This is a genomic window from Rhodococcus sp. X156, assembly GCF_004006015.1.
Taxonomy (GTDB): domain Bacteria; phylum Actinomycetota; class Actinomycetes; order Mycobacteriales; family Mycobacteriaceae; genus X156.
On record NZ_CP034766.1, the window covers coordinates 1678123 to 1735455 of the forward strand.

The window sequence follows — 57333 nt, forward strand, 5'->3', positions numbered from 1 at the left end:
GTGGGTGGACGTACGTGGTGATGCCCGACTCGGCGGGCTTCTTCGGCACCCGCGGGCTGGTGAAGGTGCGCGGCACCATGGACGAGCGGCCGTTCGAGAGCGCGTTCATGGCGCTCGGCGACGGCACGCACAAGCTGCCGGTGCGGGCGGAGCTGCGGCGGGCCATCGGCAAGAGCGCCGGGCAGGACGTGGCGGTGCACCTGTGCGAGCGCCTGTCCTGACTTGGTGGTACTTGCAGTACCCCACCGCGCCCGGCCCGCGTCTGCAACCGCTACCAAGCGGGCTGGCACCGCGAGTCGTCCGCCGTCCGAGCCGCGCGACGACCTCACGCTGACGATTGCACCGTTGCCGTACGGTCAGGCCAACGGGACCGCTCAGGTTCCCAATCTAGGGGTCATCCCATGTCTGACAAGTCGCCCCGCACCACCATGTCGAAGAAGTCCGGCAAGTCGCTGAAAGAGAAGCGCGCCGACAAGAAGACGAAGGCCGACAACGCAAACGCAGCCGTCGAGGTGACGGCCAATGTCAAGAAACGCTGACCGGCCCCCCACCACTGAGCTGCTCTCCCTGGGCGTCCTGGCGCACTCCCGCAAGCCCGACGAGCGGCGCCTGCCCATCCATCCCGCGCACCTCGCCCGGATCGACCCTGACCTGCGCGCACGGATCTACCTCGAGCACGGGTACGGCGAGCCCTTCGGCATCACCGACGACGAGCTGGCGCGCGACATCGCGGGAATGCGCTCGCGCGCCGAGCTGATCGCCAGCTCCGACGTGATCCTGCTGCCCAAGGTGCAGGCCGCCGACCTCGCGGAGATGCGCACCGGGCAGGTGATCTGGGGATGGCCGCACTGCGTGCAGGACACCGCGCTCACCGAGCAGGCCGTCGCGCAGCGGCTGACCCTCATCGCGTTCGAGGCGATGAATCACTGGACCAAGGACGGTGGGTTCAGCCTGCACGTGTTCCACAAGAACAACGAGCTGGCCGGGTACAGCTCCGTGCTGCACGCGATGCAGCTGGCGGGGCTGACCGGTGACTACGGTCGCCGGCTGCGGGCCACGGTGATCGGCTTCGGCGCCACGGCCCGCGGGGCAATCACCGCGCTCAGCGCGCACGGGGTGGACGACGTGCGGGTGATGACCAACCGGGAGGTGGCCGCGGTCGGCTCGCCGATCCACTCGGTGGACATCGTGCAGTTCGAGCACGACTCCACGGACCCGCACCGCAGCTACGCCAACACCGTGGACGGCCGGGTGCCGCTGGCGCCCTTCCTGGCCGAGAACGACATCGTGGTCAACTGCGTCCTGCAGGACACCGCGGCGCCGTTGACCTTCCTGCTCGAGGAGGACCTCGCGGCGTTCGCGCCCGGCAGCCTGGTGGTGGACGTCTCCTGCGACGAGGGGATGGGCTTCAGCTGGGCTCGACCGACGTCGTTCGCCGAGCCGACGTTCCTGGTGGGCGACCACGTGCAGTACTACGCGGTGGACCACAGCCCGTCGTACCTGTGGCACTCCGCGACGTGGGAGATCAGCCTGGCGCTGCTGCCGCACCTGCGCACGGTGCTCAGCGGGCAGGAGTCCTGGGACGCCGAGCAGACCATCAGCCGGGCGATCGAGATCCGCGACGGGGTGATCCAGAACCCGGCGATCCTGGCGTTCCAGCACCGCGACGCGGATTTCCCGCACGCCGTGGTGCAGCCGGTCTGCGTCTAGCCGGACCGCTTGGGGGTACTTGCAGTACCCCCACCGCGGCGCACGGTGGTACTTGCAGACGCCCCAACAGAGAACGGCCGGCACCCCGCGAAGGGTGCCGGCCGCTTTCGCATCAGCGTGCGGAGGCGCTCAGCCCGCCAGCGCCAGCGCGTGGCTGGACACCGCAGCCGTCGCCACGGGCTCGACGGTGAGCTCGCCGTCCACCACGTCCACCCGCACCGCGCCACCGGCGGTCACCGCGTCGTCCACCAGCAGGTCGGCGATGCGGTCGTCGACCTCGCGCTGGATGGTCCGCCGCAGCGGGCGGGCGCCGAACTCCGGCTCGTGGCCGTGCTCGGCGATCCAGTCCACCGCCGCCGGCGTGAGCTCCAGGCTGATGTCCAGCCCGGCCAGCCGGCTGCGGGTGGCGCCCAGCAGCAGGTCGGTGATCTGGCGCAGCTGCTCCAGCTCCAGCTTGGCGAACACCACGATCTCGTCGATGCGGTTGAGGAACTCCGGGCGGAAGCTCTCCCGCAGCCGGCCCATCAGCCGCTCGCGCACCTTGGTGCCCTCCCGCTGCTGAGCCTCGGTGGCGAAGCCGATGCCACCGGAGCGGCTGGAGATGATGTCCGAGCCGAGGTTGCTGGTCATGATCAGCACGGTGTTCTTGAAGTCCACCGTCCGGCCCTGCCCGTCGGTCAGGCGCCCGTCGTCGAGCACCTGCAGCAGGATGTTGAACACGTCCGGGTGCGCCTTCTCCACCTCGTCCAGCAGCACCACCGAGTACGGGCGACGCCGCACGGCCTCGGTCAGCTGCCCGGCCTCGTCGTAGCCGACGTAACCGGGAGGCGACCCGACCAGGCGGCTGACGTTGTGCCGCTCACCGAACTCGCTCATGTCCAGCCGGATCATGCTGTCCTCGTCGCCGAACAGCGAGGTGGCCAGTGCCTTGGCCAGCTCGGTCTTGCCCACGCCGGTGGGGCCCAGGAACAGGAAGCTGCCCACCGGGCGGTTGCCGTCGCCCATGCCGGTCCGGCTGCGCCGCACCGCCCTGGCGATGGCGTGCACCGCGTCGTCCTGGCCGATCACCCGCTGGTGCAGCTCGTCCTCCAGCCGGCGCAGCCGCTCCTTGTCGTGCGCGCTCACCTGGTTCACCGGGATGCCGGTGGCACGGGCGAGCACGTCGGCGATCTGGTCGGCGCCCACCTCGTGGGAGGGCTCCTCGGCCGAGGCGCCGGCGATCGTCACCTCCAGCGCGGCGATCTCGTCGCGCAGGGCGGAGGCGCGCTCGTAGTCCTCGGTGGCCACCGAGCGGTCCTTCTCCTGGGTCAGCCGCGCCAGCTTCTGCTCCAGCTCGGCCACCGGGCTGTTGCTGCGCCGCAGCCGCAGCCGAGCACCGGCCTGGTCGATCAGGTCGATCGCCTTGTCCGGCAGGTGGCGGTCGGGCAGGTACCGGTCGGAGAGCTCCACCGCGGCCACGACGGCCTCGTCGGTGTAGCGCACCTCGTGGTGCTCCTCGTAGCGGCCCTGCAGCCCCCGCAGGATGGTGATGGCGTCGGCCACGCTGGGCTCGTCCACCTTGACCGGCTGGAAGCGGCGCTCCAGCGCGGGGTCCTTCTCGATGCGCCGGTACTCGCTCAGGGTGGTGGCACCCACCAGGTGCAGCTCACCCCGGGCCAGCCGCGGCTTGAGGATGTTGCCGGCGTCCACCGCGCCGTCCGCGCCACCGGCGCCGACCACGGTGTGCACCTCGTCGATGAACACGATGACCTCGTCGCGGTGGGCGACGATCTCGTCGATCACCTTCTTCATCCGCTCCTCGAAGTCGCCCCGGTAGCGGGTGCCGGCGAGCATGCCGGAGATCTCCAGCGCCACCACGCGCTTGCCGTGCAGCAGCGGCGGGACGTCGCCGTCGACGATGCGCTGCGCGAGGCCCTCCACGATGGCGGTCTTGCCCACGCCCGCCTCACCGATGAGCACCGGGTTGTTCTTGGTGCGCCGGGACAGCACCTCGATGGTCTGCTCGATCTCCTCGGCGCGGCCGATCACCGGGTCCAGCTCGCCGGCGCGGGCCTGGGCGGTGAGGTCCAGCCCGTACTCGTCCAGCGTGGGCGTCTCGCTCTGCTCCTCGCCGGAGGCGTCGTGGTCGGTCTCCCCAGCCGCCACCTGCAGGGTCTGCGGGTTGGCGCCGCGGGCGGCCAGCAGCCGGCCGGCGGTGTTGGCCGGGTTGGCGGACAGGGCCAGCAGCACGTGCACCGGGTCGACGTAGGTGGAGCCCAGCGCGCGGGCGATCTGGTGGGCGGCCAGCAGCACGCGCTGGCTGGCCGGCCCCAGCGACGGAAGCGCGGCTGCGGGGCCGGTCATGCCCTGACGGGCCGGCAGCTGTGCCTCGACGTCGTTGCGCAGCTCCTCGACGTCCACGCCCACCCGGCGCAGCAGGGAGCTGGTGGGCTCCTGGCCGCTCAGCGCCCACAGCAGGTGCAGCGAGTCGACCTCGGGGTGGCCCTGCTCGACGGCGTGCTTGGCCGCGGCCTCGACCACCTGGTGCGACTGCTGGTTGAGCACCCGCGTGAGGTCGACCCGGCGGTTCGCGCCGAGCTCGCCCCCGAAACCTGAGCCGAAGAAGTCGTCAAAACCTGGCATGAAGTTCCTCTCTCACCACGGAGTGTCGGACACCCGGCTCCGCTTACTTGAGTCTTGCACTGTCAACTAACGTAGCAATCCCCAGCGCAATTCCCGTGCGACCCCGGCAGGCGTCAGCCGGCTCCCCGTCAGCAGGGGGATAGTGGCCTGACCAGCCCGAACCGGGGGGAGCGGACCCTGACGCAGCAGCACGGTGTGGACGAGCCGGGCCTGGCGATGGGCACGGCGGGCGGACGCTGGCTGCTGCTGGCCGCGATCGGCGGCTCCGGCATGGCCCTGCTGGACTCCACCGTGGTGAACGTCGCGCTGCCCCGGATCGGTACCGCGCTCGGCGCCGGCTTCGGCGGCCTGCAGTGGACCCTGAACGGCTACACGCTGATGCTCGCCTCGCTCATCCTGCTGGGCGGTGCGCTCGGGGACCGCTACGGCCGGCGCCGGGTGTTCCTGGTGGGGGTGGCCTGGTTCGCGGTGGCCTCGCTGTTGTGCGGCCTCGCGCTGAACGTGGAGATGCTGGTGGCCGCCCGGGCCCTGCAGGGCATCGGCGGCGCCCTGCTCACCCCCGGCAGCCTGTCGCTGATCTCGGCCAGCTTCCGGGCGTCCGACCGCGGCGCGGCGGTGGGGGCGTGGTCGGGCCTGGGCGGGGTGGCCGCGGCCGTCGGGCCGCTGGTCGGCGGCTGGCTGGTGGAGCAGGTGAGCTGGCGAGCGGTGTTCCTGGTCAACCTCCCGCTGGCCGCGCTGGTGCTGTGGGTGGGGGTGCGCCACGTGCCGGAGAGCCGCGACCCGCAGGCGCCCGGCCGGCTCGACCTCACCGGGGCGTTGCTCACCGTGGTCGGCCTCGCCGCGCTCACCTACGGGCTGATCGCCGTGCAGTGGGTCCCGGTGGTGGTGGGCCTGGTGGCGCTCGGGGCCTTCGTGGTGGTGGAGCGGCGCAGCCGGCACCCGCTGGTGCCGCTGGAGCTGTTCGCCTCGCGGCTGTTCACCGCGGCCAACCTGGTGACGCTGGCCGTCTACGCGGCGCTGGGCGGGGTGTTCTTCCTGCTGGTGCTGCAGCTGCAGGTGGTGGCGGGCTTCTCCCCGGTGGCGGCGGGGCTGGCGTTGCTGCCGGTGACCGCGCTGATGCTGGTGCTCTCCGCGCGCTCCGGGGCGCTGGCCCAGCGGATCGGCCCGCGGCTGCAGATGACGGTGGGCCCGCTGGTGGCCGCGGCCGGGCTGCTGCTCACCCTGCGCATCGGGCCGGGCTCGTCCTACCTGCGCGACGTGCTGCCCGCGGTGACGGTGTTCGGGCTGGGCCTGGCGTGCCTGGTGGCCCCGCTCACCGCCGCCGTGCTGGCCGCGGCACCGGCACACCTGGCCGGCACCGCGTCCGGGGTGAACAACGCGGTGGCCCGCACCGCCGGACTGCTGGCCGTGGCGGCGCTGCCCGCACTGGTGGGCCTCGGGGGAGCGGACTACCTGCAGCCGGCGGTGTTCGACCCCGGCTTCGACGCCGCGATGCTCATCTGCGCGGGCCTGCTCGGGGCCGGTGCCGTGGTGGCGCTGGTGCTGGTGCACGGCCGTCCCGAGGTGCGCCAGCCCAGCCCCGCCGTGCTGGCGGTGGACCGGAACCTGCAGTGCGGCGTGGACGGCCCGCCGGTGTGTCCCCGCGCGCCGCGGCAGAGCGAGTAGCCACGGTCGCTCGTCTGCTAGCCTCCCAACCAAGCACTTGCTAGGTAGATCGAGCAGAGGTAGGGACGCACGTGGCTGACAAACGGATGACCGAGCAGGAGGTCGTCGCCGAGCTGTCCTCGGGGATGACCATCGGGATCGGCGGATGGGGGTCGCGGCGCAAGCCGATGTCCCTGGTCCGGGCGATTCTCAACTCCGACCTGACCGACCTGACCATCGTGACCTACGGCGGTCCGGACGCCGGCCTGCTGTGCGCGGCCGGCAAGGTCCGCCGCCTGGTCTACGGCTTCGTCTCGCTGGACTCCATCGCGCTCGACCCGCACTTCCGGGCGGCGCGCCAGGCCGGCAGCATCGAGGTCACCGAGTACGACGAGGGCATGCTCCAGTGGGGCCTGTACGCCGCGGCCATCCGCGTGCCGTTCCTGCCCACCCGGGCCGGCCTGGGCTCCGACGTCATGCGCGTCAACCCCCAGCTCAAGACGGTCTCCGACCCCTACGGCAGCGGCGAGGACCTGGTGGCCGTCCCGGCGCTGCACCTCGACGCCGCGCTGGTGCACATGAACCGCGCCGACGCGCAGGGCAACGCCCAGTTCCTCGGCCCGGACCCGTACTTCGACGACCTGTACTGCATGGCCGCCGAGCGGGCCTACGTCTCCTGCGAGAAGGTCGTGCCCACCGAGGAGCTCTCCGCCACGGCGCACCCGGCCACCCAGCGCATCTCCCGGATGATGGTCCGCGGCGTGGTGGAGGCCCCCAACGGCGCCCACTTCACCTCCTGCGTGCCCGACTACGGCCGCGACGAGAAGTTCCAGAAGGCCTACGCCACCGCCGCTGCCGACCCGGCCGCCTGGGCCGAGTTCAGCGAGCGCTACCTCTCCGGCTCCGAGGCCGACTACCAGGCCGCAGTGACCAACAGCAGCACGGAGGTTTCGGCATGAGCGAGGCGACCCAGACCGGCGCGACCCAGACCGACGTGAGCAGGGCCGAGGTGTGCGTCATCGCCTGCGCCGAGGCCTTCCGCGACAACGGTGAGATCCTGGCCAGCGCGTTCGGCACCATCCCCGCCATCGGCGTGCGCCTGGCGCGGCACACCTTCTCCCCGGACCTGCTGCTCACCGACGGCGAGGCCGCCGTGGTCAAGGGAACCTGGGCCATCGGTGCCGCCGCGCCCGAGGACGTCGAGTCCTGGATCCCCTTCCGCACCATCTTCGACGTGGTGTGGAGCGGCAAGCGGCACGTGATGATGATCCCGAGCCAGATCGACTCCTACGGCAACACCAACATCTCGGCCATCGGCGACCACGCCAAGCCCAAGGTGCAGCTGCTCGGCGCCCGTGGCGCCCCGGGCAACAGCGTCTACCACCCCACCAGCTACTGGGTGCCCAAGCACAGCACCCGCATCTTCACCCCCACGGTGGACATGGTGTGCGGCGTCGGCAACGACAACGCGCAGAAGGCGGGCCCCGCGGCCGCGAAGTTCCACGACCTGCGCACCGTGGTCACCAACCTCGCCGTCCTGGACTACGACAAGCCCACCGGCCAGCTGCGGCTGAAGTCGCTGCACCCGGGAGTCACCGTGGAGGAGGTCCAGGAGGCCACCGGCTTCGACCTGGTGGTCCCCGCGGACGTGCCCTTCACCCGGCTGCCCACCGACGCCGAGCTGCAGCTGATCCGCGAGGTCATCGACCCCCGCAGCCTGCGCGACCGCGAGGTCAAGCCGGAGGTCAAGCAGTGAGCCTGCACCCCGCGCTGAGCACCCGGGTCACCGAGCTCTTCGGCGTCAAGTACCCGGTCGTGCAGACCGGCATGGGCTGGGTCTCCAACGCCGGGCTCACCGCCGCCACCGCCAACGCCGGCGGCCTGGGCATCATCGCCGGCGGCGCGATGAGCTACGAGGAGCTGTCGGACAACATCACCAAGGTCCAGGCCCTCACCGAGAACCCCTTCGGCGTGAACCTGCGGGCCGACTCCGCCGACATCGCCAAGCGGATCGACCTGGTCATCCGCGCCGGCGTCAAGGTGGCCTCCTTCGCCCTGGCCCCCAAGCAGGACCTCATCGGCCGGCTCAAGGACGCCGGCGTGGTGGTCATGCCCTCCATCGGCGCCCGCCGGCACGCGGAGAAGGTCGCCGCCTGGGGTGCCGACGCGGTGCTCGTGCAGGGCGGGGAGGGCGGCGGCCACACCGGCAACGTCCCCACCAGCCTGCTGCTGCCCCAGGTCGTCGACGCCGTGGACATCCCGGTGATCGCCGCCGGTGGCTACTTCGACGGCCGCGGCCTGGTCTCGGCGCTGGCCTACGGTGCCGAGGGCATCGCCATGGGCACCCGGTTCCTGCTCACCAGCGACTCCCCGGTGGCGGCCAACGTCAAGGACGTCTACCTGTCCAAGACGGTCAACGACACCGTGCTCACGCTGCAGATCGACGGGGTGCCCCAGCGCGTGCTGCGCGCCGGCACCATCGACCAGATCGAGTCCAGCTCCGGCGCCCGCCGGATGGCCCGCTCGGTGCGCAACGCGGTGGCCTTCCAGAAGCTCTCCGGCACCCCGTGGACGCACATGATGCGGGAGGGCCTGGCGATGAAGAAGTCGCACGACCTCTCCTGGAGCCAGGTCGTGATGGCGGCCAACGCCCCCATGCTCTACCGCTCCGCGCTGGTCGACGGCCGCACCGACCTCGGCGTGATGGCCACCGGTCAGGTGGTGGGCCTCATCGAGGACACCCCCAGCTGCGAGGAGCTCATCCAGCGCATCATCACCGAGGCCGACCAGGTCCTCAACCGACTTGGGAAGGCCTGAGATGTCTGAGAGCACCACCGCGTCCGCACCGGCCCTGCAGCCGGGCCCGGGCCACAACCTGCTGGCCGGCAAGACCGTGCTGGTCACCGCCGCGGCCGGCACCGGCATCGGCTTCTCCACCGCCGAGCGCTGCGCCATCGAGGGCGCCACCGTGGCCATCAGCGACCGCCACGAGCGTCGCCTGGCCGAGGCGGCCGACAAGATCGAGGAGACCACCGGCACCCGCCCGCTGGCCATCCCGTGCGACGTCACCAACCAGGAGCAGATCGACCACCTGATGGACGCCACGGTGGCCGAGCTCGGGCGCATCGACGTGCTGGTGAACAACGCCGGCCTGGGTGGCACTGCCTCGGTGATCGACATGACCGACGACCAGTGGAGCAGCGTGCTCGACGTGACGCTGACGTCCACCTTCCGCGCCACCCGCGCGGTGCTGCGGCACATGGTGCCCCAGGGCAGCGGCGTGATCATCAACAACTCCTCGGTGATCGGCTGGCGCGCCCAGCAGGGCCAGGCCCACTACGCCGCCGCCAAGGCCGGCGTGATGGCGCTGACCCGCTGCTCCGCGCTGGACGTGGCCGAGCACGGCATTCGGGTGAACGCCGTGGCGCCGAGCATCGTGATGCACCCGTTCCTGGCCAAGGTGACCACCGACGAGCTGCTCGCCGAGCTGAGTGCCAAGGAGGCCTTCGGGCGCCCGGCCGAGGCGTGGGAGCTGGCCAACGTCATCGTCTTCCTGGCCAGCGACTACTCCAGCTACATGACGGGCGAGGTCGTCTCCGTCAGCAGCCAGCACCCGTGATCGCCACCTCACCCCAGCCGCTAGGAGCACGCGCATGACCCAGACCGAGGCCTCCGTGGTCACCACCACCGTGCACCCCAACGGGGTCGCGGAGATCGTCGTGGACAACCCGCCGGTCAACGCCCTGCCCGTGGCCGGCTGGTTCGCCATCGCCGACCAGGTCCGCGCCGCCGGTGCTGACCCGCAGGTGCGCGTGGTGGTGCTGCGCGCCGAGGGGCGTGGCTTCAACGCGGGCGTGGACATCAAGGAGATGCAGCGCACCGACGGCTTCACCGCGCTGCTCGGGGCCAACAAGGGCTGCTACGAGTCCTTCAAGGCCGTCTACGAGTGCGCCGTGCCGGTCATCGCCGCGGTGAACGGCTTCTGCCTCGGCGGCGGCATCGGTCTCATCGGCAACGCCGACGTGATCGTGGCCAGCGAGGACGCGACCTTCGGCCTGCCCGAGGTGGACCGTGGCGCCCTGGGTGCCGCCACCCACCTGTCCCGGCTGGTCCCGCAGCACAAGATGCGGGCCATGGTCTACACCTCGGCCACGGTGACCGCTGCGGAGCTGCTGCACTTCGGCTCGGTGCACTCGGTGGTGCCCAAGGACGAGCTGCGCACGGCCGCGCTGGAGCTGGCGGAGCAGATCGCCGCCAAGGACCCGACGGTGATCCGGGCGGCCAAGGCCTGCCTCAACGGCATCGACCTGTGGGACGTCAACCGCAGCTACCGCTACGAGCAGGGCTACACCTTCGAGCTCAACCTCACCGGCGTCTCCGACCGCATCCGGGACGAGTTCGCCTGAGCCCGCCGGGGTCGGTCTCCCACCGCTGCTGGCGGTGGGAGACCGGCCCAACGGCTCATCGGTTCAGCCGTCAGCGGTTCAGCCGGCCGCGAACGGTGCTGCCCAGCGCCCGCACGGCGCCCTTGGCGCTGGCGGCCAGCACGGTGGTCCAGTCGAAGTAGTCGCGCCAGAGCACGATCTTGCCGTCGCGCACCTCGAAGGTGCCGCACACCCAGAACGCCGCCTCCCACGAGCGCACCTTCAGCACGTCGGTGCGCTCGGTGAGCACCACCGGGCCGTTGGCCGCGATGTTGTGGATGCGGCCCTCGAAGCCGGTGCCCACCTTGCCCATCCAGCGCACCTGCTTGGCGAAGGCCTCCTTGCCGCGGGCCGGGGGCAGCGGCACGTTCTGGTAGACGACCTCCTCGGCCGCGTACGTCAGCGCCTTCTCGATGTCGAGGGCGTCCATCGCCGCCAGGAAGGCGGTGACCACCTCGGTGGGATCGGTACCCACCTGCGCGTGGCTGGGCTGCGGAGCAGGGCCGGGTGACTGTGACGTGTCTGACATCCAGCAATCGTAGTGCCGCCAGCGGGTATCCGCGTGGCCTGATTCACTCCGCGCTCGTAGCGTTGTACCGGTGACCGACCTTGCGACCAACAGCATGCCCACGACCGTCGGCGCGCTCCGCGCCAGCAACCACGTCCAGCGGGGCGTGAAGGACGAGATCCGCCACAACCTGCTCACCGCCCTGCGGGAGGGCCGCGACCCGTGGCCGGGGGTCCTCGGCTTCGACGAGACCGTCCTGCCCCAGGTGGAGCGCGCCCTGCTCGCCGGCCACGACATGGTGATCCTCGGCGAGCGCGGCCAGGGCAAGACCCGGCTGCTGCGCTCCCTGGTGGGGCTGCTCGACGAGTGGACCCCGGTGATCGCCGGCTCCGAGCTGGGTGAGCACCCCTACGAGCCCATCACCCCCGCCTCGCTGCGCCGGGTCGCCGAGCTGGGCGAGGACCTGCCCATCACCTGGCGCCACCGCAGCGAGCGCTACGCGGAGAAGCTCGCCACCCCCGACACCAGCGTCGGCGACCTCGTCGGTGACGTCGACCCGGTGAAGGTGGCCGAGGGCCGCAGCCTGGGCGACCCGGAGACCATCCACTACGGCCTCGTCCCGCGCAGCCACCGCGGCATCGTGGCCATCAACGAGCTGCCCGACCTCGCCGAGCGCATCCAGGTGTCGCTGCTCAACGTGATGGAGGAGCGCGACATCCAGGTGCGCGGCTACATCCTGCGGCTGCCGCTGGACGTGCTGCTGGTGGCCAGCGCCAACCCCGAGGACTACACCAACCGCGGCCGCATCATCACCCCGCTCAAGGACCGCTTCGGCGCCGAGATCCGCACGCACTACCCGCTGGAGCTCGATGACGAGGTGGCCGTGGTGGTGCAGGAGGCCGACCTGGTGGCCACCGTGCCCGACCACCTGCTGGAGATCCTGGCCCGCTTCACCCGCTACCTGCGGGAGTCCACCTCGGTGGACCAGCGCTCCGGCGTCTCCGCCCGCTTCTCCATCGCCGCCGCCGAGACCGTGGCGGCCGCGGCGCTGCGGCGCTCGGCGGTGCTGGGAGAGCAGACCCCGGTGGCCCGGGTGGTCGACCTGGGCACGGTGGTGGACGTGCTGCGCGGCAAGCTGGAGTTCGAGTCGGGTGAGGAGGGCCGGGAGACCGAGGTGCTCGAGCACCTGCTGCGCCGGGCCACCGCCGACACCGCCCGCGCCAACCTGGCCGGCATCGACCTCGGTGCGCTGGTGGGCGCGATCGACTCCGGCGCCGCGGTGGTCACCGGCGACGACGTCACCGCCGCGCAGCTGTTGGCCGGGCTGCCGCCGGTGGACGCGCTCAAGGAGGTGGACGAGCGCCTGGACGCCGACACCGACGGTGAGCGGGCCGCCGCCGCCGAGCTGGCCCTGGAGGGGCTCTACCTGGCGCGGCGCATCGCCAAGGACGCCGACAACCGGGGCCGGACGGTGTACCAGGCATGACGGCTCCCCGCGGCAGGCACCGCTTCGCCTACGGCCCCTACAGCGGGGGGCCCGACCCGTTGGCGCCCCCGGTGGACCTGCGGGAGGCGCTGGACGAGCTCGGCCAGGACGTCATGGAGGGCTCCTCGCCACGGTCGGCGGTGCGCGAGCTGATGCGCCGCGGGCTGCCGGGCCAGCGCGGGCTCGACCAGCTGGCGGCGCGGGCCAACCAGCGCCGCCGCGAGCTGCTCAAGCGCAACAACCTGGACGGGACCCTGGCCGAGGTGCGTGAGCTGCTGGAGCGCGCCGTGCTCGAGGAGCGCAAGGAGCTGGCCCGCGCGCTGGACGACGACGCCCGCTTCGCCGAGCTGCAGATGGAGTCGCTCAGCCCGTCGCCCGCGGAGGCGGTGCGCGAGCTCAGCGACTACTCCTGGCGCAGCCCCCAGGCGCAGCAGGACTACGACAAGATCAAGGACCTGCTGGGCCGCGAGCTGCTGGAGGAGCGGTTCCAGGGGATGAAGCAGGCGCTGGAGGGGGCCACCGACGCCGACAAGCAGCGGGTCACCGAGATGCTCAAGGACCTCAACGACCTCCTCGCCGCGCACGCCCGCGGTGAGGACACCGACGAGCAGTTCGAGCAGTTCATGGCCGAGCACGGTGACTTCTTCCCGGAGGACCCGCAGGACGTGGAGGAGCTGCTGGACTCCCTGGCCCAGCGCGCCGCCGCGGCGCAGCGGATGCGCAACTCCATGACCCCGGAGCAACGGGCCGAGCTGGACGCCCTGGCGCAGCAGGCCTTCGGCAGCCCCGAGCTGGCCGACCAGCTGGCGCAGCTGGACGGCATGCTGCAGGCCGCCCGCCCCGGGGAGGACTGGCAGGGCAGCGAGGACTTCCGCGGCCAGCAGGGCATGGGACTGGGGGAGGCGACCCAGGCGATGGCCGACATCGGCGAGCTGGAGCAGCTGGCCGAGCAGCTCAGCCAGGCCTACCCGGGCGCCCGGATGGAGGACGTCGACCTGGACGCCCTGGAGCGCCAGCTGGGGGAGCAGGCCGTCACCGACGCCCGCACCCTGGCCGAGCTGGAGCGTGAGCTGCAGCGGCAGGGCCTGCTGGACCGGGCACCGGACGGCAGCTGGCGGCTCTCGCCCAAGGCCATGCGGCAGCTGGGCCAGTCGGCGCTGCGGGACGTGGCCGAGCAGCTCTCCGCCCGCCGCGGCGACCGGGAGACCCGGCGCGCCGGTGCCGCCGGCGAGCTCACCGGGGCCAGCCGGGCCTGGCAGTTCGGTGACACCGAGCCCTGGGACACCACCCGCACCGTGACCAACGCGGTGCTGCGCACGGCGGGGCACCCGCTGCCCGTGCGGCTGGACGTCAGCGACGTGGAGGTGGCCGAGACCGAGCAGCGCAGCCGTGCGGCGGTGGCGCTGCTGGTGGACACCTCCTGGTCGATGGTCTCCGAGGGCCGCTGGCTGCCGATGAAGCGGACCGCGCTGGCGCTGCACCACCTGGTGTCCACCCGCTTCCGCGGCGACGCCCTGCAGCTCATCGGCTTCGGCCGCCACGCGCGCACCCTCAGCGTGGCCGAGCTCACCGGCCTCGACGCGGTGTGGGAGCAGGGCACCAACCTGCACCACGCGCTCAAGCTGGCCGGGCTGCACCTGCGGCGACACCCCGGCACCCAGCCGGTGCTCATGGTGGTGACCGACGGCGAGCCCACCGCACACCTGGAGCGCGACGGCCGGGCGGTGTTCGACTACCCGCCGCTGGCGGAGACGCTGGGGCTGACGGTGCGTGAGCTGGACGCGGTGGCCAAGCTGGGCACCCAGGTCACCTTCTTCCGGCTGGGTAGCGAGCCACGCCTGGCGGCGGTGGTGGACCAGCTGGCGCGCCGCTCCGGTGGGCGCGTGGTGGCTCCGGACCTGGACGGGCTCGGTGCGGCGGTGGTGGCGGACTACCTCGGTCGCCGGCGCTGAGAGCTCCCGTGGCTCGGGGTGGCTGACGCCACGGACGCTCGCCCCTCCTGAACGGGACCCGCACACGCTCTGGGTAGGGTCGGTCTCATGCAGTCATGGCCGGCCCCGGCAGTTCCCAGCGTGCCCGGCGAGGGCCCCTCGATGCGCCTGTTCGACACCGCCGACCGCCAGGTGCGGCCGGTGGCACCCGGCCCCACCGCCACCATGTACGTCTGCGGGATCACCCCCTACGACGCCACCCACCTCGGCCACGCCGCCACCTACCTCACCTTCGACCTGGTGTACCGGTTGTGGCTGGACGCCGGGCACGAGGTGCACTACGTGCAGAACGTCACCGACGTCGACGACCCGCTGTTCGAGCGCGCCGCCCGCGACGGCGAGGACTGGGTGGAGCTCGGCCTGCGGGAGACGCAGCTCTTCCGCGAGGACATGGCGGCGCTGCGCATCCTGCCGCCGCGCGACTACATCGGTGCGGTGGAGTCCATCGGCGAGGTCACCGAGATCGTGGAGAAGCTGGTGGCCTCCGGGGCGGCGTACGTCGTCGACGACCCCGAGCACCCCGACGTCTACTTCCGGGCCGACGCCACCAAGCAGTTCGGCTACGAGTCCGGCTACGACCACGCCACCATGAGCACCTACTTCGCCGAGCGCGGGGGAGATCCCGACCGTCCCGGCAAGCGCGACCCGCTGGACGCCGCCGTCTGGAGGGCCGTGCGCGACGGCGAGCCGTCCTGGCCCTCGGCGTTCGGCCCCGGCCGGCCCGGCTGGCACGTGGAGTGCGCCGCCATCGCCCTCAACCGCATCGGCGTCGGCTTCGACGTGCAGGGCGGCGGCAGCGACCTGATCTTCCCGCACCACGAGTTCTCCGCCGCCCACGCCGAGGCGCTCACCGGCTGCGAGCGCTTCGCCCGCCACTACGTGCACGCCGGGATGATCGGCCTGGACGGGGAGAAGATGTCCAAGAGCCGCGGCAACCTGGTGCTGGTCTCCCGGCTGCGGGAGCAGGGCGTGGACCCGATGGCCATCCGCCTCGGCCTGCTCGACTCGCACTACCGCAGCGACCGCCAGTGGACCGACGCGGTGCTCACCGCGGCCACCGAGCGGCTGGCCCGCTGGCGCGAGGCGGCGGCCCTGGACGCCGGTCCCGACGCCACCGACACCATCGCCCGGGTGCGCCAGTACCTCGCCGACGACCTGGACACCCCGCGGGCGCTGTCCGCCATCGACGACTGGGCGCGCCAGGCGTTGAACCGTCGCGGCACCGACGCCGCCGCGCCCGCAGCGCTGGCCGCCACGGTGGACGCGCTGCTCGGCGTGCAGCTGGTCTAGGGGCTGTGCTGGTCTAGGGCCCCGAGCCCGGGCTGTGCTGGTCTAGGGCCCCGAGCCCGGGCGGTGCTGGCTAGGGCCCCGAGCCCGGGCCGCGCCGGCGCAGGTACCGCTCGAACTCCGCCGCGATGGCCTCCCCGTCGGTCTGCGACACGGCCTCGGACATGTCGGTCTCGGCGTCGCCGCGCTCCTCCAGGGCGCGCACGTAGCCGATGACCTCCTCGTCCTCCTCGGCCATCTCGTTGACCGCACCCTCCCACTCGGCGGCCTGCTCGGGCAGCCCCACCAGCGGGACCTCCACGTCCAGCACCTCCTCCACCCGGTGCAGCAGCGCCAGGGTGGCCTTGGGGTTGGGCGGCTGGGCCACGTAGTGCGGCACCGCGGCCCAGAACGAGATGGCCGGCACCCCGGCGCGCACGCAGGCCTCCTGCAGCACCCCGGTGATGCCGGTCGGGCCCTCGTAGCGGGTCTGCTCCAGGTTGAACTGCTTGGCCGCAGCGGTGCTGTACGCCGAGCCGGTCACCGGCACGGGGCGGGTGTGGGCGGTGTCCGCCAGCAGCGCGCCCAGGGTGACCACCGTGCGCACCCCCAGCGTGTCGAAGACCTCGATGAGCTCCGCGCAGAACGCCCGCCAGCGCATGTTCGGCTCGATGCCGCGCAGCAGCACCACGTCACGGGCGGAGCCCGGTGGGCGGCACACCGTCAGCCGGGTGGCCGGCCACTGGATCTCCCGGGTCACCCCTTCCACCATGCGTACCGTGGGGCGGGTGACCTGGAAGTCGTAGTAGTCCTCGGAGTCCAGCTCCATCAGGGGGGTGGCGTCCCAGCAGAGCTCGAGGTGCTCCACCGCCCCGGTGGCTGCGTCCCCTGCGTCGTTCCAGCCCTCGAATGCCGCGACCAGTATCGGGTCCAGCAGACGGGGTGGCTCAGTCTGCGTCACACCGACCAGCCTACGACCCGGGCCCGACAAGGGGCTGCGACTAGGCTGGTAGTTATGCCTGCTTCTCCGTCTTCCCCTCTGCTCGAAGCCCTTCGCCAGCGCGTGCTCGTGGCCGACGGGGCGATGGGCACCATGCTCCAGGCCGCCGACCTGGACGTGGAGAAGGACTTCCTCGGTCTCGAGGGCTGCAACGAGATCCTCAACGACACCCGCCCGGACGTGCTGCGCGAGATCCACCGCGCCTACTTCGAGGCCGGTGCCGACCTGGTGGAGACCAACACCTTCGGCTGCAACCTGCCCAACCTGGCCGACTACGACATCGCCGACCGCATCCGCGAGCTCTCCCGCAAGGGTGTGGCCATCGCCCGCGAGGTCGCCGACGAGATGGGTCCCGGCCGTGACGGGATGCCCCGCTTCGTGCTCGGCTCGATGGGCCCGGGCACCAAGCTGCCCACCCTGGGCCACGCCCCCTTCGCGGACCTGCGTGACGCCTACCAGGAGGCCGCGCTGGGCATGGTCGAGGGCGGTGCGGACGCCATCCTCATCGAGACCTGCCAGGACCTGCTGCAGGTGAAGGCCGCGGTCATCGGCAGCAAGCGCGCCATGACCGAGCTGGACAAGGTCATCCCGATCATCTGCCACGTCACCGTGGAGACCACCGGCACCATGCTGCTGGGCAGCGAGATCGGCGCCGCCCTGGTGGCGCTGGAGCCGCTGGGCATCGACCTCATCGGCCTCAACTGCGCCACCGGCCCCGCCGAGATGAGCGAGCACCTGCGCCACCTGTCCAAGCACTCCCGGCTGCCCATCTCGGTGATGCCCAACGCCGGGCTGCCCCAGCTGGGCCCCAACGGCGCTGTCTACCCGCTGCAGCCCGAGGAGCTCGCCGAGGCACTGGCCGGCTTCGTCCGCGAGTACGGCCTCGCCCTGGTGGGTGGCTGCTGCGGTACCACCCCCGAGCACATCCGCGCGGTGGTGGCCGCCATCTCGGCCATCCCCGACGACGAGCGCGGCGTGCGCAAGGTGCACCAGGAGCCCGGCGTCGCCTCGCTGTACTCCGCGGTGCCCTTCAAGCAGGACCTCAGCGTGCTCATGATCGGCGAGCGCACCAACGCCAACGGCTCCAAGGCCTTCCGCGAGGCGATGCTGGCCGGCGACCACCAGGCCTGCATCGAGATCGCCCGCGACCAGACCCGCGACGGCGCGCACGTGCTGGACCTGTGCATCGACTACGTGGGCCGCGACGGCACCGCCGACATGGCCGGGCTGGCCGCCAAGCTGGCCACCGCCTCCACCCTGCCGATCATGCTGGACTCCACCGAGCCTGCCGTGCTGCGGGCCGGGCTGGAGCACCTGGGTGGGCGCTGCGCCATCAACTCGGTGAACTACGAGGACGGCACCGGCACCGACTCGCGCTTCCACCAGGCGATGGAGCTGGTGGTGGAGCACGGCGCTGCCGTGGTGGTCACCTGCATCGACGAGGAGGGCCAGGCCCGCACCGCGGAGAACAAGGTGAAGATCGCCGACCGCATCATCGGCGACCTGGTCAACGAGTGGGGAATGCAGGAGAGCGACATCATCATCGATGCGCTGGTCTTCCCCATCACCACCGGCCAGGACGAGGTGCGCCGCGACGCGCTGGAGACCATCGCCGCCATCAAGGAGATCAAGCGCCAGCACCCCTCGGTGCAGACCACGCTGGGGCTGTCCAACGTCTCCTTCGGCCTCAACCCCGCCGCCCGCCAGGTGCTCAACTCGGTGTTCCTGCACGAGTGCACCGAGGCCGGCCTGGACACCGCGATCGTGCACGCCTCCAAGATCGTGCCGATGGCCCGCATCCCCGACGAGCAGCGCGCGGTGGCGCTGGACCTCGTCTACGACCGTCGCCGCGAGGGCTACGACCCGCTGCAGAAGCTGATGGAGCTGTTCGAGGGCGTCTCCGCCGCCTCCGCGCGCGCGTCACGGGCCGAGGAGCTGGCCCAGCTGCCGCTGTTCGAGCGGCTGGAGCGGCGCATCATCGACGGCGAGCGCACCGGCCTGGAAGCCGACCTGGACGCCGGCATGCAGGAGCGCCCGCCGCTGGAGATCATCAACGACACCCTGCTCTCGGGCATGAAGACCGTGGGTGAGCTCTTCGGCTCCGGCCAGATGCAGCTGCCGTTCGTGCTCGCCTCCGCCGAGGTGATGAAGACCGCCGTGGCCCACCTGGAGCCGCACATGGAGGCCACCGACGAGGACGGCAAGGGCCGCATCGTGCTGGCCACCGTCAAGGGCGACGTGCACGACATCGGCAAGAACCTGGTGGACATCATCCTCACCAACAACGGCTACGACGTGGTCAACATCGGCATCAAGCAGCCGATCGCCGCCATCCTGGAGGCCGCGGTCACCGAGAAGGCCGACGTCATCGGCATGTCCGGCCTGCTGGTGAAGTCCACCGTGGTGATGAAGGAGAACCTGCAGGAGATGAACTCCCGCGGGGTCGCCAAGGACATCCCGGTGCTGCTCGGTGGTGCGGCGCTCACCCGCGCCTACGTCGAGGACGACCTGGCCGAGGTCTACGACGGCCACGTCACCTACGCCCGCGACGCCTTCGAGGGGTTGCGCTCGATGGACGCCATCATGAAGGCCAAGCGCAGCGGCGGGGAGCTGGGCGCGGTGAGCGAGGCCGAGCAGGCCAAGATCGACGAGCGCCGGGCCCGCCACGAGCGGTCCAAGCGCATCGCCGAGGCGCGCAAGGCCAACGAGCCGGAGGTGGAGCTGCCCGCCCGCTCCGACGTGGCCGCCGACGTCGACGTGCCCACCCCGCCGTTCTGGGGCAGCCGGGTGGTCAAGGGTGTGCGGCTGGCGGAGTACTCCGGCCTGCTCGACGAGCGGGCGCTGTTCCTCGGCCAGTGGGGCCTCAAGGGCGCCCGCGGTGGCGACGGCCCCTCCTACGAGGAGCTGGTGGAGACCGAGGGCCGTCCGCGGCTGCGGCACTGGCTGGACCGGCTGAGCACCGACGGCATCCTCGCCCACGCCGCGCTGGTCTACGGCTACTTCCCGGTGGTCTCCGAGGGCGACTCGGTGATCGTGCTGGAGTCCCCGGAGCCCGACGCCGCGGAGCGCTTCCGGTTCACCTTCCCCCGGCAGCGCCGTGACCGGCACCTGTGCCTGGCCGACTTCTTCCGCACCCGTGAGCAGGCCCGCGAGCACGGGCAGGTGGACGTCATGCCGTTCCAGCTGGTCACCATGGGCCAGCCGATCGCCGACTACGCCAACGAGCTCTTCGCCAACAACGCCTACCGCGACTACCTCGAGGTGCACGGCATCGGCGTGCAGCTCACCGAGGCGCTGGCCGAGTACTGGCACCAGCGTGTGCGCGAGGAGCTGAAGATGCCCGACGGCCAGGCCGTGGCGGCGGAGGACCCCGAGGAGGTCCAGGAGTTCTTCCGCCTGGGCTACCGCGGCGCCCGCTACTCACTGGGCTACGGAGCGTGCCCCGACCTGGAGGACCGCGCCAAGATCATGGAGCTGCTGGAGCCCAGCCGCATCGGGGTCGAGCTGTCCGAGGAGCTGCAGCTGCACCCGGAGCAGTCCACCGACGCCTTCGTGCTGCACCACCCGGAGGCCAAGTACTTCAACGCCTGATCAGCCGCGGTTCGGCTGCTGGACCGCTTCGTGGCTCCGCTGGGCGTGGGGAAGCCCCGCGGACGCCAGGAGCGACAGCTTGTCTGCGTCGCTGGAGCCGGCCTCGGGGTGGTAGACGACGAGGTGGACACCGTCAGCGCCGTCGATGCTCAGCCGTTCGCGGTGCAGGACCAGCTCGCCAACCTGCGGGTGGTGGAACCGGACGGCCGTCCCACGCTGGCCGCGGACCTCGTGGCGCGCCCACAGCTGGCGGAACGTGGGGCTGGCCAGCGAGAGCTCGCCGGTGAGCTCGATGAAGCGGGGGTCGTCGATGTCCGTGCCCACGGCCTGGCGCAGGTTCGCGATGAAGCACTCCGTCATGGCTAGCCAGTCCGGGTAGTACTCCTGCTGGGCCGGATCCAGGAAGAAGTCCCGGAGCTGGTTGCCTCCCACGGCGAGTCCCGGGGACAGGGCGACGGCGAGATCGTTGGTGGCCAGGATGTCGAAGTACCGCCCCTCGATGAAGGCGGGCTGGACGAGGGAGTCCAGCAGCGTGAGCGCGCCGCGCGGGACGGTCTCCTTGCGCGGTCGGGGCCTGCGCCTGCGGGGGACGTCGGCGACGAGCGTCAGCAGGTGCGCCAGGTGCTCGTCGTCGAGCTGCAGCACCCGGGCGATCGACTCCAGCACCTGCGTCGACGGGTGTCGGTCTCGGCCTCGTTCCAGGCGCAGGTAGTAGTCCGCGCTGATGCCGGCGAGCATCGCCACCTCCTCGCGCCGCAGACCGGGCACGCGCCGCACCCCCACCTCGGGGATGCCTGCCTGCTTCGGCGTCACCAGCGCTCGCCGGGCACTCAGGAAGGCGCCCAGGGCGTTCGACTTCTCCGTCATGTCGTGAGCGTAGGTCGAGGGACACCGCAGTGCGGGGGTCCTGCCGCACCCCCCGCTCGTCAGGGCTCTGGGTGGGCCCGACGGGCGCCCCTAGCGTCGGTGAACGCCGGCTCAGGCCACCTGGCCGAGCACCGGCGTCGACCACGACCGAGGGGATCTAGCCTTGACCAGCACGACCACACCAACCGATGTGTCGGCCCCGGACGTCCCGGCTTCCTGGGGTGGCGTGGCTTCCCTGGGCCTGGGGATCTTCGCCATCGTCATGTCGGAGTTCTTGCCGGCGAGCCTGCTTCCTCGGATCGCCGAGGACCTGGCCGTGTCGGCTGGCGCAGCGGGCCAGACGGTGACCGTGACCGCGTTCGCCGCCGCACTCTCCGCACTGCTCATCGCGGTGGTGCTGCCGCGTGCCGACCGGCGGCGGGTGATGATCGGTCTCACGCTGCTCGCCATCGTCTCCAACCTGCTCGTCGTGCTGGCGCCGAACCTGTACGTGCTCCTGGCGGCGCGGCTGCTGCTCGGTGTGGCGCTCGGCGGGTTCTGGGCGATGGCCACCGCGATGGCCGCGCACCTGGTGCCCCCAGACCATCTCGGTCGTGCGCTCACGGTGGTCAACTCCGGTGTCGCAGTAGCCACCGTCGCCGCAGTTCCGCTCGGGGCCTGGCTCGGCGACGTCTGGGGATGGCGGGGGGTGTTCCTGCTGGGCGCCGGCGTCGCGGCCGTGGCACTGGCTGTGCAGGCGGCGACGCTGCCCCACGTCACGCCCGCCGCCGGCGGTGGTCTGCGAGCACTCGGTACAGTCCTGCGCTCCAGCGTCGTGCTGGCAGGACTGTTCGCGATCCTGCTCGTCTTCAGCGGCCACTTCAGCGGGTTCACCTACATCCGGCCCGCCGCGGAGAGCATGTCGGGGATCGACGGCGGCAGCTTCGCCGTGCTGCTCCTCGTGTTCGGCGTGGCCAACTTCCTCGGCACGGCACTCGCCGGGCCACTGGCTGACCGATCGCCGCGCACGGGGCTGTTCCTGTTCCCCGTGGTCCTGGGGGCCGGGATGATCGTCATGTTCACCACCGGCGGCTCGGTCGCGGCCCTGTTCGTCGCGGCCCTGTTGTGGGGCTTCGGCTTCGGCGGCATCCCGACGACCGTGCTCAGCTGGGGAGCCAGGACCGAACCGGCGCACCTCGAGCAGGTCGGTGGCGTCATCGTGACGGTCTGCAACGTCGCCATCGCTGTCGGCGCGGCGGTGGGGGGTGTCCTCGTGGACGAGGTCGCGGCCGAGGTGCCCCTCCTCGTCGGCGGGGTCGTCGCCATCATCGGGGCGCTGGTGCTCACCAGCCTGCGCCGGCGCAGCTGAGGGGAGATCTAGGATGGGACGTGGCACGACTAGTCACACCACGCTCTTCGGAGGGCATTCTGAGTACCGCGTCTTCTCGTGAACCTGCAGGTCAGCACCCGGAGGGGGGGAGTCGCCAGCCGCGGGCCGTGCTCTGGGACATGGACGGCACCCTGCTGGACTCCGAGCGGCTGTGGGACGTCGCGCTGCACGAGCTGGCCCGCGACCTGGGCGGCGAGCTCAGCCCCACCGCCCGCCGGGCCATGATCGGCTCCAGCACGGCGATGGCCATCGAGCTGATGTTCACCGACCTGGGCCTGCCGCTGGAGCAGCCGGCGATGGACGACGCCGCCACCTGGATGCTCACCCGCACCGGCGAGCTGTTCGCCGAGGCGCTGACGTGGCGCCCCGGCGCGGAGGAGACCTTGCACCTGGTGCAGCAGGCGGGAGTGCCGATGGCGCTGGTCACCAACACCGCCCGGATGTTGGCGGACAAGGCGCTGGCCACCATGGGCCCGGAGCGCTTCACCGTCACCGTCTGCGGCGACGAGGTGGCCCACGGCAAGCCCGCCCCGGACCCGTACCTGCGCGCCGCCGAGCTGCTCGGTCTGGAGCCGGGGGAGTGCCTGGTGGTGGAGGACTCGCCCACCGGCACGGCCGCAGCCGAGGCCGCGGGCTGCCCCGTGCTGGTGGTGCCCTGCGAGATCGAGGTGTCCGAGGGTCCCGGCCGGGTGCTGCGGGAGTCGCTGGAGGGCGTGACGTGGGCCGACCTCTGCGCGGCGTGGTCGGCGGGTGTCAGCCCGGTCGAGGCCTCGTGGGAGAATCGGCGCTCGTGAAGACCTTCGACACGCTGTTCGCCGAGCTCTCCGAGCGCGCAGCCACCCGCCCCGCCGGCTCCGGCACCGTTGCGGCCCTCGACGCCGGGGTGCATGCGCAGGGCAAGAAGGTGCTCGAGGAGGCCGGCGAGGTGTGGATCGCCGCCGAGCACGAGAGTGACGAGGCGCTGGCCGAGGAGATCTCTCAGCTCCTCTACTGGGCGCAGGTGCTGATGATCGGCCGCGGGCTCACCCTGGAGGACGTCTACCGCCATCTGTGACGGCCGGTCCGCCACCACGGCGGCCGCCGTCCCTCGGCCTGTTCGTCCCCCACCGCGTAAGGAACCACCCATGCTTCGTGTTGCCGTCCCCAACAAGGGCTCGCTGTCCGAGTCCGCCGCCGAGATGCTCAGCGAGGCCGGCTACCGGCGCCGCACCGACTCCCGCGACCTCACCGTGCTCGACCCCGCCAACCAGGTGGAGTTCTTCTTCCTGCGGCCCAAGGACATCGCCATCTACGTGGCCTCGGGTGAGCTCGACCTGGGCATCACCGGCCGCGACCTGGCGCTGGACTCTGGTGCCGCCGTGCAGGAGCGGGTGGCCCTGGGCTTCGGCCGCTCCAGCTTCCGCTACGCCGCACCGGCTGGCCGGGAGTGGAAGCCGGAGGACCTGGCCGGGCTGCGCATCGCCACCTCCTACCCGACGCTGGTGCACAACGACCTGGCTGCGCGCGGGCTGGAGGCCACCGTCATCCGCCTGGACGGTGCGGTGGAGATCTCCATCCAGCTGGGCGTGGCCGACGCCATCGCCGACGTGGTGGGCTCGGGCCGCACCCTGCGCCAGCACGACCTGGTGGCCTTCGGCGACGTGCTGTGCGCCTCGGAGGCGGTGCTCATCGAGCAGGCCGGCGCCCCCGCCGGGGACCGGGCCCGCGACCAGCTGGCCGCCCGCATCCAGGGTGTGGTGTTCGCCCAGCAGTACGTGATGCTCGACTACGACTGCCCGCGGGCGGTGCTCAACGAGGCGCTGCAGATCACCCCCGGCCTGGAGTCGCCCACGCTGTCGCCGATGGCCGACGAGGGCTGGATGGCGGTGCGGGCGATGGTGGCGCGCACCCAGTCGAACTCCGTGATGGACGAGCTGTCCGCGCTGGGTGTCAAGGCGATCCTGGCCTCGGACATCCGCTCCTGCCGCATGTGAGCCAGCTGGGCGCCCGCCGCTGAGCTAGCGCGGGCGGACCAGCAGGATCTGCTCGGAGCGGCCCACCGGTCCGGCCTCGTCGTGCAGGGTGGCGGCGCACAGCCCCACGCCGTCCGGGCCGATGCTGGTGGTGGCGGAGACGCCGGTCCACTCGCCGACCGGCTGCCGGTACAGGTGCACGGTGAGGTCGGTGTTGAGGAAGGTCCACTTGCGCACGTCCAGCGGCGCGGCCATGCCGTTGGCGGAGTCGACCACTGCGAACAGCGACTCCAGCGGGTCGAGCTTCTCCCCGGCCACCAGCTGCACCCGTGGCCGTCCCCAGCCCGACCCCGGACCCGCCTCGGACAGAAAGCCGCTGATCCACGACCACTCCACGGAGTCGAGGTAGCCGGGCACCCAGTAGGCGGGCGCCTGGTGCGTGCTGCCCGCGCCGGCCGGGGCGAGCGGCTCCTCGTGGCTGACCGCGACCGCGGTGGTGTCGGTGGTGGCCATCCGCCACGCGCTGGCGCGCACCACGGTGCGCTCGTCGCCGGCGTCGTCGGTGGTGGTGAGCTCGGCGGCGAGCAGCTCGACCTGCCGGCCGGGGCGCACCACCGAGGCGCGCACGGTGAGGTCCGCACGGGGCACCGGGCCCAGCACCTCGACGGTCACGCGGGTGAGCCGGGTGCCTGGCCGGGGCGCGCACCGCTGCAGCGCCCGCACCAGCAGCGCCGACGGTGGGCTCAGGTGCTGCATCTGCGCCGACCAGGGACCCACCGTGTGCTCGGTGGAGGCGAAGCGCTCCGCGCCGTCGGCGGCCCTGGGCAGCGGCAGGTAGTAGGCGGGGCTGGCCGACGCGCTCAGGCTCATCCCACGTGCTCCAGGAGGTTGGTCTCACCCGACGCCGGATCGCTCGGCCACCCCGGGTAGGGCGGCGGGGTACCGCCGAAGGCGGGGCAGCGGGACTTGTGGTCGCACCAGTCGCACAGCTTGCTGGGGTTGGGCCGGAAGTCACCGGTGGCACCCGCCTGCAGGATGGCCTGCCAGATGGCGGACAGCGTGCGCTCGAACCGGCGCAGCTCGTCCTCGTCGGGGCGGTACTGCAGCACCTGGCCGTCGGCGAGGTACATCAGCTTCAGCTGGGCGGGAACCACGCCGCGCAGCCGCCACAGCGCCACGGCGTAGAACTTCATCTGGAACATGGCCCGGCCCTCGCCGATCTCGCGCGGAGCGGCACCGGTCTTGTAGTCCACCACCCGCACCTGGCCGTCCGGCGCCACGTCGATCCGGTCCACGAACCCGCGCAGCAGCACCCCGTCGTCCAGCTCGATCTCCACCCGCAGCTCGCAGGACTCGGGCTCGAACCGAGTGGGGTCCTCCATGGTGAAGTACCGGGTGACCAGGGCCTGGGCGGCCTCGAGGAACTCCGGCAGCTCGTCCGCCCCGAACATCTGCGCCAGCTCGGGTGACTCCGCCACGGTGCGCTCCCACGCGGGGGCCACCAGGGTGCGCGCGTTGTCCAGGTGCCGCTGGTCGGCGGGCAGGCTGTAGAGCTGCTCCAGCGCGGCGTGCACCACGGTGCCCCGCACCTGTGCGGTGCTGGCCGTCTCCGGGAGGCGGTCGACCGCGCGGAAGCGGTACAGCAGCGGGCACTGCTTGAAGTCACCCGCCCGGGACGGGGACAGCGCGGGCCGGCGCCGCTCCCGCACCGGGGCCGCCTGCCCGGCCGCGGCGTCCACCGCGGCCTCCTCCACTGCGGCCTCCTCCACGGCGACCTGGTGCACTGCCGGCGGCCCGGCCTCGCCGTGCTCCGTCCCTGCCTGGGCGGCCGTGGGCACGGTCTCCCCGACGGCGGCCGACGGGGGCACTGACCCGGTCAAATTGCTCATGCTGGCACCCTAGGCGCTGGCCCCGACAACTTCGGGCCACCCTCACTCGAGCCAGCAACCAGCAACACGCAACCAGCAGGGAGTCCTACACGATGGCGCACAGCGGGCCGTTCCGCGTCGGCGACCGAGTCCAGCTCACCGACAGCAAGGGACGCCACTACACCATCGTCCTGGCCGAGGGTGGTGAGTACCACACCCACCGCGGTGCCGTGGCCCACGACGACCTCATCGGCACCCCCGAGGGCAGCGTGGTCAAGTCGGTGGCCGGCACCGCCTACCTGGCGCTGCGGCCGCTGCTCACCGACTACGTGCTGTCGATGCCGCGCGGCGCCCAGGTGATCTATCCCAAGGACGCCTCGCAGATCATCACCGAGGGCGACATGTTCCCCGGTGCGCGGGTGCTGGAGGCCGGGGCCGGCTCCGGCGCGCTCACCTGCTCGCTGCTGCGCGCGGTCGGTCCGGAGGGCAAGGTGATCTCCTACGAGGTGCGCGACGACCACGCCGTGCACGCGGTGCGCAACGTGGAGACCTTCTTCGGCGAGCGCCCCGCCAACTGGGACCTCACCGTGGCCGACGTCAACGAGTTCGACGGCGAGGTCGACCGGGTGGTGCTGGACATGCTCTCCCCGGAGCAGGTGCTGCCCAAGGTCAAGGACGTGCTGGTGCCGGGCGGGGTGCTGGTGGTCTACGTCGCCACGGTCACCCAGCTGTCCCGGGTCGTGGAGGCACTGCGGGAGCAGGAGTGCTGGACCGAGCCGTACTCCTGGGAGACCCTGGTGCGCGGCTGGCACGTGGTGGGACTGGCCGTGCGCCCGGAGCACCGCATGCAGGGCCACACCGCCTTCCTGGTGCGGGCCCGGCGCCTGGCGGAGGGCACCGTGACGCCACGCCCACAGCGCCGCCCCAGCAAGGGCTAGCGCGGCAGGTGCTCGCCACTTCCGCGTGGACCGCTCAGTAGCTGTAGTCGCACGCGCGCCAGGCGCCGTTGACCAGCTGCACCTGGAAGGTGACCTGGGTGGCGGGCGGGCCGGTGCCCATCGTGTAGGCCCACACGTCCATGGTTCCGATGGCGCCGTCGGAGCTGACCCGGATGTTGTCCACCCGCTCGAGCACCGTGGGGTCGGGCTCGGTGGGCTGCAGGCTCAGCTCCTCGGCCAGGGGACCACAGGTCAGCCGGGTGAGGCTGGCCTGGTCGGCATCACCGATCGCCGTCACCAGGGCCGCGCCGAGGGCACTGATCTGCGCGGTCTGCGAGGGGCTCGGCGACAGGCCCGGTGCAGCGGCACCGGGGGGGATGGTGAGGGCCGTGCCCGGCGGCACCGCGGTGGTGGTCGGCGGGACGGTTCTTGGCGGACCGGTTCTCGACGGGCCGGTGCTGAAGGTCGGCGGCCGGGACGGTGGTGTCGACGGGGCGGTGCTCGGTGGGACGCTCCGGCGGGTGGTGGTGGGCAGTGGGGGAAGCACCGTCACCCCGGTCACCGTGGGCGAGGGCGTGGCACTGCTGGTGTCGTCAGTCTGGGTGCCCAGGGCGAACACCGCCACCAGAGCGCCCAGCACCGCCACGACCACCACCACGAGGGTGAACGGTGACGGCGTGCGGTGCCCTGGCGGAGGCTGGGGAGGTCCCTGGCCGGGTCCGCCAGGACCGCCACCGTAGGAGCCCGGGCCGTACGAGGGCGGTCCGTACCCGGTGTCGTCGAGGGGCAGGTACCAGGTGGGGGCGTACCCCGGTGGCTGACCGCCCGGCCCGGCTCCCGGCGTGCCGGGCTCGGGCGGGCTGTACTCGGACGCGCGGTAGTCCGGCGCCCCGTAGACAGGTGTGCCGTAGACGGGTGTGCTGTAGTCCGGTGGCGGGTAGCCCATCGGCGGCTGGTCCGGACTCGGGTGACTGGCGGTGGGATCGTCATCGCCCGCTGGCGGCTGGTCGCCGAAGGGCCAGTACGGCGTGTCGTGACGCGGCTCCTGCCCGTGGCGGCCGTCCGGGTCGTCGTCGTGCGAACCCGTCATCCGCGAACCCTCTCGTCGCCGACCGTCCTCTCCGACCTCGGACGGTACGCCGCCACCGCGCCCCTCGCGTGGGGTTTCGAGCCGGCCCTCAGCGGGTCTTGCGCTCGCACGCCTGCCAGGTGTCGCCGCTCTTGGTGAGCACGAACTTCTCCGGCTTGGCCGGCGGGCCCTTGGACACCCGGTAGGCCCACACCGTCACCGCGGCGCTCGTGCGGTCGGTGGTCAGCCCGACGTCGGAGACCCGGACGAAGGTCGTCGGGGTGGCCGGTTGGTCGACCTGCCGGTTGTGCTGCTCGGCCAGGGAACCACACAGCAGGGTGCGCATCGCGGCGACGTCACCGTCACTGATCGCCCGCACGAACGCGGTGCTGAAGCGAGTGATCTGGTCCAGCTCGGCGGGGGTGGGCGCCTCGGTGAGCGCCGCCTCCGGCACCGTGGGGGTGGCTGCGGCCGACGACGTCGGAGTCGTGGCACGGGTGGTCGTCGCGCTGGGAGCCGTCGTGGACGCCCGGGAGGTGCTGCTCGCGGCGGCGGAGGTGGGCACGGTGGTGGTGGCCTGGGGCTCCGCCACGGCGGTGCCGTCCACGGTGCACGCCACCAGGCTCGTCCCGGCCGCCGCCAGGCACGCCGCGAGAGCCGCAGCGTGCCAGGACCTTCGCGCCACGTGGGCCCCCTTCGCGTGTCCCGCCGCTGACCAGGGTGGACAGTACCGCGTGGTGGCCATCACTCGACCCCTGTCGACGCATCCTTGTAGCGTAGAAGTTCCCTACGCGAGGAGACGCCGGTGAGCACATCAGATCGGCCGGACACTACCGACGAGCAAGCGGGAGCACCCGAGGCCTCTGCTCGAAAGATCGATTCCCTGACCCAGCGCAACGCCAAGCTGCTCGAGATCCTCAAGGACGCCCGCCAACAGCTGCTGGTGCTGCAGGAGGAGGTGGACCGACTCGCGCAGCCCCCCAGTGGCTACGGCGTCTTCCTCGACGCCAACGACGACGACACGGTGGACGTGTTCACCTCGGGCCGGCGGATGCGGCTCGTGGTCTCCCCGGCACTGAGCATCAGCGACCTCAGCCGGGGCCAGACGGTGCGGCTGAACGAGGCCCTCACGGTGGTGCAGAGCACCGGGTTCGAGCGGGTCGGCGAGGTGTCGGCCCTGCGGGAGCTGCTCGACGGCGGCCAGCGTGCCCTGGTGGTGGGCCACGCCGACGAGGAGCGCGTGGTGTGGCTGGCCGACCCGCTGATCGCCGACCCGGACGACCCGGACCCGCTGGTCCTGCGTCCCGGTGACTCCCTGCTGGTGGACACCAAGGCCGGCTACGCCTACGAGCGGGTGCCCAAGGCCGAGGTCGAGGACCTGGTGCTGGAGGAGGTGCCCGACGTCGACTACTCCGACATCGGTGGCCTGGGCCGGCAGATCGACCAGATCCGGGACGCGGTGGAGCTGCCCTTCCTGCACGCCGAGCTGTTCAAGGAGTACGCGCTGCGCCCGCCCAAGGGGGTGCTGCTCTACGGCCCGCCGGGCTGCGGCAAGACCCTCATCGCCAAGGCGGTGGCCAACTCGTTGGCCAAGAAGATCGCCGAGGCGCGGGGCGACAACCCCCGCGAGGCCAAGTCGTTCTTCCTCAACATCAAGGGCCCCGAGCTGCTCAACAAGTTCGTCGGCGAGACCGAGCGGCACATCCGGGTGATCTTCCAGCGCGCCAGGGAGAAGGCCTCCGAGGGCACGCCGGTGATCGTGTTCTTCGACGAGATGGACTCCATCTTCCGCACCCGCGGGTCGGGAGTCTCCTCGGACGTGGAGACCACCATCGTCCCGCAGCTGCTCAGCGAGATCGACGGCGTGGAGGGCCTGGAGAACGTCATCGTCATCGGCGCCTCCAACCGCGAGGACATGATCGACCCGGCCATCCTGCGGCCCGGCCGCCTGGACGTGAAGATCAAGATCGAGCGGCCCGACGCGGAGTCGGCGGAGGACATCTTCTCCAAGTACCTCACCCCGGACCTGCCGATCAACGAGGAGGACCTCGCCGAGTTCGACGGCGACCGCCAGGCCTGCATCACCGGCATGATCCAGCGGGTGGTGGAGCGGATGTACAGCGAGACCGACGACAACCGGTTCCTCGAGGTCACCTACGCCAACGGCGACAAGGAGGTCCTGTACTTCAAGGACTTCAACTCCGGCGCGATGATCCAGAACATCGTCGACCGCTCCAAGAAGTACGCCATCAAGGAGGTGCTGGAGACCGGGGCCACCGGACTGCGGGTGCAGCACCTGCTCGACTCGATCGTGGACGAGTTCGCCGAGAACGAGGACCTGCCCAACACGACAAATCCCGACGACTGGGCGAGGATCTCGGGCAAGAAGGGCGAGCGCATCGTCTACATCCGCACGCTGGTCACCGGCAAGTCCGCCGGAGCCAGCCGGGCGATCGACACCGAGTCGAACACCGGGCAGTACCTCTAGGTCCCGGCGGCGACTCCAGGCACCAGGGGGCCGCATGGGCGAGCAGGGCACACGAGCGACACCGACCAGGAACGAGGTCGGGGCCACCGCTCAGCTGCTCGCCCATGCGGTCGACGTGCTCAGCCGACCGGTGCAGGGCACGCACCGAACCATCGCCAACACCGTCTTCGCCGCGGTCGGTCCGTTCGGGCTGCCCGCGTGGCTGATGCACAACAGCATCGCCGCCCTGACCTACGCCGGAGTGCGCGCCGGTGCGCGGGCCACGGCCGGGATCGTGACCGCGGTCAGCGACCAGCTGCCCGCGGAGCGGGTGTCCCACGTCGTCACCGGCACGGCGGCCGGCTCGGTGCTGGTGGGCGCGGTCAACGGCCTGCTGGGTGACCAGCTGTTGGCCGACGGCAACCACCTGGCCGTGGAGCTGGGTCCGCACCACCAGCGCAAGGTCGTGGGGCTGGACACCGCGCTGCTCACCGCCTCCTACACCACCGCCACCGGTCACCTCGCGGTGTTCGTGCACGGGCTGGGGGAGACCGAGCAGGCGTGGTGGTACCGCAACCAGGGCCGCGGCAGCCACGGTGAGCACCTCGCCGAGCTAGGCGTCACCCCGGTGGTGATGCGGTACAACACCGGCCGCTCGATCGCCGAGAACGGCGCGCGCCTGGCCGGGCTGCTCGGCGAGCTGCTGCAGGCGTGGCCGGTGCCGGTGGAGCGCATCGACCTGGTCGGGCACTCCATGGGCGGGCTGGTGCTGCGCGAGGCGTGCCACCACGACGACGCGCAGACGTGGCTGGAGCGGGTGCGCACGGTCTGCTACCTGGGCACCCCGCACGAGGGCGCGCCGCTGGCCGACGGCGCGCACCGGCTGGCGCGGGCGCTGAGCTGGTGGTGGGGCAGCCGCAGCTGGGGCGAGCTGATCGACGTGCGCAGCATCGGCATCGACGACCTGCGCCGCGCCAACCGGCTGCCGCTGGTGCCGGGCGTGCGCCACGTGGGTGTGACCGCGACGCTGGCGGCGGACCCGCAGACCTGGTGGGCTGCGGCCGTGGGCGACGGGCTGGTGCCGCTGCACAGCGCCCGCGGTCCGCTGGACGAGCTGCACGTGCTGCCCAGCACCGGCCACCTGGCACTGCTCACCGCACCGGAGGTGTCCGAGGTGCTGGCCGAGCTGGTGGTGTGGGACTCCGACCCCGACGAGGTGGACCGACACACCGAGGCCGAGCAGGTCTGAGGCGCGCGAACGGACGGTCGGCAGCGGGTGTCCAGGCCGGTCACGTCCACTTGGTAGCGGTCACAGACGCTTTCGCGGTGGTGGGTGCGTCTGCAAGTACCACCAACCACGAACGTCGCTGCGCGCGGTGCGGCCGTAGATTGTGCGCATGCGAAGAATCATGGGCACCGAGGTGGAGTACGGCATCTCCTCGCCGGGCAACCCCACGGCCAACCCGATCCTGACCTCCACCCAGGCAGTGCTGGCCTACGCCGCCGCCGCGGCGGTGCCGCGCACCAAGCGCACCCGCTGGGACTACGAGGTGGAGTCGCCGCTGCGCGACGCCCGCGGCTTCGACCTCACCCGTCCTGGCCAGCCCACGCCGGTGATCGACGTGGACGAGGTCGGCGCGGCCAACATGATCCTCACCAACGGCGCCCGCCTCTACGTCGACCACGCCCACCCGGAGTTCGCCGCCCCCGAGGTGACCGACCCGCTGGACGGGGTCATCTGGGACAAGGCCGGCGAGCGGGTGATGGAGCGCGCGGCGCTGCACGCCGGCAGCGTTCCCGGCGCCCCCAAGCTGCAGCTGTACAAGAACAACATCGACGGCAAGGGCGCCTCCTACGGCACCCACGAGAACTACCTGATGGCCCGCTCCACCCCGTTCGACGCCATCGTGGTGGGGCTCACCCCGTTCTTCGCCTCCCGCCAGGTGATCGTCGGCTCCGGTCGGGTGGGCATCGGCCAGGCCGGCGAGAAGGACGGCTTCCAGCTGTCCCAGCGCGCCGACTACATGGAGGTCGAGGTCGGGCTGGAGACCACTCTCAAGCGCGGCATCATCAACACCCGTGACGAGCCGCACGCCGACGCGGACAAGTACCGCCGGCTGCACGTGATCATCGGCGACGCCAACCTCGCCGAGACCGCCACCTACCTGAAGCTGGGCACCACCGCGCTGGTGCTCGACCTCATCGAGCACGGCGCCGACCTCTCCGACCTGCAGCTGGCGCACCCCGTGCAGGCGGTGCACCAGATCAGCCACGACCCCACGCTGAAGCAGCGGGTGGAGCTGGCGGACGGCCGACGCCTCACCGGGCTGCAGCTGCAGCGCATCTACCACGAGCGCGTGTCGCAGATGGTGGCGCTGGACCGCGAGCGCGACGAGCGCACCGAGGACGTGCTGGCCACCTGGGCGCGGGTGCTGGACATGCTCGAGCGCGACCCGATGGAGTGCGCGTCGCTGCTGGACTGGCCGGCCAAGCTGCGCCTGCTGCAGGGCTTCCGCGACCGCGAGGGCCTGGGCTGGGGCGCCTCCCGCCTGCACCTGGTGGACCTGCAGTACTCCGACGTGCGCCTGGACAAGGGGCTGTACAACCGGCTGGTGGCCCGGGGCTCGATGAAGCGCCTGACCACCGAGGAGCAGGTGCTGGCCGCGGTCACCAACCCGCCCACCGAGACCCGCGCCTACTTCCGCGGCGAGTGCCTGCGCCGCTTCGGCGCCGACATCACCGCCGCGAGCTGGGACTCGGTGATCTTCGACGTCGGCCGCAAGTCGCTGGTCCGCATCCCCACGCTCGAGCCGCTGCGGGGGAGCAAGGCGCACGTGGGGGCGCTGCTGGACTCGGTCGACTCGGCCGTGGAGCTGGTGGACGCGCTCACCAACGGCTGACCGGCCGCGGTCACCTCGCGTCCTGGGCAGGGGCGCGTGGGTAGTGTTTCGATAGGGACGTGCACGCGCTGGTCCCCCAGCAACGGCACCAGAGAACGAGGGAGTCGAACATGGCCCAGGAGCAGACCAAGCGCAGTGGTGGTGGCGACGACGAGGGTGCCGAGGAGCTCGGTGGCGCCGGCCAGGAGCGTCGCGAGCAGCAGAGCTCGGACACCGACGACATCCTGGACGAGATCGACGACGTGCTGGAGGAGAACGCGGAGGAGTTCGTCCGCGCCTACGTGCAGAAGGGTGGGGAATGAGAGAAGGGGCCAGTCCGGACACCTCGTCGTTCACGGACTACCTGCGCCGCACCGCCCCGGAGCTGCTCCCGGGCAACCGGCACCCCACCAGCACCCTCACCGAGAACATGGCACCGCACGGCACCACGATCGTCGCCCTCACCTTCGGTGGGGGCGTGCTGATCGCGGGTGACCGGCGCGCCACCATGGGCAACCTCATCGCCCAGCGCGACATCGAGAAGGTCTTCGTCACCGACGAGCACTCCGCGGTGGGCATCGCCGGCACGGCCGGCGTGGCCATCGAGCTGGTGCGGCTGTTCGCCGTGGAGCTGGAGCACTACGAGAAGATCGAGGGCATGCCGCTGTCGCTGGACGGCAAGGCCAACCGGCTGGCCTCGATGGTCCGCTCCAACCTGGGCGCGGCCATGCAGGGACTGGCCGTGGTGCCGCTGTTCGTCGGCTACGACGTGGACGCGACCGACTCGGTGCACGCCGGCCGGATCATCACCTACGACGTCACCGGTGGGCGCTACGAGGAGCACTCCGGCTTCCACAGCGTCGGGTCGGGCTCGCTGTTCGCGCGCTCGGCGCTGAAGAAGCGCTACGTGGCCGACAGCGACGAGGCCACCGCGGTGCGGGCCGCCGTGGAGGCGCTCTACGACGCCGCTGACGACGACACCGCCACCGGTGGGCCGGACCTGGTCCGCGGGCTGTACCCGTCGGTGGTCACCATCACCGCCGAGCACGGTGCGGTGCGGCTGCCCGAGCCCCAGGTGGCCGAGGTCGCCGAGGCCGTGGTGGCCGAGCGGCACCTCAACCCCGGCGGCTGAGCACCTCCCACCCGTCCCGACCCGAGCCGAGCACAGGAGCCCCGCCGTGACCATGCCGTACTACGCCTCCGCCGAGCAGATCATGCGCGATCGCTCGGAGCTGGCGCGCAAGGGAATCGGCCGAGGTCGCAGCGTCGTGGTGCTCACCTGTGCCGACGGCGTGCTGTTCGTGGCGGAGAACCCCTCGGCCACCCTGCACAAGGTCAGCGAGATCTACGACCGCATCGGCTTCGCCGCGGTGGGCAAGTACAACGAGTTCGAGAACCTGCGCCGCGCCGGCATCCAGCACGCCGACCTGCGTGGGTACTCCTACGACCGCCGCGACGTCACCGGGCAGTCGCTGGCCAACGCCTACGCCCAGACGCTGGGCACCATCTTCACCGAGCAGCCCAAGCCCTACGAGGTGGAGATCTGCGTGGCCGAGGTGGGCCGGCCGGAGGCGTCGGAGCCGGTGGCGCAGCTCTACCGGATCACCTACGACGGCTCCATCGCCGACGAGTCGCGGTTCATCGTGATGGGTGGCAGCACCGAGCCGCTGTCGGCCTACCTCAAGGAGCACTACCAGCCGGGGCTGCAGCTCAAGGCGGCGCTGGAGCTGGCCGTGGCCGCGCTGCAGCAGCACACCAACGGCGGCGCCCGCTCGGTGCCGGTGGACTCGCTGGAGGTCGCCGTCCTGGAGCAGGCGCGCCCACGCCGGGCGTTCCGCCGGCTGGCCGCCGCACAGCTGGCCACCCTGCTGCCGGCCCAGGCCGCCACCAGCCCCGAGCCTGCGCCGCCGGCGGGCGAGGGCACCACCAGCGCCGGGACGGACGAGACCCCGGACCCGGGCCCCGGTCCAGTTGCCTGACAAGTCTCTTCGTCGCTGACCAGGTGATGCTGCTCGTCGTTCAGCGCCGCAGCCTCCGGGCTGAGTAGGGTCGACAAGGTGCAGCGACGAATCATGGGTATCGAGACCGAGTTCGGCGTCACGTGCACCTTCAAGGGCCAGCGCAGGCTGAGTCCGGACGAGGTTGCCCGCTACCTGTTCCGACGGGTGGTCTCCTGGGGTCGCAGCTCCAACGTCTTCCTCCGCAACGGCGCACGCCTCTACCTCGACGTCGGTTCGCACCCCGAGTACGCCACGGCCGAGTGCGACGACCTGGTGCAGCTGGTCAGCCACGACAAGGCGGGCGAGCGGATCCTCGAGGAGCTGCTGACCGACGCCGAGCAGCGCCTGGCCGACGAGGGCATCGGTGGCGACATCTTCCTGTTCAAGAACAACACCGACTCGGCCGGCAACTCCTACGGCTGCCACGAGAACTACCTGATCGGCCGCCAGGGTGAGTTCTCCCGGCTGTCGGAGGTGCTCCTGCCGTTCCTGGTCACCCGCCAGCTGATCGCCGGCGCGGGCAAGGTGCTGCACACCCCGCGGGGCTCGCGCTTCTGCCTCAGCCAGCGCGCCGAGCACATCTGGGAGGGCGTCTCCTCCGCCACCACCCGCTCGCGGCCCATCATCAACACCCGCGACGAGCCGCACGCCGACGCCGAGAAGTATCGCCGGCTGCACGTCATCGTGGGTGACTCGAACATGGCCGAGACCACCACCATGCTCAAGGTGGGTTCCGCCGCCCTGGTGCTGGAGATGATCGAGGAGGGCGTGGTCTTCCGCGACTTCGCGCTGGACAACCCCATCCGCGCCATCCGGGAGATCAGCCACGACCTCACCGGCCGGCGCCCCGTGCGCCTGGCTGGGGGCAAGGGGGCCAGCGCCCTGGACATCCAGCGGGAGTACCACTCCAAGGCGGTCGACTACCTCACCCGCCGAGAGCCCGACCCGAGCATGGACCGCGTGGTGGAGCTGTGGGGGCGCACCCTGGACGCCGTGGAGTCCGACGACATGTCCAAGGTGGACACCGAGATCGACTGGGCCATCAAGCAGAAGCTGTTCCAGCGCTACCAGGACAAGCACGACATGGACCTGTCCAGCCCGCGGATCGCCCAGCTGGACCTCGCCTACCACGACATCCGGCGCGGCCGCGGCATCTTCGACCTGCTGCAGCGCAAGGACCTGGTCGCTCGGGTCACCGACGACACCGCGATCAAGACCGCCGAGCAGACCCCGCCGCAGACCACCCGGGCCAAGCTACGCGGTGAGTTCATCGCCGCCGCGCAGGACGCCGAGCGCGACTTCACCGTCGACTGGGTGCACCTCAAGCTCAACGACCAGGCGCAGCGCACCATCCTGTGCAAGGACCCGTTCCGCTCGGTCGACGAGCGGGTGGACCGCCTCATCGCCTCCATGTAGGCGCCGCGGGGCAGCTGCTCAGCGCAGCGCGCTGCCGGAGAGCACCAGCAGCACCACGTCCACCAGCGCCACCCACACCACCGCGCGGAAGAGCCCGAGCGAGGTGAGCAGGCCGACGCCCACGGCCACCACCGCGGTGACCAGCGCCGCGGCGCCCACCACCCACGGCAGGTTCTGCGGGCCCAGCACCAGCAGCACCGACGCGGCCAGCAGCAGCACCACGGTGGCCGTGACCGACCCGCGGGCGCCCAGCACGTGCGGCAGCCCACGCACCCCAGTGGCTGCGTCCGCTGCCAGGTCGGGCAGCACGTTGGCGAAGTGCGCCCCGCTGCCCAGCAGTGCGCCTGCCGCCACCAGCCACCACGGCACCGTGGCCACGGGGGCGACGACGAACGCCGGCAGCGCCCCGAAGGCCACCGCGTAGGGCAGCACCGACAGCACCGTGGACTTCACGCCCAGGTCGTAGACCCAGCCCCCACCAACCACCAGCAGGTGCAGGCCCAGCGTCACCCCGACCGCGCTCTGCCCGTTCCAGCCCGCGGCCACCGCCAGCGGCACGCTCACCACCGCCGCGACCACCGCGGCGGCGCCGACGGTCCGCGTGCTCAGCTCACCCCGGGCCACCGGCTTGTCCTCCCGGCCCGCGGCCCGGTCCCGGGCGGCGTCCACCGCGTCGTTGAGCCACCCGATGGAGAGCTGGCCGGTGAGCACCGCGCCCAGCACCCACAGGCTCGCCGCACCCCGCCCGGCCACCACCGCGAGCAGCCCGGCCACCGCGGTGACGGCCACGGTGGGCTCGGGGTGGCAGGAGGCCAGCAGCGCACGTGTGCGAGAACCCTTGTGCTGCAGCACCTGCACCACGCCCCCGACCGCGCTTTCGCCACTGTTCGCTGCCAGCAACCTAGGGTATGCGTGTGTCCTCCGCCCGTAGTGAACGTCTGGTCAACCTGGTGCTCTGCCTGTTGTCCACGCGGCAGTACCTCAGTGCCGAGCGCATCCGCTCCACCGTGGCCGGGTACAGCGACGCCCCCAGCGACGAGGCGTTCTTCCGGATGTTCGAGCGGGACAAGTCCGAGCTGCGCGAGCTGGGCGTGCCGGTGGAGACCGGCCGCAACTCAGGGTTGGACCCCAACGAGGGCTACCGCATCGCCCGGCGCGACTACGAGCTGCCCGAGATCGAGCTGGCGCCGGACGAGGCCGCGGCGCTGGCGCTGGCCGCCCGGCTCTGGGACTCCCCGCAGATGGCCACCTCTGCGCACAACGCGGTGCTGAAGCTGCGCGCGGCCGGGGTGGAGGTGGACACCGACGCCGCGCCCGGCGTGCAGCCCCGCGTGCACGCCAGCGACCCCGCCTTCGGCCCGCTGGTGGCCGCGGTGGACGCAGGCCGGGTGGTGACCTTCCTGCACCGCCGCGGCCCGGCGTCGGAGCCCACGGCGCGCACCGTCGAGCCGTGGGGGGTGGTGTCCTACCGCGGCCGCTGGTACCTGGTCGGCCACGACCGGGCCCGGCAGGACGTGCGCTGCTTCCGGGTCTCGCGCATCGCCGACGCCAAGGCGGTCGGTCCGGCCGGCGCGGTCACCGTCCCCGACGGCGCCGACCTGCTCGCGCTGGTCGCCGCCTCCGCCGGCCCGGCCCCGCAGGCCGCGGTCGAGGCGACCCTGCTGCTCGCCCCGGACCGTGCCGTGGGGCTGCGCCGGGGCGCCGAGGTGGTGCAGCAGACCCGCGACGGGGACGTGGTGCGGGTGCAGCTGCCCGACCTCGACGTCGCCGCGCGGTCCATCGCCGGCTACGGCGCCGATGCGGTGGTGCTCGCCCCGCCCGAGCTGCGCGAGCGCGTGCTGCTGCTGCTCGCCGGAGCCCTGGCGTGAGCGGGCTGACCGACCGGCTGCCCCGGCTGCTGTCGCTGGTGCCGTACCTGCAGGCGCACCCCGGCGTGCGGGTGGAGGAGGCCGCCGCCGAGCTGGGGGTCAGTGCCACCCAGCTGCGCAAGGACCTGCAGCTGTTGTGGATGTGCGGGCTGCCCGGCTACGGCCCCGGCGAGCTGATCGACCTGTCCTTCGAGGGCGACACCGTGAGCGTGGTCTTCGACGCCGGGCTGCAGCGGCCGCTGCGGCTGTCCCGGGCCGAGGCGGGCGCCCTGGCCGTGGCGCTGCGCGCGCTGGGCGACGTCGGCGGGCTGGTGGAGCGCGACGTGGTGGAGCGGGCGCTGGCCAAGGTGGAGGCCGCGGCCGGTGGCGGCAGCGGTCCCAGCGCGGTGACCGTGGGGGTCAGCGAGAGCGCGCAGGACGCGGCCACCGCCGAGACCACGGCGACGCTGAAGAACGCCCTGGCCGAGCGCCACCCGCTGCGCATCCGGTACTACACCGCCTCCCGCGACGACGTCACCGACCGGGTGGTGGAGCCGCGCCAGCTGCTGGTGGTGGACGGGCGCAGCTACCTGGAGGCGTGGTGCCGGCGGGTGGAGGACGAGCGGATGTTCCGGGTGGACCGGATCGACGACGTCACGGTGCTGCCCGAGGTGCTGCCGGCGACCACCGGTGAGCGCCAGGCCCACGAGCTCTTCGAGCTGGGCGACGACCTGCCCGAGGCGGTGCTGGAGCTGGCCCCGCAGCACGCCTGGGTGGCCGAGTACTACCCCGTGCAGGACCTCATCCAGCTGGGCGAGGGGCGGCTGCGCATCACCCTGCGCTACACCGACCTGGAGTGGATCACCCGGCTGGTGCTGGGCCTCGGTGCGGGGGTGCGGGTGCTCGCCCCGGCCGCGCTGGAGCAGCACCGCACGGAGCGGGCCCAGGCGGCGCTGGCCGCCTACGCCCGCCACGAGGCGACCGAACCCGCCGGGTGAGCCCGCGGCGTGTCACCTGCCGGTCAGCGTCGGGTCACGCGATGGACACCTCGGCCGCGTACCCTCAACACAGGCCCAACACCGGAGGTATCTCATGGGATCTCTCAGTCCCGTTCACTGGCTGATCGTGCTCATCGTGCTGGTCGTGCTCTTCGGCGCCAAGCGGCTGCCGGACGCGTCCCGCTCGCTGGGCCGCTCGCTGCGCATCTTCAAGAGCGAGATCAAGGACCTGGGCTCCGACGGCGACAAGCCAGCTCCCACCCAGGCGGCGGCCCCGGCCCCGCAGGCGCTGCCCACCGCGCCCCCGGTGATCCCGCCCGTGCCGCAGGCCGGCACCGCGGCGCAACAGGTTCCGGTCCAGCAGGTGCCGGTCCAGCCTGCCCCGCAGGTCCAGGCCCAGCAGGCGCAGGCGCAGCAGGTCCAGGCCCAGCAGCTGCCGACCGAGCACTCTGAGAAGGCCAGCTGAGCCGAGGGTGTCCGCTCCGTCGGGGTGGCGCAAGATTCGACGGCGCCGCCCACCGAACCCTGACGGCTCGATGTCCCTCGTCGAGCACCTGTACGAGCTGCGCAGCCGGGTCACCAAGGCCGGCATCGCGGTCGTCATCACCACCATCCTGGGCTTTCTCTGGTACTCCCACGGCGTGCTGGGCACCCAGAGCCTCGGCGACCTGCTGAAGGGTCCCTACTGCTCCCTCCCGTCGACGTCGCGCGCGCAGATCGGTCCGGACGACAGCTGTCGGCTGCTGGCCACCGCGCCGTTCGACCAGTTCATGCTTCGCCTCAAGGTGGCGCTCACCGCCGGTGTGGTGCTGGCCTGCCCGGTGTGGCTGTGGCAGGTGTGGCGGTTCATCACCCCAGGTCTGCACCAGGGGGAGCGGCGCTTTGCCATCCCGTTCGTCGCCTCCGGTGCCACGCTGTTCGTCGGCGGCGCCGTGCTGGCCTACGTCGTCGTCGCGGAGGCGTTGTCGTTCCTGCTGTCGGTGGGCACCGAGGTGCAGATCACCGCGCTCAACGGCGACCAGTACTTCAGCTTCATCATCAACCTGATCATCATCTTCGGGATCAGCTTCGAGCTGCCGCTGCTGGTGGTGATGCTCAACCTGGTGGGCGTGCTCACCTACGCGCGGCTCAAGGAGTGGCGCCGCGGCTTCATCTTCGGGCTGTTCGTCTTCGCCGCCATCGCCACCCCCGGCCAGGACCCGTTCAGCATGCTCGCGCTGGCGTTCTCCCTGGTGATCCTGTTCGAGGCCGCGGTGCAGGTGGCCCGGCTGCACGACCGCCGCAAGGCCCGCAGGCGCGTCGACCAGGGCTGGGACTCCTGGAGCGACGACGAGGCCTCACCCATCCCGGAGCCCGAGCCGGTGCCACCGACCAGCGGGGTGCCACCGACCAGCAGCGTGGGGTCGACCAGCGGGGTGGGCTCACGCAGCTACGACGACGCCACCTGATCAGGTGCTTCGCGCGGCGGGTGTGACGAGCACGGCCACTGGACCGAGGGCCGGGCTGCTGTGGCAGCCTGGAGCCCGTGGCCGACACGCAATCACCGGCGGACGCTTACGCGGCTGCACGACAGCGCAACCAGCACCCGCGGCTGGCTGAGTTCTCCGCTGGAATCCCGTTCGAGCTCGACCCGTTCCAGGTCACGGCCTGCGAGGCGCTGGAGGACGGGCACGGCGTGCTGGTGTGCGCGCCCACCGGCGCGGGCAAGACCATCGTCGGCGAGTTCGCCGTGCACCTGGCGCTGGCTGGCGGCACCAAGTGCTTCTACACCACGCCCATCAAGGCGCTGAGCAACCAGAAGTACGCCGACCTGGTGGAGCGCCACGGCAAGCGCAACGTCGGCCTGCTCACCGGGGACACCTCCATCAACTCCGGTGCGCCCGTGGTGGTGATGACCACCGAGGTGCTGCGCAACATGCTCTACGCCGACTCGGAGTCGGTGCGCGACCTGTCCTACGTGGTGATGGACGAGGTGCACTACCTGGCCGACCGCTTCCGCGGCGCGGTGTGGGAGGAGGTCATCCTGCACCTGCCGCCGGAGATCGCGGTGGTGGGCCTGTCGGCCACGGTGAGCAACTCCGAGGAGTTCGGCGAGTGGATCTCCACCGTGCGCGGGGACACCACGGTGGTGGTGGACGAGCACCGCCCGGTCCCGCTGTGGCAGCACGTCATGGTGGGCCGCCAGCTGTTCGACCTGTTCAACGAGCGCGACAACACCGGGGACCGCAAGCTCGTGGTCAACCCCGACCTGGTGCACCACGTCCAGCAGCGCGAGCGGCGCGAAGACGCGTTCCAGCCTCGGCACCAGCGCGGCCGTCAGGCCCAGCGCGCTCGCCAGTCCCAGCGCGGTGGGTACCGCCAGCTCACCTACCGTCCGCTGCCCCGCCCGGAGGTGATCGCCAAGCTCGACTCCGAGGGGCTGCTGCCGGCCATCACCTTCATCTTCAGCCGGGCCGGCTGCGACGCCGCCGTCACCCAGTGCGTGCGCTCCGGGATGCGCCTGACCACCGAGGCGCAGGCAGCGGAGATCGCCGAGATCATCAGCCGGCACGCCGCCGAGCTGCCCGAGGCCGACCTGGCGGTGCTGGGCTTCTGGGAGTGGCGCGAGGCTCTCATGCGCGGCTTCGCCGCTCACCACGCCGGGATGCTGCCCGCGTTCAAGCAAGCCGTGGAGGAGCTGTTCGTCCGGGGACTGGTCCGGGCGGTGTTCGCCACGGAGACGCTGGCGCTGGGCATCAACATGCCCGCACGCACCGTGGTGCTGGAGCGCCTGGTCAAGTACAACGGGGAGTCGCACGCCGACCTGACGCCGGGGGAGTACACCCAGCTCACCGGCCGCGCCGGCCGCCGTGGCATCGACATCGAGGGCCACGCCGTGGTGCTGTGGCAGCCCGGCGTGCAGCCCACCCAGGTCGCCGGTCTCGCCTCCAACCGCACCTTCCGGCTGCGCAGCTCCTTCCGTCCCTCCTACAACATGACGGTGAACCTGGTGGCCGCGATGGGCCCGGACTCCGCCCGCATGCTGCTGGAGCGCTCGTTCGCCCAGTTCCAGGCCGACCGGTCGGTGGTCGGCCTGTCCCGCACCATCGACCGCAACACCGAGGCGATGGCGGGCTACCGGGAGCAGATGGAGTGCCACCTGGGCGACTTCGCCTCCTACGCGGAGCTGCGGGCCAAGATCACCGACCGCGAGCGCAGGCTGGCCAAGCAGGGCAGCGCGGCCCGGCGCCACGAGGCGGAGGAAGCCCTGCAGGCGCTGCGCCGCGGCGACGTCATCGCCGTACCGGGCGGGCGTCGTGCCGGGCTCGCGGTGGTGCTCGACACCGGGCCCGACGATGCCGACCCCCGCCCGCTGGTGCTCACCGAGGACCGCTGGGCCGGACGACTGTCGGCCGCGGACTTCCCCACCCCTGCCGAGGTGCTGGGACGGCTGACGCTGCCCCGGCGGGTGGAGCACCAGGTGCCCCGCGTGCGCCGCGACCTGGCCTCCACCCTGCGGGCCAGCGGGATCACCGCCCCCGGCCGGGTGGGCAAGCGCCGAACGTCCGCCGCCGACGACGCCGAGCTGGCCGCGCTGCGCCGGGCGCTGCGGGCCCACCCCTGTCACGGCTGCGAGGACCGGGAGAACCACGCGCGGTGGAGCGAGCGGTACGCCCGCCTCGCCGCCGAGACCGAGAAGCTGCGCCAGCAGGTGGCGGCCACCACTCACTCCCTGGCCCGCTCCTTCGACCGCATCCGGGCGCTGCTGGCCGAGCGTGGCTACCTGGAGGGCACCGGGCCCGACCAGGAGGTCAGCAAGGACGGGCGCCGGCTGGAGCGCATCTACAGCGAGTCCGACCTGCTGGTGGCGGAGTGCCTGCGCCGCGGCGTGTGGGAGTCGCTGAACCCGGCCGAGCTGGCCGCGGTGGTGTCGGCGGTGGTCTTCGAGTCCCGACGGGAGACCGAGTCGGTGCCCCGAGTGCCGGCCGGGTCCGTCAGCACCGCGCTGGCCGACACGACGTACCTCTGGGACGCGCTCACCACCGACGAGCGGCGCCACAAGCTCGCCCCCACCCGCGAGCCCGACCTCGGCTTCGCGTGGCCGGTGTACCGCTGGGCCCGCGGGGAGTCGCTGACGAACGTGCTCGCCGCGGCAGGGGAGAACGGCCAGCTGCTGTCGGCCGGTGACTTCGTGCGGTGGTGCCGCCAGGTGGTGGACCTGCTCGACCAGGTGCGGGTGGCCTCGGCGGGCACCCCGATGGGCGCGGTGGCCAGGGACGCCGTCGCCGCGGTCCGCCGCGGAGTGGTCGCGCTCGGCACCTCTTGATCCGGGGAAGCGCCAAAACTGGCATGCTGTCGGAACATTCGTACTGACACACCCCGACCTGGAGGCGTTTCGATGAGCAGCCCACATGGCCCCAACGACCCTCCGCAGCCGCCGTGGGGCGGGCCGCAGCAGCCGTACCAGGGCAGCTACGGCCAGCCGGACGGCAGCCAGCAGCAGGGTTGGGGTGGCGCTCCGCCGCGTCCGGGTGGTCCCCAGCCCGGCGGTCCCCCGCAGGGTCCGCCGCCGCAGGGTCCGCCGCCGCAGGCGCCCTACCGCGGTCAGCCGCAGCCGCCCTACGGCCCGCCGGGCCAGCCCCAGGGGCAGCCGGGCTACCCCGGTCAGCCGCCCTACGGTGCGCCGACCCAGCCGCCGGCCCCGCCCCAGGGTCCGCCGCCCTACGGCCCGCCCACCGGCCAGCTCGGTGGTGCACCCTTCGTCACCCCGCCGCCGGCCACCACCAAGTCGCGCACGCCGCTGTACGCCGGTGCCGGGCTGGCCGTGGTCGCGCTGGCCGTGCTGGCGGTGCTGGCCTTCGTGGCGCCCGGCTTCGCCGTCACCAAGACCCTGAGCCCCACGGCCGTGCAGGACGGGGTGCAGAAGGTGCTCACCGACACCTACAAGACCGGCGAGGTCACCGGGGTGTCCTGCCCCGACGGGCAAGAGGTCAAGAGCGGCAACACCTTCACCTGCAAGGCGACGGTGGACGGCAAGGAGTCCGACATCAAGGTGAGCATCACTGACGACGACGGCACGTACCAAGTGGGCAGGCCCTGATCACGGCGCTCGCCGTGCTGATTGGATGACGGGGTGAGCACCCCCAACGACAACCCTGTCCCCACCGTGCGCGTCCTGCCGGAGACCCTGCACCGCGCGGCCGCGGAGGTGTTCGGCGGCGCGTACCTCATCGGGCCGGTCACCGACCAGATGTGGGAGCGGTCGCTGCCCATGTACCGGGCCAGCCTGGTGCAGGGCATCGTCGAGGACGACGGCGTGGTCGGTGGCGTCGCGCGCTCCTGGGAGGTGGAGCTGGACGTGCCCGGGGGGCGGGTGCCCGCCGCCGCGGTCAGCAGCGTGGGGGTGCGCGCCGACCGTCGTCGTCGCGGCTACCTGCGGGCGCTGATGCAGGCGCAGCTGCAGACCACCCGCGACAACGGTGCGCTGGTGGCGGTGCTGCGGGCCACCGAGGCCTCCATCTACTCGCGGTTCGGCTACGGCGTGGCCTCCACCTACGCCACCCTGAAGGTGACCCGGCGCCGCGCGGTGCTGCGCCCGGGCGCCGCCGCCGAGCGCCGCCTGAAGATGATCACCCCCGAGGCCGCCGTGCGCGAGCTCCCCGCGGTCTACGAGCGCATCCGCACCGCCAGGCCGGGCACCGTGTCCCGGCCCAGCTGGTGGTGGGCGGGGATGGTCGATCGGCACCTGCACAAGGACCGCCCGGTGTGGGTGCTGTGCACCGTGGACGACGACGACCAGGTGGACGGCTTCCTCCTGTACACGGTCAACAACCGGGACGGCTGGGACGACCCGCAGCAGGCCGTGGTGGAGGTGCTCGACCTCCGCGCGGTGGACGAGCGCGTGGAGCTCGCGCTGTGGCAGGCCGCCTTCGGCATCGACCTCTCCGAGCACCTGCTGGCCCACGGCCGTCCGCTCGACCCGGTGCTCGACCTGGCCCTGGTGGACCCCCGTGCCGCGGTCACCACCGACGTCGAGGACGAGACCTGGCTGCGGCTGCTGGACGTGCCCGCGGCGCTGTCCGCGCGCAGCTACGGCGCTGGTGAGCCGGTGGTGATCGGGGTGGACGACCAGCTGATGCCGGACAACTCCGGCCGCTACCGGGTCAGCACCGACGGGGTGCAGCGCACCGACGCCGAGGCCGAGCTGCACTGCGAGGTGGGTGAGCTGGCCGCGGTGTACCTGGGCGGCACCTCCTTCACGCAGCTGGCCGCGGCCGGGCGCGTGCGGGGCAGCAGCGAGGTCCTCGCCAGGGCCGACGCCCTCTTCGGCACGCCTCGGCTGCCCTGGAGCGGCACCTACTACTGAGTCCCTCGCGGCGGTGGCGCTCACCGGCGGCCGGCGGGCGCGGCCGCCTAGAGTGGTCCACCGCTGACGTCCGGTGCGGCGGGAACCAGTGAGGAGAACCGGTGACGCACGTCCTCGTCTACCTGCTGGTTGCGGTGGCCGTGATCGTCCTGGCCGAGGTGGTCGCCGACCGGTCCGGGCTGCCGGTGGCGGCGCTGCTCACGGTGAGCGGCCTGATCTACGCCGCGCTGCCCGGGCCCAACCTCGAGCTCGATCCCGAGGTGGTCCTCACCTTCCTGCTCCCGCCGCTGCTCTACAGCGCGGCGCTGAACTCCTCGCTGTCGGCCATCCGCACCAACCTGCGGGCGGTGATCAGCCTCTCCGTGGTGCTGGTGCTGGTCACCGCGCTGCTCGTCGGGGTGGGGGTGAGCCTGGTGGTGCCCGGGCTGGGGCTGGCTGCCGCGGTGGCCCTGGGCGCCGCGGTCGCCCCACCTGACCCGGTGGCGGCGCTGTCCATCGGGCGCAAGGCCGGGCTGCCGCCGCGGTTGATCACGCTCATCGAGGGCGAGGGTCTGCTCAACGACGCGACCGCGCTGACCACCTTCGCGGTGGCGGTCACCGCCGCCACCACCGGCGGGTTCTCCTACGGCAGCGCGACGGTGGACTTCCTGGCTGCCGCGGCCGGCGGGGTCTTCGTCGGCGTGTCGGTGGCCCTGCTGGTGCGACTGCTGCGCCGCTACGTCAGCGACCCGCTGATGCTCAACGCGATCTCGCTGGCCACCCCGTTCCTGGCCTACCTGCTCGGGGAGGAGGTGCACGTCTCCGGGGTGCTGGCCGTGGTCATCGCCGGCCTGGTGGTCGGGCACGACACGCCGCGGCTGGTGTCCGGGGCGAGCCGGCTGCAGACCAGCGCGGTGTGGCGGCTGGTGGACTTCCTGCTGGAGGGGGCGGTCTTCCTGCTCATCGGCATGCAGCTGCCGCTGATCGTCCGCGACCTCAACCAGTACCCGGTGTCCACCATCGTCGGGGCGTCGGTGGTGACCGTGGCGCTGGTGCTGCTGATCCGGCCAGCCTGGCTGGTGCTCACCCAGTGGCTGCCCCGACGGCTGCGCACCCGCCTCGGGGGCAGCGGTAGCGGCGGCGAGCAGCGCCTCGGGGGCCGCGAGGTGCTGGTGCTCAGCTGGGCGGGCACCCGTGGCGTGATCACCCTGGCCGCGATCTTCTCCCTGCCGCTGCTCACCCAGGCGGGTGAGCCGTTCCCCGACCGCAGCCTGCTGCTGTTCTGCGCGTACCTGGTGGTGCTGGTGACGCTGGTCGGCCAGGGCGTCACCTTCGCCCCGCTGGTGCGGCTGACGGGGCTGCGGGCTGACGTCACCGGCGCGGCGCTGCTGCGCAACGAGGCGCGGGCCGCGGCTGCCCAGGCGGGCCTGGTCCGGCTGAACCAGCTGGACGCCGACGACCAGGTTCCCGCCGACATCATGGAGGGGTCCCGGGCGAACCTGCGGCGACGACTGGCGCGCTACCGCAAGCGGGTGGACCTGCTGGAGTCAGCCGAGGACGGTGAGCTGCCCATCTCCCCGGCCTACGAGGCGGGCCTGCGCGCCCGGCGGGCGGTGATCGACGCCCAGCGGGCCGAGATCCTGCGCTGGCGCGACGCCGGCCGGCTCTCCGACCTCGACCTGCGGGCGCTGCAGCGCGAGCTCGACCACGAGGAGGACATCCTCCCGCACCGGGACCGCTAGGCCAGGCCCTCGCCGGGCGGCGCTCCGCCCTAGCGCTGCAGCGCGGCCATCGCCTTGACCAGCCGTGCCACGCTGCTCTCCACGCCCCACTGCTCGGCCAGGGCGCTCAGCTCCTCCGGCCGCGCCGGGGTGTTGGGCAGCTCGTCGTCCTTGGACAGCTCGACGTCGGCGTCGCGCACCACCTGCACCACCGGCAGCGCGGCGTCCAGGTAGTCGGCGGCGGCGGTGATCCGCGACCGCGAGGCCCGGGCCATGCCGGAGCCCTCGTCGGCGGCGGCCGCGCGCAGGGCGTCCATGGACTTGTAGGTGAGCAGCAGCTGGGAGGCGGTCTTGGCGCCGATGCCCGCCACGCCGGGCAGCCCGTCGGAGGCGTCCCCGCGCAGCGTGGCCATCTCCGCGTAGGCGGCGCCGGCCCGCTCCACGGGCACGCCGTAGCGCTCGGCGACGTCCTCCGGCCCGAACACCTCGGCCTTGGCCAGCCCCCGGCCCACGTAGATCACGCGCACCGGCACGGGGTCGTCAGAGACCACCTGCAGCAGGTCGCGGTCACCGCTGACCACCACCACCGCGTCCCTGCTCTCCTGGGCGGCCAGGGTGCCCAGCACGTCGTCGGCCTCCAGGCCCTGCGCGCCGGCGGTGGCGATGCCCGCGGCCGAGAGCAGGTCCATGATCACCGGCACCTGGTGGGCCAGCTGGTCGGGCACCTCCTCGGCGTCCAGCTGGCCAGGGGGACGCTCCTCGGCCACCCGGTGGGCCTTGTAGGAGGGCACCGCCGCCACCCGGAAGGCCGGGCGCCAGTCCAGGTCCAGGCACACCGCCAGCCGGTCGGGCTGGGTGCGGGTGATGAGGGTGGCCACCATGTCGGTGAACCCGCGCACCGCGTTCACCGGGCGCCCGTCCGGGGAGGTGAGCGACTCCGGCACGCCGTGGAAGGCCCGGAACCACAGGCTGGCGCCGTCGAGCAGCATGAGGGTGCGCGTCATGGGAGTCGATCCTGCCAGGACGGCGGCGGGTGCTGGGCGGCTACCGTGCAGGCATGAGTGCCGAACGCCTGCCCGCCTCCGTCTACGCCGACCGCCTGGAGCGCGCCGCGGTGGCTGCGGAGGCCGCCGGAGTGGACGCCCTGCTGATCACCCCCGGCCCGGACCTGCAGTACCTGCTGGGCTCGCGGGCCAGCTCCTTCGAGCGGCTGACCTGCCTGGTGGTGCCGGTGCAGGGCGAGCCCGCGGTGGTGGTGCCGCGGCTGGAGCTGGCGGCGCTGCGGCCCTCGGCGGCGGGCGAGCTGGGCCTGGCCGTGCACGACTGGGTGGACGGCGTGGACCCGTACGCGCTGGTCGCCGGGCTGCTGCCCACCCCGGCGCGGGCGGCCGTCAGCGACGCCATGCCTGCCCTGCACGCCCTGCCGCTGGCCGCCGCGTGCGGGGCGCCGCAGGTGCTGGCCACCCCGGTGCTGCGCGGCCTGCGGATGCGCAAGGACGCCGCCGAGCTGGACGCGCTGCGCCGCGCCGGCGCCGCCATCGACCGGGTGCACGCCCGGATGGGCGAGTGGCTCAAGCCCGGGCGCACCGAGGCGGACGTGGCCGCCGACATCGAGGCCGCGATCGTCGCCGAGGGGCACACCGGGGCGGAGTTCATCATCGTCGGCTCCGGCCCGCACGGCGCCGACCCGCACCACGAGGTGTCCGACCGGGTGCTGCAGCCCGGCGACGTGGTGGTGGTGGACATCGGCGGGCCGGTGGACCCGGGCTACTTCTCCGACTGCACCCGTACCTACAGCCTGGGTGAGCCCAGCGCGGAGGTGGCCGCGCAGTACGCGGTGCTGCAGCGGGCCCAGCAAGCCGGCCTGGACGCGGTGCGCCCGGGGGTGCGGGCGGAGGAGGTGGACGCCGCCTGCCGGGACGTGCTGGCGCAGGCGGGGCTGGCCGAGGCGTTCGTGCACCGCACCGGCCACGGTATCGGGCTCTCGGTGCACGAGGAGCCCTACATCGTGGGCGGCAACCACGTCGAGCTGGCCGAGGGGATGGCCTTCAGCGTGGAGCCGGGCATCTACTTCCCGGGCGCGTGGGGCGCACGGATCGAGGACATCGTGCTGGTGACCGCCGACGGTGGCGAGCCGGTGAACGTCCGCCCGCACGAGCTGGCCGTGCTGCCGGGCTGACCTACTCCGGGTGCAGCAGGCTGGCCGAGCCGAGCACCCGGTCCGCGGCGATCTGGATGACCACCCGCTCCGGATTGGGCCGGGGCTGGCGGTACCGCTGCGCGTAGCGGCGCTCACCCTCGGCCACCTCCTCGGCATCGGTGTGCACCGAGGTCACGCCCTCCAGGGTCATCCAGCGGGCCCAGTCGACCTGGCACAGCGAGCCGCGCCCACCCCGGGCGGCGTTGCGCGCCTTGAGTGAGCCGCCCCTGGTGATGATCCGGGCGATCGAGCGCTCGGCGTCCCAGGTGAACCCCACGGGCACCACGTGCGGGGTCCCGTCGGCGCGCAGCGTGGTCAGCGAGGCGAGCTGTCGCTCGGCCAGGAACTCGAGGGCCACGGCGGGCAGCGCGGCGGGGGAGGTGGAGGGCACGACCCGACGGTAGTGGCAGCGGGTCTGCCAGACTCCTCGGCGTGAGCGATGGAGCGGTTCTGGTCCTGGGTGGGCGCAGCGAGATCGGCGTGGCGGTGGCACACCGGCTGGTGGCCCAGGGTGCCCGCACCGTGGTGCTGGCCGCCCGGCGCGCCGACGACCTGGTGGCCGAGCGGGAGGCGCTGCTGGCCGCTGGCGCCACCACGGTGGAGTGCCTGGACTTCGACGCCGACGACCTGAGCAGCCACCAGCCGCTGCTGGCCGACGTCGCCGCCCGCCACCACCTGGACGTGGTGCTGGTCAGCTTCGGCGTCCTGGGTGACCAGGCCCGCGCGGAGACCGACCCGGCGCACGCCGTGGCGGTGGTGCACACCGACTACGTCGCCCAGGTGCACGTGCTCACCGTGCTGGCCACGCTGCTGCGCGCCCAGGGCGACGGGCAGCTGGTGGTGTTCTCCTCCGTGGCCGGGGTGCGGGTGCGCCGCGCCAACTACGTCTACGGCTCGGCCAAGGCGGGGCTGGACGGCTTCGCCAGCGGGCTGGCCGACTCCCTCGTCGGCTCCGGCGTGCACCTGCTGCTGGTGCGGCCGGGCTTCGTGGTGGGCCGGATGACCGAGGGCATGAGCCCTGCACCGTTGTCCAGCACTCCCGACCAGGTGGCCGACGCGGTGGTGGCCGGCCTGCGCCGGCGCAAGGACGTGGTGTGGGTGCCCGGCGTGCTGCGGGTGGCGTTCACCGCGATGAGCCTGCTGCCGCGTCCACTGTGGCGGCGGCTGCCGCGCTGATCCCAGGGGCGTTCGCGTTGACGAACCAGCCCCCGCTGCAACACACTCCGGCGGTGCCCCACCGGTGCGGCACCCCGTCGACAGGAGCGCGCTGATGTCCGAGGTCCACACCGTTCGCGGTCCGGTCGACAGCAGCAGCCTGGGCCGAGTGCTGATGCACGAGCACGTCTTCGTCCTCGACGCCGAGATGCAGCAGAACTACCCCGACTACCTCGACCGGTGGGACGAGGGCGAGCGGGTCGCCGACGCCGTGCACAAGCTGACCGAGCTCAAGGCCCGCGGCATCGACACGATCGTCGACCCCACCGTGATCGGGCTCGGGCGCTACCTGCCGCGGATCGCCACGGTCAACGAGCAGGTGGACATCAACATCGTGGCCGCCACTGGCATCTACACCTACAACGACCTGCCGTTCCAGTTCCACTACAACGGGCCCGGCCTGCTGGTGGACACCCCGGAGCCGATGGTGGAGCTCTTCCTGCGCGACCTCCGCGAGGGCATCGCGGGCACGGCGATCCGGGCCGCCTTCCTCAAGTGCGCCATCGAGGCTCCCGGCCTCACCGCGGGCGTGGAGCGGGTGATGCGGGCGGTGGGCCAGGCCCACCAGGAGACCGGGGCGCCGATCACCGTGCACACCAACCCGCACACCCAGTCCGGGCTGGTGGTGCAGAAGGTGCTGGGATCGGAGGGGGTGGACCTGAGCAAGGTGGTCCTCGGTCACTGCGGCGACACCACCGACCTGGACCACCTGTGCGCGCTGGCCGACGCCGGCTCGCTGCTGGGGATGGACCGCTTCGGCCTGGACGTGCTGCTGCCCTTCGAGGAGCGCGTGGGCACCGTGGTGGAGCTGGCCCGCCGCGGCTACGCCGAGAAGATGGTGCTCTCCCACGACGCGGCGTGCTTCATCGACTGGTTCGAGGCCGGCGCCAAGGAGCAGATGGTGCCGCACTGGAACTACAACCACATCAGCGACGACGTGATCCCCGCGCTGCTCGACCGCGGGGTCACCGAGGAGCAGCTGCACACCATGCTGGTGGACAACCCGCGCCGCTACTTCGCGAGCTGACCGCCCGCGCGGGACCCGGCTAGCTGGCCTGGCTGGGGGAGGACATGTGGAAGTCCGGGATCCGCAGCGGCGGCACCTCGGCGCGGCTGAACCAGTCCTTCCACTCCCGCGGCAGGGTGCGCTCGGTGGCACCGGCCTCGGTGGCCCGGCGCAGCAGGTCCAGCGGGCTCTCGTTGAACCGGAAGTTGTTCACCTCGCCGGTGACCTTGCCGTCCTCCACCAGGTACACCCCGTCCCGGGTGAGCCCGGTGACCAGCAGCGACACCGGGTCGACCTCGCGGATGTACCACAGGCAGGTGAGCAGCAGACCCCGCTCCGTGCTGGCCACCATGTCCTGCAGCGACGCACCGGACCCGCCGGTGATGAGCAGGTTGTCCCCGGGCACCGCCACCGGCGCGTGGAAGCGCTCCGCCTCGGCGCGGGGGTAGGCAAGGGCGTGCACGGCGCCGTCGCGGATCCACTCCACCCGCCCGGCATCCATCCCGTTGTCGAACACCGAGATCGAGTCGTCGGAGTGGGTGGTGGCCACGAACGGCGGGTACTCCAGGCCCGGCAGGTTGGGGTCGCAGGCCATGGTCAGGCCCAGCGTGCCCAGCTGCTCGCCCACCCGGGTGCCGCCCGGCCGCGACAGGGCGGTGTGTCCCTCCTGGGCCCCGCGGCCCTCCATCGCCCAGGCCAGCAGGATCATCAGGTCCGACACCGCCGAGGGGGGCAGCAGCGTCTCGTAGCGGCCGGCGGGCAGCTCCACCGTGCGCCGGCCCCAGCCCAGCCGGATGGAGAGGTCGGCCAGCAGCGCGGTGAGGTCGACGTCGGTGAAGTCCCGGGTGCCGAGCCCGCCCCACGCGCTGGAGCCGTCGCGCTTGGCGTTGACCTCCACGGTGCCGGCGGGCTGGCTGAAGCGCCGGCGCAGCCCGGTGGAGGAGCCCAGCCAGGTGGTGTGCACCTGGTGCTCGGCGAAGCCGTAGAGGGTGTCCTTGCCGGCAAAGCCCTGGGCCAGCTCGGTGGCCAGCCGGTCGAACACGGCGATGTCGGTCTGCGCGGCCGGAGCGTCCCAGTCGGTGGGGGCACCGGAGCCCTCCACCAGCGGGGCCGCGTCGCGGGCGGGGCCGGAGGCACGGGCGGCCTCCTCGCTGGCCCGCACCACCGCGGTGACGTCGGCGCTGTCCACGCTGGAGGAGCTGACCACGCCCACCGAGGAGCCGAGCACCGAGACCACCGCCCACTCGCGGGAGGAGCTGAGCCCGTTGGTGGTCATGGTGGAGTTGGCCCAGCGCAGCGTGGCCTCGCTGGACTCGGTGACCAGGACGACGCAGCCGTCCGCCTGCGAGGCGCCCAGCACGAGCTCCACGAGGTCTGGGGCGGTGATCATGCGGACTTCCCTTCCGACTGCGTGTTGAGGATGTTCACCTGGCGGAACAGCGCCGACGGTGCACCGTGGCTGACCGCGGCCACCTGGCCGGGCTGGGCCTTGCCGCAGTTGAACGCCCCGTGCAGCTGCCAGGTGGACGGCCCACCCACCGCCTCCATGGCGCCCCAGAAGTCGGTGGTGGTGGCCTGGTAGGCGACGTCGCGCAGCTGCCCGGCCAGCTGACCGTTGCGGATGCGGTAGAAGCGCTGGCCGGTGAACTGGAAGTTGTAGCGCTGCATGTCGATGGACCACGACTTGTCGCCGACGACGTAGATGCCTTCGTCCACCGCGCTGATCAGCTCGGCGGTGCTGCGGTCGGTGTGCGGGTCCGGCTGCAGCGAGACGTTGGCCATCCGCTGGATGGGCACGTGCTGGGCGGAGTCGGCGTAGGAGCAGCCGTTGGAGCGCTCCAGGCCCATCCGCGGCGCGAACACCCGGTCGAGCTGGTAGCCCACCAGCACCCCGTCGCGCACCAGGTCCCAGCTCTGCGCGGCCACCCCCTCGTCGTCGTAGCCCACCGTGGACAGCCCGTGCGGCTGGGTGCGGTCGGCGGTGACGTGCATGACGTCGGAGCCGTAGCGCAGGGTGCCCAGCTGGTCGGGGGTGGCGAAGGAGGTGCCGGCGTAGGCGGCCTCGTAGCCGATGGCGCGGTCGTACTCGGTGGCGTGGCCGATGGACTCGTGGATGGTCAGCCACAGGTTGGACGGGTCGATCACCAGGTCGGTGGGCCCGGCCGTCACCGAGGGGGCCCGCACCTTCTCCGCCAGCAGCTCGGGCAGCTGCGCCAGCTCGCCGTCCCAGTCCCAGCGCCCCTGAGCTGGGTCGCCCTGGCCCAGGTACTCCCAGCCCCGGCCCACCGGCGGCGCCAGGGTGGCCATGGACTCGAACGCACCTGCCTGCTGGTCCACCGTGGTGGCCTCCACGTCGGGCTGCAGCCGCACCCGCTGCTGGGTGATGGTGGAGCCGTGCAGGTCGGCGTAGAACGTCTGCTCCTTGACCTGCAGGCAGCTCGCCGACACGTGGTCGACGCCGTCGGCGGCCAGCAGCCGCTGGGAGAAGTCGGTGAGGCGCTCGATCTTGTCCGCGGTGGGCACCGCGAAGGGATCCACCGCGTAGCCGGACACCCAGGTGACGTCGGCGTACACCGGCTCCGGGGCCAGCACCACCGGGTCACGGTTGAGCGCCCGCAGGGTCCGGGCCACCTGAACCGCCTGCGCTGCTGCGGTGGCCGCGGCGTCGGGGGTGAGCTCGGCTCGGGCGGCGAAGCCCCAGGTGCCGTCCACCACCACCCGCACCGCGAGCCCGACGGTGGCACCGTCGTTGGCCGACTGCACCGTCCCGTCGCGCAGCCGCAGGCTCTGCGTCTGCGTGCGGTGCACCCGCAGGTCGGCGTGCTCGGCGCCCAGCTCGCGGGCCCGGCTCAGCGCCGCGTCAGCCAGCGCGCGCAGGGGCAGGGCGAGGAAGTCAGCGTCAACGTCACGCTCTGTCGCGGGCATGGCGGCAACGCTAGTGGCTCCGTGAGCGCGCCACGACCGGCCTGCTCCCACTACCGTGAGCGCCGTGGCCGTCCAGCACGTCAACCCGGTGACCGTGCTGCTCGTCGACGACCAACAGCTGATGCGCAGCGGTCTCCGCGCCGTGCTCGGCGGACACGACGACCTCACCGTGGTGGGGGAGGCCTGCGACGGCGCCGAGGCGGTGCGGGTGGCGGAGCGGGTGCGGCCGTCGGTGGTGCTGATGGAGCTGCGCACGCCGGGGCCGGCCGGGGTGGAGGCCACCCGCCGCATCGTCGACGCCGGGCTGGCCGCGGTGCTGGTGCTGACCACCCTCGACCACGGCGACCACGGCGACCACGCCCTGGCGTGCCTGCGCGCCGGTGCCGGCGGGTACCTGCTCGACGACACCCCGCCGGAGCAGCTGGTGGCCGCGGTGCGCAGCGTCGCCGGTGGTGGCTGGGTGATCACGCCGAGCGTCGCCCACCGGCTGGTGCAGCGCCTGGTCGACGGGTCGCCCGCCGTGGTGACGGGCCGCCGCGGGACGGACGGCAGCGGAATGGGCGCCAGTGGGACGGACGGCAGTGGGATGGACACCAGCGCCCTGCAGGTGCTCACCGACCGGGAGCGCGAGGTGCTCACCCAGGTGGCCCGGGGGCTGTCCAACGCCGAGGTGGCCACCCGGATGTTCCTCTCCGAGGCCACGGTCAAGACCCACGTGGGCCGGGTGCTGGCCAAGCTGGGGCTGCGCGACCGGGCCCAGGCGGTGGTGCTGGCCTACGAGACGGGCCTGGTGCGACCCGGCGGGCCCAGCACGACACCAGGTTCGGGGGTGACCCAGAACGCCCGACAACTAGGGAATAATCCGGCACATGATTGAAGTGCGCAACCTTTCCAAGTCCTACGGTGCCACCAAGGCCGTCGACGACCTGACCTTCACGGTGCACCCCGGAAAGGTCACCGGCTTCCTCGGCCCCAACGGCGCCGGCAAGTCCACCACCATGCGGATGATCCTGGGCCTCGACCGGCCCACCTCGGGCACCGCGACCATCGGTGGCACGGCCTACCACCAGCTCAAGCACCCGCTGCGCGAGGTCGGGGCCCTGCTGGACGCCAAGTGGGTGCACCCCAACCGCTCGGCCCGGGCACACCTGCGCTGGATGGCCGCCTCCAACGGCATCCCCTCCTCCCGGGTGGACGAGGTGCTCGCCCTGGTGGGGCTCTCCCAGGTGGCGGGCAAGAAGGCCGGCGGCTTCTCCCTGGGCATGTCCCAGCGCCTGGGCATCGCCGCCGCCCTGCTGGGCGACCCCGGCGTGCTGCTCTTCGACGAGCCGGTCAACGGCCTCGACCCCGAGGGCATCGTGTGGATCCGCCAGTTCATGCAGGCGCTGGCCCGCGAGGGGCGCACCGTCCTGGTGTCCAGCCACCTGCTCAACGAGATGGCCATCACCGCCGAGAACCTCATCGTGATCGGCCGCGGCCGGCTCATCGCCGACTGCACCACCCAGCAGTTCGTCGACCAGGCCAGCTCCGCCACCGTGCGGGTGCGCAGCCCCCAGCTGGACGCCCTGCGGGACAGCCTCCGCCAGCACGGCATCGACCTGCAGCAGGACGGACCCGACGCCCTGCTGGTCAACGGGGTTGGCACCGAGCAGGTGGGCGAGCTCGCCGCGGCAGGCAACATCGTGCTGCACGAGCTGAGCCTGCAGCGCGGCTCGCTGGAGCAGGCGTTCATGCAGCTGACCGGCGGTGACGTGCAGTACCAGTCATCCGTGCCCGCGCAGCCGACCCCGCCGGGTCCTGGCCAGGCACCGATCGCCCCCCGCACCGAAATGAGCAAGTCATGAGTCTCCTGCAGGTCGAGCGCATCAAGCTCACGTCCACCCGCTCACCCTGGTGGTGCGCCGCCATCGCCGCGCTGATCAGCTTCGGCTTCGCGCTGCTGTTCGCGCTGACCTACCGGGGTGACGTGCCCCAGGACGTCCCCGACTACGACCTCACCCTGGTGCTCACCGGGGCATCCGGCATGGGC

Annotated in this window: 52 protein-coding genes (2 of these 52 cut by a window edge); 39 read left to right on the plus strand and 13 right to left on the minus strand. The window is 72.3% G+C overall.

The genetic code is table 11. The features are described 5' to 3' along the window. From ELX43_RS07920 to ELX43_RS07925, 3 genes are all read left to right on the plus strand, one after another. Positions 1-221, plus strand: the 3' portion of a protein-coding gene (locus ELX43_RS07920; protein WP_127782896.1) for a DUF1905 domain-containing protein. Its footprint begins 67 nt before the window's first position; 221 of the gene's 288 nt are visible here — the last part of the coding sequence; its start codon lies beyond the left edge, outside the window; it ends in the stop codon at positions 219-221. A gap of 180 nt (positions 222-401) precedes the next feature. Then, a complete protein-coding gene (locus tag ELX43_RS17610) occupies positions 402-539 on the plus strand; it encodes a hypothetical protein (protein ID WP_164860612.1) in 138 nt (45 codons plus the stop codon). After that, on the plus strand, positions 523-1710 hold the full coding sequence (locus ELX43_RS07925; RefSeq protein ID WP_127782897.1) for a N(5)-(carboxyethyl)ornithine synthase: 1188 nt from the start codon (positions 523-525) through the stop codon (positions 1708-1710). Before ELX43_RS17610 ends, ELX43_RS07925 begins: the two co-directional genes overlap by 17 nt. A gap of 129 nt (positions 1711-1839) precedes the next feature. Here the strand turns inward: ELX43_RS07925 and ELX43_RS07930 are convergent, their stop codons facing one another. After that, positions 1840-4332 (minus strand): ATP-dependent Clp protease ATP-binding subunit, encoded by a 2493-nt coding sequence (locus tag ELX43_RS07930; protein WP_127782898.1) that lies wholly within the window; start codon positions 4330-4332, stop codon positions 1840-1842. 216 nt (positions 4333-4548) lie between these two features. Here ELX43_RS07930 and ELX43_RS07935 point away from each other — a divergent pair, with 216 nt between their 5' ends. From ELX43_RS07935 to ELX43_RS07960, 6 genes are all read left to right on the plus strand, one after another. Continuing rightward, positions 4549-5997: a DHA2 family efflux MFS transporter permease subunit gene (locus ELX43_RS07935; protein WP_127784760.1), complete on the plus strand. Its 1449-nt coding sequence runs from the start codon at positions 4549-4551 to the stop codon at positions 5995-5997. Between the two features lie 71 nt (positions 5998-6068). Further along, positions 6069-6935, plus strand: coding sequence for a CoA-transferase (locus ELX43_RS07940; protein ID WP_127782899.1), 867 nt, complete (start codon positions 6069-6071; stop codon positions 6933-6935). Next, the gene (locus ELX43_RS07945; protein WP_127782900.1) at positions 6932-7732 is read left to right on the plus strand and encodes a CoA-transferase; all 801 of its coding nucleotides are present in this window, start codon (positions 6932-6934) and stop codon (positions 7730-7732) included. Before ELX43_RS07940 ends, ELX43_RS07945 begins: the two co-directional genes overlap by 4 nt. Next, the gene (locus ELX43_RS07950; protein WP_206518141.1) at positions 7729-8793 is read left to right on the plus strand and encodes a nitronate monooxygenase family protein; all 1065 of its coding nucleotides are present in this window, start codon (positions 7729-7731) and stop codon (positions 8791-8793) included. The genes ELX43_RS07945 and ELX43_RS07950 overlap by 4 nt, the downstream gene beginning before the upstream one ends. Position 8794: 1 nt before the next feature. Continuing rightward, positions 8795-9595 carry an SDR family oxidoreductase gene (locus tag ELX43_RS07955; protein ID WP_127782901.1) on the plus strand — a complete coding sequence of 267 codons (801 nt, stop codon included), beginning with the start codon at positions 8795-8797 and terminating at the stop codon, positions 9593-9595. Between the two features lie 34 nt (positions 9596-9629). Further along, positions 9630-10382 carry an enoyl-CoA hydratase family protein gene (locus ELX43_RS07960; RefSeq protein ID WP_127782902.1) on the plus strand — a complete coding sequence of 251 codons (753 nt, stop codon included), beginning with the start codon at positions 9630-9632 and terminating at the stop codon, positions 10380-10382. Positions 10383-10452: 70 nt separating this feature from the next. Here ELX43_RS07960 and ELX43_RS07965 read toward each other — a convergent pair whose 3' ends face one another. Then, a complete protein-coding gene (locus ELX43_RS07965) occupies positions 10453-10929 on the minus strand; it encodes a limonene-1,2-epoxide hydrolase family protein (RefSeq protein WP_127782903.1) in 477 nt (158 codons plus the stop codon). A 94-nt stretch (positions 10930-11023) separates the two neighbouring features. On the opposite strand from ELX43_RS07965, the gene ELX43_RS07970 reads away from it, so the two are divergent. The 3 genes from ELX43_RS07970 (at position 11024) to mshC (ending at position 15675) form a co-directional block, all read left to right on the plus strand. Beyond that, complete coding sequence (locus tag ELX43_RS07970) at positions 11024-12394, plus strand: sigma 54-interacting transcriptional regulator (protein ID WP_127784762.1); 1371 nt, start codon at positions 11024-11026, stop codon at positions 12392-12394. Beyond that, positions 12391-14346: a VWA domain-containing protein gene (locus tag ELX43_RS07975; RefSeq protein WP_127782904.1), complete on the plus strand. Its 1956-nt coding sequence runs from the start codon at positions 12391-12393 to the stop codon at positions 14344-14346. The genes ELX43_RS07970 and ELX43_RS07975 overlap by 4 nt, the downstream gene beginning before the upstream one ends. 87 nt (positions 14347-14433) lie before the next feature. Next, positions 14434-15675 carry a cysteine--1-D-myo-inosityl 2-amino-2-deoxy-alpha-D-glucopyranoside ligase gene (mshC, locus tag ELX43_RS07980; RefSeq protein WP_127782905.1) on the plus strand — a complete coding sequence of 414 codons (1242 nt, stop codon included), beginning with the start codon at positions 14434-14436 and terminating at the stop codon, positions 15673-15675. A gap of 70 nt (positions 15676-15745) precedes the next feature. Here mshC and ELX43_RS07985 read toward each other — a convergent pair whose 3' ends face one another. Further along, positions 15746-16612, minus strand: a complete 867-nt coding sequence (locus ELX43_RS07985; RefSeq protein ID WP_206518142.1) for a PAC2 family protein — start codon at positions 16610-16612, stop codon at positions 15746-15748. Positions 16613-16666: 54 nt separating this feature from the next. Here ELX43_RS07985 and metH point away from each other — a divergent pair, with 54 nt between their 5' ends. Continuing rightward, positions 16667-20242 carry a methionine synthase gene (gene metH / locus ELX43_RS07990; protein ID WP_127782907.1) on the plus strand — a complete coding sequence of 1192 codons (3576 nt, stop codon included), beginning with the start codon at positions 16667-16669 and terminating at the stop codon, positions 20240-20242. Here the strand turns inward: metH and ELX43_RS07995 are convergent, their stop codons facing one another. After that, positions 20243-21109, minus strand: coding sequence for a helix-turn-helix transcriptional regulator (locus ELX43_RS07995; protein WP_127782908.1), 867 nt, complete (start codon positions 21107-21109; stop codon positions 20243-20245). Positions 21110-21335: 226 nt separating this feature from the next. On the opposite strand from ELX43_RS07995, the gene ELX43_RS08000 reads away from it, so the two are divergent. The 4 genes from ELX43_RS08000 (at position 21336) to hisG (ending at position 24451) form a co-directional block, all read left to right on the plus strand. Further along, a complete protein-coding gene (locus ELX43_RS08000) occupies positions 21336-22457 on the plus strand; it encodes an MFS transporter (RefSeq protein ID WP_206518143.1) in 1122 nt (373 codons plus the stop codon). 128 nt (positions 22458-22585) lie between these two features. Then, positions 22586-23272 (plus strand): HAD family phosphatase, encoded by a 687-nt coding sequence (locus ELX43_RS08005; RefSeq protein ID WP_277601722.1) that lies wholly within the window; start codon positions 22586-22588, stop codon positions 23270-23272. Further along, positions 23251-23532, plus strand: a complete 282-nt coding sequence (locus tag ELX43_RS08010; protein ID WP_206518144.1) for a phosphoribosyl-ATP diphosphatase — start codon at positions 23251-23253, stop codon at positions 23530-23532. The genes ELX43_RS08005 and ELX43_RS08010 overlap by 22 nt, the downstream gene beginning before the upstream one ends. A gap of 70 nt (positions 23533-23602) precedes the next feature. Next, on the plus strand, positions 23603-24451 hold the full coding sequence (gene hisG / locus ELX43_RS08015; RefSeq protein WP_127782910.1) for an ATP phosphoribosyltransferase: 849 nt from the start codon (positions 23603-23605) through the stop codon (positions 24449-24451). Positions 24452-24475: 24 nt separating this feature from the next. Here hisG and ELX43_RS08020 read toward each other — a convergent pair whose 3' ends face one another. After that, on the minus strand, positions 24476-25300 hold the full coding sequence (locus ELX43_RS08020) for a thioesterase family protein (RefSeq protein ID WP_127782911.1): 825 nt from the start codon (positions 25298-25300) through the stop codon (positions 24476-24478). Further along, entirely contained in the window at positions 25297-26319 is a 1023-nt protein-coding gene (locus ELX43_RS08025; protein ID WP_127782912.1) for a RecB family exonuclease, read from the minus strand. Before ELX43_RS08025 ends, ELX43_RS08020 begins: the two co-directional genes overlap by 4 nt. A 92-nt stretch (positions 26320-26411) precedes the next feature. Between ELX43_RS08025 and ELX43_RS08030 the strand changes: the two genes are divergently transcribed. Then, the gene (locus ELX43_RS08030) at positions 26412-27236 is read left to right on the plus strand and encodes a tRNA (adenine-N1)-methyltransferase (RefSeq protein ID WP_127782913.1); all 825 of its coding nucleotides are present in this window, start codon (positions 26412-26414) and stop codon (positions 27234-27236) included. Between the two features lie 34 nt (positions 27237-27270). On the opposite strand, the gene ELX43_RS08035 is transcribed toward ELX43_RS08030, so the two are convergent. Further along, entirely contained in the window at positions 27271-28326 is a 1056-nt protein-coding gene (locus ELX43_RS08035; protein ID WP_127782914.1) for a hypothetical protein, read from the minus strand. Positions 28327-28414: 88 nt separating this feature from the next. Next, positions 28415-28990 carry a hypothetical protein gene (locus tag ELX43_RS08040; protein WP_127782915.1) on the minus strand — a complete coding sequence of 192 codons (576 nt, stop codon included), beginning with the start codon at positions 28988-28990 and terminating at the stop codon, positions 28415-28417. A gap of 120 nt (positions 28991-29110) precedes the next feature. Here ELX43_RS08040 and arc point away from each other — a divergent pair, with 120 nt between their 5' ends. The 7 genes from arc (at position 29111) to pafA (ending at position 37067) form a co-directional block, all read left to right on the plus strand. Continuing rightward, entirely contained in the window at positions 29111-30793 is a 1683-nt protein-coding gene (arc, locus tag ELX43_RS08045; protein ID WP_127782916.1) for a proteasome ATPase, read from the plus strand. Between the two features lie 34 nt (positions 30794-30827). Beyond that, a complete protein-coding gene (locus tag ELX43_RS08050; RefSeq protein WP_127782917.1) occupies positions 30828-32021 on the plus strand; it encodes an alpha/beta hydrolase in 1194 nt (397 codons plus the stop codon). 148 nt (positions 32022-32169) lie between these two features. Continuing rightward, on the plus strand, positions 32170-33672 hold the full coding sequence (gene dop / locus ELX43_RS08055; RefSeq protein ID WP_127782918.1) for a depupylase/deamidase Dop: 1503 nt from the start codon (positions 32170-32172) through the stop codon (positions 33670-33672). Positions 33673-33782: 110 nt separating this feature from the next. Beyond that, complete coding sequence (locus ELX43_RS08060; protein ID WP_127782919.1) at positions 33783-33974, plus strand: ubiquitin-like protein Pup; 192 nt, start codon at positions 33783-33785, stop codon at positions 33972-33974. Continuing rightward, entirely contained in the window at positions 33971-34783 is an 813-nt protein-coding gene (prcB, locus tag ELX43_RS08065) for a proteasome subunit beta (protein WP_127782920.1), read from the plus strand. Before ELX43_RS08060 ends, prcB begins: the two co-directional genes overlap by 4 nt. A gap of 46 nt (positions 34784-34829) precedes the next feature. Next, the gene (prcA, locus tag ELX43_RS08070; RefSeq protein WP_127782921.1) at positions 34830-35630 is read left to right on the plus strand and encodes a proteasome subunit alpha; all 801 of its coding nucleotides are present in this window, start codon (positions 34830-34832) and stop codon (positions 35628-35630) included. 78 nt (positions 35631-35708) lie between these two features. Beyond that, positions 35709-37067 carry a Pup--protein ligase gene (gene pafA, locus ELX43_RS08075; RefSeq protein ID WP_127782922.1) on the plus strand — a complete coding sequence of 453 codons (1359 nt, stop codon included), beginning with the start codon at positions 35709-35711 and terminating at the stop codon, positions 37065-37067. 18 nt (positions 37068-37085) lie between these two features. Here pafA and ELX43_RS08080 read toward each other — a convergent pair whose 3' ends face one another. Beyond that, positions 37086-37928 carry a UbiA family prenyltransferase gene (locus ELX43_RS08080; RefSeq protein WP_241249832.1) on the minus strand — a complete coding sequence of 281 codons (843 nt, stop codon included), beginning with the start codon at positions 37926-37928 and terminating at the stop codon, positions 37086-37088. Between the two features lie 53 nt (positions 37929-37981). Here ELX43_RS08080 and ELX43_RS08085 point away from each other — a divergent pair, with 53 nt between their 5' ends. The 8 genes from ELX43_RS08085 (at position 37982) to ELX43_RS08120 (ending at position 47979) form a co-directional block, all read left to right on the plus strand. Next, positions 37982-38935, plus strand: coding sequence for a WYL domain-containing protein (locus ELX43_RS08085; RefSeq protein ID WP_127782923.1), 954 nt, complete (start codon positions 37982-37984; stop codon positions 38933-38935). Next, the gene (locus tag ELX43_RS08090) at positions 38932-39912 is read left to right on the plus strand and encodes a WYL domain-containing protein (protein ID WP_127782924.1); all 981 of its coding nucleotides are present in this window, start codon (positions 38932-38934) and stop codon (positions 39910-39912) included. The genes ELX43_RS08085 and ELX43_RS08090 overlap by 4 nt, the downstream gene beginning before the upstream one ends. Positions 39913-40006: 94 nt before the next feature. Then, positions 40007-40378 carry a Sec-independent protein translocase subunit TatA gene (tatA, locus tag ELX43_RS08095; RefSeq protein WP_127782925.1) on the plus strand — a complete coding sequence of 124 codons (372 nt, stop codon included), beginning with the start codon at positions 40007-40009 and terminating at the stop codon, positions 40376-40378. 70 nt (positions 40379-40448) lie between these two features. After that, positions 40449-41360, plus strand: a complete 912-nt coding sequence (tatC, locus tag ELX43_RS08100; protein WP_127782926.1) for a twin-arginine translocase subunit TatC — start codon at positions 40449-40451, stop codon at positions 41358-41360. A 143-nt stretch (positions 41361-41503) separates the two neighbouring features. Beyond that, entirely contained in the window at positions 41504-44218 is a 2715-nt protein-coding gene (locus tag ELX43_RS08105) for a DEAD/DEAH box helicase (RefSeq protein ID WP_206518218.1), read from the plus strand. 72 nt (positions 44219-44290) lie between these two features. Beyond that, a complete protein-coding gene (locus ELX43_RS08110; RefSeq protein WP_127782928.1) occupies positions 44291-44992 on the plus strand; it encodes a DUF4333 domain-containing protein in 702 nt (233 codons plus the stop codon). A gap of 33 nt (positions 44993-45025) precedes the next feature. Then, a complete protein-coding gene (locus ELX43_RS08115) occupies positions 45026-46258 on the plus strand; it encodes a GNAT family N-acetyltransferase (RefSeq protein WP_164860614.1) in 1233 nt (410 codons plus the stop codon). Between the two features lie 101 nt (positions 46259-46359). Further along, complete coding sequence (locus tag ELX43_RS08120; RefSeq protein WP_127782930.1) at positions 46360-47979, plus strand: Na+/H+ antiporter; 1620 nt, start codon at positions 46360-46362, stop codon at positions 47977-47979. Between the two features lie 29 nt (positions 47980-48008). Here ELX43_RS08120 and ELX43_RS08125 read toward each other — a convergent pair whose 3' ends face one another. Beyond that, entirely contained in the window at positions 48009-48962 is a 954-nt protein-coding gene (locus tag ELX43_RS08125; RefSeq protein WP_127782931.1) for a 5'-3' exonuclease H3TH domain-containing protein, read from the minus strand. A 53-nt stretch (positions 48963-49015) separates the two neighbouring features. On the opposite strand from ELX43_RS08125, the gene ELX43_RS08130 reads away from it, so the two are divergent. Further along, on the plus strand, positions 49016-50137 hold the full coding sequence (locus ELX43_RS08130; RefSeq protein ID WP_127782932.1) for a Xaa-Pro peptidase family protein: 1122 nt from the start codon (positions 49016-49018) through the stop codon (positions 50135-50137). Between the two features lies 1 nt (position 50138). Here the strand turns inward: ELX43_RS08130 and ELX43_RS08135 are convergent, their stop codons facing one another. After that, positions 50139-50549, minus strand: coding sequence for a PPOX class F420-dependent oxidoreductase (locus ELX43_RS08135; RefSeq protein WP_127782933.1), 411 nt, complete (start codon positions 50547-50549; stop codon positions 50139-50141). 41 nt (positions 50550-50590) lie between these two features. On the opposite strand from ELX43_RS08135, the gene ELX43_RS08140 reads away from it, so the two are divergent. Next, positions 50591-51334 (plus strand): SDR family NAD(P)-dependent oxidoreductase, encoded by a 744-nt coding sequence (locus tag ELX43_RS08140; protein ID WP_206518145.1) that lies wholly within the window; start codon positions 50591-50593, stop codon positions 51332-51334. A 94-nt stretch (positions 51335-51428) separates the two neighbouring features. Next, positions 51429-52400: a phosphotriesterase gene (locus tag ELX43_RS08145; RefSeq protein ID WP_127782934.1), complete on the plus strand. Its 972-nt coding sequence runs from the start codon at positions 51429-51431 to the stop codon at positions 52398-52400. Positions 52401-52419: 19 nt separating this feature from the next. Here the strand turns inward: ELX43_RS08145 and ELX43_RS08150 are convergent, their stop codons facing one another. Next, positions 52420-53769 (minus strand): metallopeptidase TldD-related protein, encoded by a 1350-nt coding sequence (locus ELX43_RS08150; protein ID WP_127782935.1) that lies wholly within the window; start codon positions 53767-53769, stop codon positions 52420-52422. After that, on the minus strand, positions 53766-55304 hold the full coding sequence (locus ELX43_RS08155; RefSeq protein WP_127782936.1) for a TldD/PmbA family protein: 1539 nt from the start codon (positions 55302-55304) through the stop codon (positions 53766-53768). The genes ELX43_RS08150 and ELX43_RS08155 overlap by 4 nt, the downstream gene beginning before the upstream one ends. Before the next feature lie 64 nt (positions 55305-55368). Between ELX43_RS08155 and ELX43_RS08160 the strand changes: the two genes are divergently transcribed. The 3 genes in view from ELX43_RS08160 to ELX43_RS08170 are tightly spaced (each overlapping or abutting the next) and all read left to right on the plus strand, a layout consistent with a single transcriptional unit that may run on beyond the window. Next, positions 55369-56181 (plus strand): response regulator transcription factor, encoded by an 813-nt coding sequence (locus ELX43_RS08160; RefSeq protein ID WP_277601723.1) that lies wholly within the window; start codon positions 55369-55371, stop codon positions 56179-56181. Continuing rightward, positions 56174-57148, plus strand: coding sequence for an ABC transporter ATP-binding protein (locus tag ELX43_RS08165; protein ID WP_127782937.1), 975 nt, complete (start codon positions 56174-56176; stop codon positions 57146-57148). Before ELX43_RS08160 ends, ELX43_RS08165 begins: the two co-directional genes overlap by 8 nt. After that, positions 57145-57333, plus strand: the 5' end (the start) of a protein-coding gene (locus ELX43_RS08170) for a hypothetical protein (RefSeq protein WP_127782938.1). The gene runs 558 nt beyond the window's last position; 189 of the gene's 747 nt are visible here — the first part of the coding sequence; its start codon is at positions 57145-57147; the stop codon falls past the right edge of the window. The genes ELX43_RS08165 and ELX43_RS08170 overlap by 4 nt, the downstream gene beginning before the upstream one ends.

Coding starts and splice junctions, on each gene's coding strand:
- ELX43_RS08155 (WP_127782936.1), bottom strand. CDS start 55,304: ATGCCCGCGACAGAGCGTGACGTTGACGCTGACTTCCTCGCCCTGCCC.
- ELX43_RS07975 (WP_127782904.1), top strand. CDS start 12,391: ATGACGGCTCCCCGCGGCAGGCACCGCTTCGCCTACGGCCCCTACAGC.
- ELX43_RS07955 (WP_127782901.1), top strand. CDS start 8,795: ATGTCTGAGAGCACCACCGCGTCCGCACCGGCCCTGCAGCCGGGCCCG.
- ELX43_RS07970 (WP_127784762.1), top strand. CDS start 11,024: ATGCCCACGACCGTCGGCGCGCTCCGCGCCAGCAACCACGTCCAGCGG.
- ELX43_RS08030 (WP_127782913.1), top strand. CDS start 26,412: ATGGCGCACAGCGGGCCGTTCCGCGTCGGCGACCGAGTCCAGCTCACC.
- ELX43_RS08050 (WP_127782917.1), top strand. CDS start 30,828: ATGGGCGAGCAGGGCACACGAGCGACACCGACCAGGAACGAGGTCGGG.
- ELX43_RS07925 (WP_127782897.1), top strand. CDS start 523: ATGTCAAGAAACGCTGACCGGCCCCCCACCACTGAGCTGCTCTCCCTG.
- ELX43_RS07965 (WP_127782903.1), bottom strand. CDS start 10,929: ATGTCAGACACGTCACAGTCACCCGGCCCTGCTCCGCAGCCCAGCCAC.
- ELX43_RS08060 (WP_127782919.1), top strand. CDS start 33,783: ATGGCCCAGGAGCAGACCAAGCGCAGTGGTGGTGGCGACGACGAGGGT.
- ELX43_RS08125 (WP_127782931.1), bottom strand. CDS start 48,962: ATGACGCGCACCCTCATGCTGCTCGACGGCGCCAGCCTGTGGTTCCGG.
- ELX43_RS08035 (WP_127782914.1), bottom strand. CDS start 28,326: ATGACGGGTTCGCACGACGACGACCCGGACGGCCGCCACGGGCAGGAG.
- ELX43_RS07935 (WP_127784760.1), top strand. CDS start 4,549: ATGGGCACGGCGGGCGGACGCTGGCTGCTGCTGGCCGCGATCGGCGGC.
- ELX43_RS08110 (WP_127782928.1), top strand. CDS start 44,291: ATGAGCAGCCCACATGGCCCCAACGACCCTCCGCAGCCGCCGTGGGGC.
- tatA (WP_127782925.1), top strand. CDS start 40,007: ATGGGATCTCTCAGTCCCGTTCACTGGCTGATCGTGCTCATCGTGCTG.
- dop (WP_127782918.1), top strand. CDS start 32,170: ATGCGAAGAATCATGGGCACCGAGGTGGAGTACGGCATCTCCTCGCCG.
- metH (WP_127782907.1), top strand. CDS start 16,667: ATGCCTGCTTCTCCGTCTTCCCCTCTGCTCGAAGCCCTTCGCCAGCGC.
- hisG (WP_127782910.1), top strand. CDS start 23,603: ATGCTTCGTGTTGCCGTCCCCAACAAGGGCTCGCTGTCCGAGTCCGCC.
- tatC (WP_127782926.1), top strand. CDS start 40,449: ATGTCCCTCGTCGAGCACCTGTACGAGCTGCGCAGCCGGGTCACCAAG.
- prcB (WP_127782920.1), top strand. CDS start 33,971: ATGAGAGAAGGGGCCAGTCCGGACACCTCGTCGTTCACGGACTACCTG.
- ELX43_RS07995 (WP_127782908.1), bottom strand. CDS start 21,109: ATGACGGAGAAGTCGAACGCCCTGGGCGCCTTCCTGAGTGCCCGGCGA.
- ELX43_RS08145 (WP_127782934.1), top strand. CDS start 51,429: ATGTCCGAGGTCCACACCGTTCGCGGTCCGGTCGACAGCAGCAGCCTG.
- ELX43_RS08165 (WP_127782937.1), top strand. CDS start 56,174: ATGATTGAAGTGCGCAACCTTTCCAAGTCCTACGGTGCCACCAAGGCC.
- ELX43_RS08130 (WP_127782932.1), top strand. CDS start 49,016: ATGAGTGCCGAACGCCTGCCCGCCTCCGTCTACGCCGACCGCCTGGAG.
- ELX43_RS08025 (WP_127782912.1), bottom strand. CDS start 26,319: ATGAGCAATTTGACCGGGTCAGTGCCCCCGTCGGCCGCCGTCGGGGAG.
- ELX43_RS17610 (WP_164860612.1), top strand. CDS start 402: ATGTCTGACAAGTCGCCCCGCACCACCATGTCGAAGAAGTCCGGCAAG.
- ELX43_RS07945 (WP_127782900.1), top strand. CDS start 6,932: ATGAGCGAGGCGACCCAGACCGGCGCGACCCAGACCGACGTGAGCAGG.
- ELX43_RS08150 (WP_127782935.1), bottom strand. CDS start 53,769: ATGATCACCGCCCCAGACCTCGTGGAGCTCGTGCTGGGCGCCTCGCAG.
- ELX43_RS07960 (WP_127782902.1), top strand. CDS start 9,630: ATGACCCAGACCGAGGCCTCCGTGGTCACCACCACCGTGCACCCCAAC.
- ELX43_RS08020 (WP_127782911.1), bottom strand. CDS start 25,300: ATGAGCCTGAGCGCGTCGGCCAGCCCCGCCTACTACCTGCCGCTGCCC.
- mshC (WP_127782905.1), top strand. CDS start 14,434: ATGCAGTCATGGCCGGCCCCGGCAGTTCCCAGCGTGCCCGGCGAGGGC.
- ELX43_RS07930 (WP_127782898.1), bottom strand. CDS start 4,332: ATGCCAGGTTTTGACGACTTCTTCGGCTCAGGTTTCGGGGGCGAGCTC.